Raw genomic sequence first — 52,497 nt, forward strand, 5'->3', positions numbered from 1 at the left:
TCTGCTTCAGCCGCAAACAATAAACGTTATGTGAATATCGTATTTATCGGGAATAGTATCACGTTTGGCGCCGGGTTACCGAAACCTGTCCATGATGCGCCTCCTGTAAAGGCTGCGTTGTTTTTAAGCAAGTGCCCGGAAGTGGCTTCGGTCAAGTATTCCAATAGAGGACAGAGCGGCTGTACTACCGTTGATTATTTGCCGGATACGAATACGCTCTTCCCGTGGGCCGTACGTGCTGCCGATAAATTTAAGGATGAGACTTGGGCGGATTTGGTGTTCTCTATTATGCTGGGGACGAACGATAGCGCGATAGAAGGCACGAACGGCTGCCCGGTAGCGCCCGAGCGGTATTATGAGAACATGAAGACAATTATCAATCGCTTATTAGCTTTATACCCGAATTGCCGTATTGTGGTACATCGTCCTTTATGGTATAGCCCGAATACGTATAATGGAGCTAAATATTTGGAAGAAGGCTTGCGAAGGCTCCAAGATTATTATCCGCAAATACAACGATTAGTCGATTATTATGCGTCTCATTTTCCCGGACAAGTCTTTCTGGGAGATACGAAAGGATTTGATTACTTTAAGGAAAAACATTTAACGGATTTCCAAGCGGAGAAGGGCAACGCCGGAGTGTTCTATCTTCATCCGAATGAGAAAGGAGCGGTCCGGTTAGGCGAATTGTGGAGTGAGGCGATTCGTCAGGCTTTAGGGCTTTGACCTCTATAAAAAAGCCATGCCATCCCAAGAAGACGACATGGCTTTTTAGGCCCATTTATAGGCATGACAAGCAGGTATTCGTTTATCTTTTTCCTAATCGATGATCCATTAATACGGCATGATGTTCTCCGTATAATTTAAGTTTCTCGACAATATTTTTCGCTGTAGCCTCTTCCTCTACCTGCTCTCGGACGAAGCCCCATAGGAAATCTTGTGTCGCCTTGTCTTTCTCTTCGGAAGCGATATCGACAATCTTGTCGATTGATCCGGATACATGCACCTCATGCTCGTAGATATGCTGGAAAATCTCCAACGGCTCTCCCCATGCTGTAGGAACGGAATTAACTACTCCGATCGTCACTTGTCCGCCACGCTTGATTGAGTAATCGATCATTTTATAGGCATGTTCAAGTTCCTCTTGCGATTGTTTTAACGTCCAATGCGCAAAACCATCCAGCCCTATCTGAGTGAAATGTACCGACATGGATAAATATAGGTTGGATGACCACATCTCCATGTTGATTTGCTCGTTGAGAGCATCTGATAATTTTCTGCTTAAAATCATAATGGCTTATTCTATTTTATGTTGTTTATAAATAGAACAAGCCATTATCGGTTTTGTTGAGTTTTTACGAAGGAAAGTGTATCGAGGTTATTTGATCTCGATTACTTTCTCGGCCATTTTAGCCTCTTCCTCAGTTCTTTTCGGTATGCTGATACTCAAGACGCCGTTCTCAACCTTCGCCTCAATCTTGTCTTTCTCTACATTGTCAGGCAAAACCATGGTTTGTTGGAACTTGCTATAAGAGAATTCGCGTCTCAGATAGCGTCCGTCTTTCTTATCCTCATTCTTTTCTTCTTTTTTCTCCATAGATACGACCAAGTTGTTGTTCTCATCGATCTTGATGTTGAAATCATTCTTCGTCATACCGGGAGCGGCTACCTCAACTCGATAATCCTTATCGGATTCTATCACGTTGATGGCTGGAGCTGTAGAGTTTGCTTTTATCATCCAGTCGTTGTCAAATAAATCATTGAATACATACGGTAACCAATTTTGACTTCTTCTCATCGGTGTCATAATACAGTCCTCCAATTATTAGTTAAACATTCTATTTACTATTCTTATTTCTGAACTCGTCCTTTTTAATCTCGAATTCGCTATAGATACTTCAAATGGCATGCCAATCTGATAATGTGTGTGTTAATGCGGATAAAAGAGATTGAATAAGGTTTAACCCACGCATGGGGAACTTATGATTCGGGGGATGCGGGTGCAGGGAATAATATCTTTTAGAAACTGGAATAAAATACAATGAAACGGAAATCTGTAATATTGGCATAATATACGTTATTTTGGCACGATAGAATGACGGGTTGGATAATAACTTTTATCTTTAGACGTTTTTAATAGTAAATCGGTTCGTATATGAGAAAAAAGATAGAGCTGTTTGGACTGCGAATGAAAGCTGCGGTACAGAGCCATCCGGTAGAGGTGTCGCTTTCGGTTTTGGCCTGTGCGATGGGATGTTATGATTATGAAAGCGAGGGTAGTTTTTTCGACATGGTACTACAGTATATGCCAGTTGTTTTCTTGTTTGTTTATACCTTGAACAGGTGTTGCGCGAGGATGAGGAGACGTTTGTTGTATTATTTCTCGGCGTTGTTATGGATTCCTTTTTTAATGATGCCGGTAGAGCGATCTTTCTCTTCTACGCATCTGGTTTCGTTGATCATTGTGATACTCGTTTATTTGGGAAGTGGATGGATGAAAGATAACAAGCGCTTTGTGGAAAATACGCTTTTCTTTGTCCGGTCGCTTTTATATGCGGGCGGGCTTTCGGTGGTTATTTATCTGTTATCCGGATCGATCTATAAGTCAATCCAATATATTTTCGAGATCTGGCAAGATGAGGCAGAAAGAATAATCGCTTATACGGCTTTTATCGTTTTTAGCATCATTTTCCCACTATTGTTCTTGATGTTTAATGAACGAAGGGAGCGATCTTGGCTTCCTTCCAAGAGCAAGCTATTTGATGTTTTGCTAAACTATGTGCTTTCTCCGGCATTGCTTATTTATGCGGTGATCTTGTATCTGTATTTTATTAAGATCGCTGTCCTGTGGTCATTGCCTAAGGGAGCGGTTGCTTCTATAGTGGTAAGTTTTACTGCCGCTGCGTTTATATTAAAAGGATGTCAGGTATTTCTTACCCGGAGGTATTACGATTGGTTTTATGATCATGCCAGCCTTGCCGTGTTTCCGGCGTTGGTGATGTTTTGGATAGGCACGCTTTATCGGATTCGTGAGTATGGGTTTACCGAACCAAGGGTTTATTTAGTTGTCGTGGGGTTGATATTGACCGGGGCTGCCGTTTTATTTTCCGTCAAACGTTGGGCATCTTATTTATACGTAGCCTGTTGGGCGATCCTTTTGCTGGCGAGCGTAACTTATATCCCGGGGATGACGGCCAAAAATATTGAACATATCTCCCAAATGTCTCGAAAAGATGATCCGATGAAGAAGTCTTGGGAGGTGGAGTATATTCATATTTCCTCGGATAAGCCGGTTGATATCCGAGGATATAATACAATGGCGAGTTTACGGAGTTATAAAATGAGCGATGCTGCTCGGTTAGTGGCGGAGAATGATACGATCGCGGTTTACGATGAAGAGGATGTCTTGGTCTATCAAAAATCCTATGATGGTTTTTTGGACGGGCAATTGCGGAAAGTCGGGCTTTCGCAGCTGGCTCCTATCCCAGAGTCCGTCTATCCCGATCTTCTCCGGATCGATATGGATTCATCCGCCATTATTTTGGAGGCGATAGACTTGCGGAGAGATTCCGCCAATCATATTAACTATATCATAGGATCATGTTATCTAAAACAGTAAAATTGTATGTCTAGAAGTAAGGAATTGATTTTATTGGCCCAACGTATCCGGGCCTTGTCTCAGACGGGGTTGGTTTATTCATTAAGCGAGTACGATACGGAACGTTATGAAGAGTTGAGCCGCCTAAGTGATGAAATAACGGCTCTGGCTACCGGATTGAAGCCCGATGATGTGGCGGGTGGTTACCGTCCGGCCCAAGAATACGTAACCCCGAAAGTCGATATCCGTGCGGTTGTCTTTAACGAGAAAGACGAGATTTTGCTGGTCCGTGAGAAAATGGACGGATGTTGGTCGTTGCCCGGCGGATGGAGCGATGTGGGGTATTCCCCGAAAGAGGTAGCGGCGAAAGAGGTGAAAGAGGAGACGGGCTTGGATGTGCTTCCGGTCCGCTTGCTGGCCGTGATGGATATGAGCAAGCATCCGCATCCCGCTATACCTTATTATGTATATAAGTTTTTTATCCTTTGCGAGTTGAAGGGCGGGTCGTTTACCGAGACCTTCGATATCTTGGGGAAAGGCTTCTTTCGATTGGAGGAGTTGCCCCCGTTGTCCTTGGAGCGTGTGCTGCCGGAGCAGATCCAACGGATGTACGCCTATTATAAGCATCCGGGCGAAGATGTTTATCTGGATTAAGGATACTTTTGTACCTTCGCAACTTCATTTTAAAAACAATGTTATGAAAAGATATTGTCAGACCTTGGATCTGAAAGAGGACGAGCAGTTGATAAAAGAGTATTGCTATTGGCATTCGCCGGAACATATCTGGCCGGAGATACCGGAAGGAATCCGTGCGGTAGGGATCTTGAATATGGAGATTTACCGTTTGGGAACCCGGTTGTTCATGATCGTGGAGACGCCCGATGATTTTGATTGGGATGCGTCGTTCGCCCGTTTGGCGACGATGGATAAGCAAGCGGAATGGGAGGACTTCGTGGCGAAGTATCAGAAAGCCGTTCCGGGAAGTTCCTCGTCGGAGAAATGGCAGTTAATGGAATGTATGTTTAAATTGCCGGGCGCGAGTAAATAGACGGAAGGATGGAAAAACAAAAGAAACAGTCGCTGGTGGCCGCCCCGGGAGGGAAATCTTATTTGGTCCCGTTTATCTTGATCACGAGTTTGTTTTTGCTTTGGGGATTCGCCCACGGACTCTTGGATGTGCTGAACAAGCATTTTCAAGGAGTCTTCACGATGACCAAGGCAGAGAGCGGTTTGGTGCAATTCTCTACGTATATCGCTTATTTCTTGATGGCGTTGCCGGCGGGAGCGTTCATGAAACGTTACGGATATAGGAAAGGGATTATCATGGGTTTGCTATTGTTCGCTATCGGTGCTTTCGGGTTTATCCCGGCGGCTTTTTTGCATTCGGCTACGCCTTTCCTGATCGCCTTGTTTGTGATCGCTTGCGGGCTTTGTATCTTGGAGACGGCGGCGAATCCTTATTCTACGATATTGGGGCCGTCCGCTTCCGCCGCCCAACGGCTGAACTTATCCCAGTCTTTTAATGGATTAGGTTGGATATTGGGGCCTTTGGTAGGTGGTTTGTTGATATTCGGGGCACCGGAGGGAGATTCAATGGCGTTGACTAAACCTTATATCTTGGTAGGTGGTATCGTCTTGTTCGTAGCGTTGCTCTTCTTTTTCACGAAGTTGCCGGAAATTAAGCCGGAAGAAGAGAAGGAGGTGACCGCTATTGTCGAGGAGAAACCCGCTGCCTCCATATGGAAACGTAGGCAGTTTGTACGTTCCGTGGTCGCCCAATTCTGTTATTGTGCTGCGCAGACGGGAATCTTCGGGTTCTTTATTAATTACGTGACGGAGATGGACCCGGGTATCAGTAATTTGCGAGCGTCTCGTATTTTGGCATTCGGTGGAATGGCTTTGTTTATGATCGGGCGTTTGAGCGGTAGTTTTACGATGAAGTGGTTGGCTCCGGGCCGCTTGCTGACTTGGTATTCTTTGTTGAGTGCCGTTTGTATGGCTTTGGTGGTGGCTTCCGTAGGTACGCTTTCGCTATACGCTCTTTATTTATCCTTTTTCTTCATGTCCATCATGTTCCCTACGATTTTCGCCTTGGGGCTGGAAGGTATGGGCGTTTATACCAAGAAAGCCTCTTCTTATATCGTGATGGGAGTCGCCGGCGGCGCTTTCAGTCCGATGCTGATGGGATATATCGGCGAGGAGAATATGGCGCTGGGTTTCATCGTCCCGTTGATCGCTTTCTTGTATATCTTGTATTTCGCTATCAAATGTAATCGATAAATTTGGAATGCTGTTTTTTACTTATGGAATCCGGATAATAAACCAGTATGGCTTGTGTATGAAGGCTTGGGTTTCATGGGATAAATGTTACGCTCAAGTAATATCTGCTTATCTATATCGTTTTCATTTTAAATAAAATAAAAGAGAGTGGATATGAATAAAGGTTTGTTTTTGTGTGGGCTATTTATAGCTCTATTTCTGGCTGGTTGTGGGGATGATGAGGTTAAAATCGCTAATCAGATGACTTTATATTCAAGGCCGGATACGATTCATCTGGGGGGTGACTTAGGGATGGATTCCATATTGGTGAAGGGCTTCACGGCTTGTGAGGCGTATGATGCGAAATGGGGAACATTGCCCGGGGATGTTGCGCGAGAGTTTGATATGAATGCCTCTTATCTCTATTTCTCGTATGAGGCAAGGGTGGTTTTATTGGAAGATAGCATTTATGACATAGGTATAGGACACTTTTGGGATGAGAAAGCTGGATTCTCGGAGGATTTGAGTTCGTATGGCTTCGTTATCAGTACGTTTGGCGTGCAAAAGGATAAGAAGCAAGTGCTGGCGTGTACCTATTTAATATATGTAGAGAAGAACTCAGATGGAGAGAAGATCGATCGCTGGCTTCCTGTACGACCGGAGGAGTTGCGGTGGCGTTATCTCCGAATAGAAGACTTTGATCAATTAAAAAATGTAGAATGATATGAGACATTTAATAGTTGTATGTCTAGCTTTTATGATGGGCCTTAATGTGGCTTGCTCACGGGTGGAAGATCTCGGTAAGGATGATTTGCATTCTGAACCGACGATAGAGATCGTAAGTGGTGATACCTTGGATATTGTAGGGTTCACTCTTGCGCATGAGCTGGCTACTAGTGAAGGGCGTTTGCCTTATAACGTAGGGGATGAGTTTGGTTATACGGGTTCTTACACCTATAAGTCCTATGTGGTAAGGACGGAATATACGTATCAGGATGATGGAAATAGTATTTGGGTTTGGGAGGATACATTGAGTTCAATAATAGGTTTTTATCCTTATCTTAGATCTGAGGTATATGATCTTGCGGATGTTCAGTTCCATATCCGGTCGTGCGCTCAAGGGGGATCGGTCTCTGTCGGGGAAAGGACAGATATGTATGATACGGCTCTCCTCCATATCATTCGTTCCGCGAATGGAGAGGATATGGATGTATGGATTCCTTGTAAACCATCGGAATTGAGGTATCGGTGTGTTGTCTATCATTTGGAAGAGTGAACGTTTTAGCCAAGCTCCGGCAGTAGATAATACCCGGAGCTTGACAATACATTATCACTGCAACATCTGCATCAACTTATCCAACTTAGGAGCCATGATGATCTCCGTACGGCGGTTCTTGCTACGTCCATCGGCGGTCTCGTTATCAGCGACCGGCATAAACTCCCCACGACCACAAGGTTGTATCTGTAGCGGATTCACCCCGTAATCCTTGGTAAGGATACGTACTACGGAGGTCGCACGGATCACGCTTAGATCCCAATTATCCTTGAATTGGGCGGTATTGATCGGCTTGCTGTCCGTATGGCCCTCTATATAAACGTCTATATCGTTTTGCTTATTCAACACCTCGGCCAACTTAGCCAACGCTTCCTTGCCTCGTTTATCGACCTTTGCGCTACCCGATTGGAACAGAAGCTTATCCGACATGGCTACATATACTTTACCATTCTTCTCGGTTACGGTCAGCTCATCACTGTTGAAACCCAGCAAAGCGTCTTTCACGCTACTCAACAAATTCTGTACCTTTGCGTTCTGTGCGTTCATCATATCCTGTAGCTCGTTGATGGTACGCTCACGCTCGTCCAGCTCACTCATCTTTTGCTGTAACAAGGCATTCAGCTTGTCCTGCTCACCCATATTGGTATTCAACATGGTCTGGTAATTACGGATATCACGCCCCATTGTGGTCGTATCCCTTATCAAGGCGGCGATCCGGTTGTTGAGCGCGTCGTTATCGTCCTTGCATTTAATCAATTCCTCCTTCAAGGCGTCGCCACGTCCGATCGCCTCCAACCGGCCGTTCTCGGCAAGGAGGTATTTCTTTTTACTCACGCACGAAGAACATAAAAGGAGTGCGGAGACCGAGATAAATAACAATCTTTTCATTTTACGCATAAAATTTCGTGCAATGTAATATTTATTACAATTTCCTACACGCAAGTTTAGGATATTTGTGTCTCATAAACCAATATTAAAGAATCAGCGGTATGAAAATAAGAGAAATAATACAAACGCTGTTCCCGACAAGAACTTGGAAACTAGCCGCTATCATAGCCGGAGGTGTCCTTTGCGGGCTGGGGTCTTATACCTTATATGCTTCCCGGGCGTGGACTTATTTGTCCGACGACCCGGCTACTTGCGTGAATTGCCACATTATGGGCCCTTATTATGCTACATGGAATCATTGCTCGCACAGCCGTAACGCCACTTGCAACGACTGCCATGTGCCGCACGAGAACGCCGTGAAGAAGTGGTTCTTCAAAGGTATGGACGGAATGCGCCACGCCTCGGTATTCATGATGCGAGGGGAACCGCAAGTGATACAGGCGATCGACGAGAGCGCGGAGGTAATCATGAATAACTGTATCCGTTGCCATATGCAATTGAATACGGAATTCGTGAATACCGGAAGGATCGATCATGAGATGGCAATGGCGGGAGAAGGGAAAGCTTGCTGGGATTGCCATCGCGAGGTGCCGCACGGAGGTACGAACAGCCTGTCTTCTACACCGAATGCGTTGGTGCCTTATCCGAAGTCCGTATCGCCGGACTGGTTAAAAGATATGCTAAGTAAATAATAATAAATCAGTATAGTTATGGAAAAGAAATTAAAATCATGGCAAGGTTGGTTGCTGTTTGGAGGAACCATGGTCGTTGTTTTTGTTTTGGGTATGATCGCTGCTTCCGTGAACGAGAGACATGCGGAGGTCACTAGCGTAATGAATAATAAGAAGACGGAGATCACAGGAATCGAGGCTCGCAATGATAAGTTCGAATCGAATTATCCACGTGAGTACCAGACTTGGGAGGCTACGGCGGATACGAGTTTCAAGAGTTTATACAATGGAAATCAGGCGGTCGATGTTCTGGAGGCTCGTCCGGAAATGGTGATCCTTTGGGCTGGTTACGCTTTCTCTAAGGATTATTCTACCCCGAGAGGGCATATGCATGCGATCGAGGATATGCGTAACACGTTGCGTGTAGGCGCTCCGATGACAGAGAACGAGGGGCCGCAACCGGCTACTTGCTGGACTTGCAAAAGCCCGGATGTTCCCCGTATGATGCAAGCGATGGGCGTGGATAATTTCTATAAGGGCAAATGGGCTTCTCTGGGTAAAGAGATCGTGAATCCGATCGGTTGCGCCGATTGCCATGAGCCGGAGAATATGAACCTGCATATCAGTCGCCCGGCTTTGATCGAGGCTTTCCAGCGTCAAGGCAAGGACATCACGAAAGCGACTCAACAAGAGATGCGTTCCTTGGTTTGCGCGCAATGCCACGTGGAATATTATTTCAAGGGCGATGGTAAATACTTGACTTTCCCTTGGGATAAAGGTTCTACGGTTGAGGATATGGAGGCTTATTACGATGAGGCCGGTTTCGCCGATTATACGCATAAGCTAAGCCGTGCTCCGATTTTAAAGGCACAGCATCCGGATTATGAGATCTCCCAGATGGGTATCCATGCGCAGCGGGGTGTATCTTGCGCCGATTGCCATATGCCGTATAAGAGCGAGGGGGGCGTGAAATATAGTGACCACCATATCCAAAGCCCGTTGGCTATGATCGACCGTACGTGTCAGGTTTGCCACCGTGAGAGCGAGGAGACTTTACGCAATAATGTGTACGAGCGTCAGAATAAGGCGAACGAGATGCGTAACCGTTTGGAGACCGAGTTGGCGAAAGCGCATGTAGAGGCGAAGTTCGCATGGGATAAGGGAGCTACCGAGGATCAGATGAAAGATGTATTGAAATTGATCCGTCAGGCACAATGGCGTTGGGATTTCGGCGTGGCTTCTCATGGTGGTGCGTTCCACGCTCCGCAAGAGATTCAAAGGATATTAGGCAATGGATTGGATAAGGCGATGCAGGCTCGTCTGGCTACCGCGAAAGTGTTAGCGAAATTAGGTTATACGGATGATGTTCCGATGCCGGACTTCTCTACGAAAGAAAAGGCTCAGCAATATATCGGTTTGGATATGGCCGCTGAACGTACCGCCAAGGAAAAATTCCTAAATACAATCGTTCCTCAATGGGTGAAAGAGGCGCAAGAAAATAATCGTTTAGCGAAGAACATTTGATTATGTGGAAACAACCTTGGGGATATGCTGAAGGCTGGGTCATCTGTGCCGGTTTACTGATTACGGGATTTGGCTTGCAACTGATCACCGGCCCGGTTCAGGCAGGGTTGTTCCAATATCCGGTGAATGTGGCCGGAGGATTGATTTTTCTGTTGGTTCTATGTATAGGGTTTGTTGTTGGCCGGAAAATCACGGTTGTCCAGTGGTTTTCCGGGTTAACGGCGAGCATTACCTCTTTATCGGCTCTTTTGTCAGTTGTGTTGGTTATGGGATTTGTGGGTCCGGGTATCGAGCGGATTACGATGTCGTGGCCTTTTATCCTGCTGTTTCTCTATTTCTTGTTTGTCTTGGGCTTTGTCACATTGAAGCGTATCGTATCGTTTCGCTGGAGGGATGTTCCGTTTATGCTGAACCATGTCGGTTTATTTATCACGCTGCTGGCGGCGATCTTGGGAAACGGGGATTTACGCCGTTTACGGATGACGGTTCCGCTGGAGAATCCTGAGTGGAGGGCTTCGGACGAGAAGAACGAGATGATAGAACTACCGCTTGCCATCGAGCTTCGTTCGTTTACGATTGATGAATATCCTCCTAAGTTAATGCTAATCGACAATACGACCGGAAAAGTGCTTCCTGAAAAGCAACCCGAGAACATATTGGTGGAGGAAATTCCCTTAGCCGGAAACCTGCAAGGCTGGAAGGTTGAGGTTACCCGTTCACTACCGATGGCGGCTTGCGTGATGGGGCAGGATACGATAAACTTCGTGGAATTTCACTCCGAGGGGGCGACCACCGCTTTATACGTAAAAGCACGTAACGAACTTACCGGACGGCAGAAGGAAGGCTGGGTGAGTTGTGGCAGCTATATCTTTCCATACATATCGCTCCAACTGGATGATGCGGTCAGTATGGTGATGCCGGAACGGGAACCGAGACGCTTTGCCTCGGACGTAATGGTCTATACGAAAGATAAACAGACCAAGGAGGCGTGTATCGAGGTGAATAAGCCACTCTCTATTGCCGGATGGAAAATCTACCAATTGAGTTACGACGAGACGAAAGGTAAATGGAGCCGGATGAGTGTATTTGAGTTGGTGAGAGATCCATGGTTGCCGATCGTTTATACAGGGATCTTAATGATGATAGCCGGGGCGATCGGATTATTCCTATCCGCTCCTGTAAAAAAAGAATAGTATGGATTGGAGTTACTTTATTTATTTCGCCGCTCCGACGTTATTTTGCTGGATAGGTGGGGCATGGTTGGCTTATCGTCCTTCTTTTTCCAAGGGGGCTGTCGCTTGGACCGTGTTTGGCTTGGCTATATTCTCCGCTTTTATCATAGGGATGTGGATCTCGTTGGAGAGGCCGCCCTTGCGCACGATGGGCGAGACTCGTCTATGGTATTCTTTTTTCTTGCCGGTGGCGGGCGTGATCACTTATGTCCGTTGGCGGTATAAATGGATACTTTCCTTTAGTACATTGTTGGCCTTTGTCTTTATCTGTGTCAATCTGTTTAAGCCGGAGATACATAACAAGACCTTGATGCCCGCTTTGCAAAGCCCGTGGTTCGCTCCGCACGTGATAGTCTATATGTTCTCTTACGCCATGCTGGGCGCCGCTGCCCTTATCGCCATTTACCTGCTGATCCGTGCGAGGAGGAAGGGGATTGACGAGGGGATGATGAGTTTATGCGATAACTTGGTATATGTCGGTATGGCCTTTCTCACGATTGGGATGCTGTTCGGCGCTTTATGGGCCAAGGAGGCGTGGGGGCATTATTGGAATTGGGACCCGAAGGAGACATGGGCGGCTGCCACTTGGTTGGGGTACTTGATTTATATCCATTATCGCCTTCACCACCGCTTGCGTTATTCAGCGGCGTTGGGGCTTTTGGTTTTCTCTTTTCTTTTGCTACAGGTGTGTTGGGTTGGCGTGAATTATCTACCCTCCGCGCAAGGATATAGTGTACATACTTATAATATGGAATAATTAAAATCAGAGGTATATGAAAAAACTAGTTGTTTTAGTAGCGGGCTTGCTCTCCGTGCCCCTTTTCGCGCAAGCGGAAGAAACACAAAATACGAAAGAGAACACGTTCTCGATGAAAGTACAGATACGTCCGAGAGCCGAGTACCGGAACGGGGTCTTATTCCCCCGGCCTAAAGATGCCGAGTCCACCGGGTTTATCAATAACCGTGCCCGCCTTTCTTTGGGGTATGAGCGGGATCGTTTGTCTATCGGCTTGTCCGCGCAACATGTTGGAGTATGGGGACAGGATCCTCAGATCGATAAGAATGGCCGTTTTATCTTGAATGAGGCGTGGGCGAAGCTGGATTTCGGATCGGGTTTCTTCGCTAAGTTAGGTCGCCAGTCATTGGTATACGATGACGAGCGTATCATGGGGGCGTTGGATTGGAACGTGGCCGGTCGTTATCATGATGCTTTGAAGCTAGGCTACGAGAACACGAATAATCAACTGCATTTAATTCTCGCATTCAACCAGAATGATGAGAAAACGATCGGAGGAACGTATTACGCTCCGGGTGCGCAACCCTATAAAACGATGCAAACCCTTTGGTATAAGCATCTCTTCGACAAGAGTTTTAACGCATCCTTCTTGTTTATGAACTTAGGGATGGAAGGCGGTGATGCCGAGAAACAAAACTCGGATACAAAATACCTGCAAACCTTAGGAACGAACTTAATCTATACGCCTAGTAACTGGACGATAGGTGGTACTATCTATTATCAATTCGGCAAGACGAAAAGCGGACGGGATGTTTCCGCTTTCTTATGGGCGGTAAACGCCGCTTATCAAATCGATCCGCAATGGAAGATCGGTGTAGGTAGTGATTATCTGAGTGGCTCGGATGGGGCCGACGGGAAATATAAGGCGTTTGATCCTCTGTACGGAACCCATCATAAGTTTTATGGTGCCATGGATTATTTTTACGCCTCCTCTTTTGTCAACGGATTGAATCCGGGTTTATGGGATAATCAGATAAATGTAGCTTATAAACCTTCTTCCAAGGTAAACCTGTCTTTAGCCTATCATTATTTCTCCATCACGGGCGACGTATACGAAGGTAATGATAAATTGAGTAAAGGTTTAGGTTCGGAATTGGATTTCCAAGTGGATTGGGTAATTATGAAAGACGTGAAATTATCCGCGGGATATTCTACGATGTTGGGTACGAATACCATGAAGGCCGTGAAGGGTGGAAATCCGTCTCATTGGCAAGATTGGGGTTGGTTATCAATAAATATTAATCCAACTATATTCGCGACGAAATGGTAACAGTTCTCAAGGAAAAGGGTATATTTGCAGGAGTAAACCTTTTTTCAAAACAAGATACGATGGATATAACCGATATGTTTAAAATCCCGCTTTTTAAGAATTTTACGCTTAAGATGCGGGAAGAGTTTTTGGATAAACTTGAATATACAGTAGAGGAGCATCCAAAAGGAAAAACCATAATTCATCAAGGGACGACTTGTAACGCCCTTCATGTTTTATTGGAGGGAAAATTGAACGTGGATGTTTTGGACGTATCAGGTAACATCGTGCGCGTGGAGACGATACAGGCTCCACGCACGTTCGCTACGCCTCATATCTTTTCCGAGAAAAACCAATTCCCCGCTACTTTTACCGTCGACGAGGATGTGGTATTGCTTAAGGGCACCAAGGAGTCTGTATTTACCTTAATGCATTCTATGCCGTTATTCCTGCATAATTTCCTTTGCGTCAGTACTAGCTGTAATAAATGTACGATGACTCGTTTGAAGGTGCTTTCGTTTCGTGGCATCCGGAACCGCTTTATTTATTACTTATTCGAACATCAGCAAAAGGATTCGAATGTCGTGGAACTAGAACATACCCAAGAGCAGTTAGCAGAGTATTTTGGTGTTACCCGCCCGGCTTTATCGAAGGAAATCGGGAGATTGGTGGATGAGGGATTTATCAGCATTACAAGGAGAAAGGTGACGATTTTAAATAAGACGGCGTTAACATGTATGCTTTAATGCTTTTGGGAAAAAGGTAAAAAGCGTACATTTGTGCCCAAACAAATAACTCCGGTGTATGGGCAAAGTTTTAATTATTGACGACGAGAAGCAGATTTTAGGTTTACTTTCACGCATTATCGGTTTGGAGGGATACGAGGTTTTACAGGCTGCTACTTGTAAGGCGGGGCTGAGGCAGATGGAGCAACATTCGCCGGAGGTGGTATTGTGCGATGTGTTCTTGCCGGATGGTAATGGCGTGGATTTGGTGTCGGACTTAAAGAAACTCCGCCCTCTATCCGAGATCATCCTACTTACCGCGCATGGTAATATTCCGGATGGCGTACAGGCAATCAAGAATGGAGCCTTCGATTATATTACGAAAGGGGATGATAATAATAAGATCATTCCTCTGGTAGCCAAAGCGATGGAGAAAGCTTCTGCCGCTTATCAACAGCAAAAGAAGGAAGCTACGTCCGTCGGGAGGCAATATTCGTTTGATACGATTGTCGGTAAATCACCCGCTATCCAAGCGGCGATAGCGTTGGCTCAGAAAGTCTCGGCTACGGAGGTTCCAGTTCTGTTGACTGGTGAGACCGGTACGGGAAAAGAGGTCTTTGCTCAATCCATCCATCAACATAGTTCCCGGAAAGGGAAGTCTTTTGTCGCTATCAATTGTTCCTCTTTTAGTCGGGATTTATTGGAAAGCGAGATGTTCGGTCATAAAGCGGGGGCTTTTACCGGTGCTTTGAAAGAGACAAAAGGCTTGTTTGAGGAAGCTTCCGGAGGTACGATCTTCTTGGATGAGATCGGGGAAATGGCTTTCGACTTGCAAGCGAAATTGCTCCGTATCCTTGAGACCGGGGAGTTTATCAAGATCGGCGATACGAAACCTACGAAAGTGGATGTACGCATTATTGCCGCTACCAACCGTGATTTAGAGAAAGAGATCGAGCAAGGGCATTTCCGGGAAGATCTATTTTATCGGCTTTCCGTTTTCCAGATCCATCTTCCCGCGCTTCGTGAACGGGTCGAGGATATCCCTCTCCATATAAAAGCCTTTGTTTCTGCTTTTTCCTCCAAGATGGGAAAGAATATCCGAACAATTTCGCCCGAATATATAGATGCCCTGAAAAAACGAGCTTGGAAAGGTAACGTACGTGAGTTGCGTAATGCAATTGAGCGTAGCCTGATTATTGCCGATGGAGATACCTTAACCTTGGATGCTCTCCCTTTGAATATGCAAACCTCCTCTGCGGCGAGTACGGAATCTTATAGCGGTTTTGACCTGAGTGGCGTAGAGAAAATGCATATCCAAAAAGTGCTCAAATACACAAAAGGCAATAAAACCGAAACTTCCCGCCTTCTAGGTATAGGCCTCACTACTCTTTATCGGAAGATTGAGGAGTATGGGCTTTAATCTCATATTCTGCATTATTATGTATACCCGAAAGCATCTTGAAGATATGTAAGGAGAAACGGACATTGCTAAATAGTTTATCTTTGCTGAACGTAAACTTAATAATAATCGCTTAAAATACATCACCTATGAGTCTGAAGATTAAAACAAAACTAAGATACGGAATCGGGCTGCTGTTTGCCATGATCGTTTTGCTGGGAGGTCTATCGGTAAAGAACATCTCCGATATGTCTGCCGACACAAGGAACATATTGGCCGATAATTATAATTCTTTACTCTATTCACGCCGGATGCTGGATGCACTGGAACGAATCGATAGCGATCCTTCGGCTCAAGCCGATTTCGAGAAAAACCTAGGGCTACAGAAAAAGAATATCACGGAGGTCGATGAGAACGTGGCCACCTCACATCTAGTCGCTCAATACGAGCAATTGGCGAAAGAGCGTAATGAGGAGAATATCCGTCGTGTACGTCTCGCCTTAAATCAAGTCATGAGTTTGAATATGGCTTCTATCTACAGGAAAAGCCAAGTGGCGGAGTCTACGTCTCAAAAGGCTTTATTTTGGATTTGGGGGATTGGCCTCTCTTGTATGGTGGTCGCTTTCGCTTTTTTAATACGTTTCCCCCGTTCGATAAATACCCCTATCCGTATGTTGATGGACGGTATCATGGAGATCGCTAACCATAATTACGAGAAACGATTGGATCTCGCTAAATATGATGAATTCGAGGGGGTAGCGAAATCCTTTAACCGGATGGCGGAACGGCTTACGGAATACCGGAAAAGTACGTTGGCGGATATTATTCAAGGAAAGAAATATATAGAGGCTATCGTGAATAGTATCACGGAGCCAATCATAGGCTTGGATCGGGATCGTAAGATTCTTTTCGCCAATAACGAGGCTTTGACGATCTTGAATCTCAAGCGGGAAAACGTGATCGGAAAGTCTGCCTCGGAATTATCCTTACGGAACGATTTGCTTCGCAGGTTAGTTCGGGAACTGATCCAGCCGAGCGAGAAGAAAGAGCCGCTTAAAATTTACGCGGATAATAAGGAAAGTTATTTTCAAGTGCAATATATACCGATCCGTGTGTCGGAGAATGGCGAGGCGGAGGAGTATGTGGGCGACGTGATCTTATTGAAGAACATCACGGAGTTTAAGGAGTTGGATTCCGCTAAGACCACTTTTATCTCGACGATCTCCCATGAATTGAAAACTCCGATATCGGCGATCATGATGAGCCTGAAATTGTTGGAGGATGCCCGTGTGGGAGTCATGAACGACGAGCAAAAAGCACTGGCGGAAAGTATCAAGGAAAGTAGTAATCGATTACTGGAAATTACCAGTGAGCTATTGAAAATGACGCAGGTGGAGACCGGCAAGCTACAATTGAATCCGAAAATCACCAAACCGATCGAATTGATCGAGTATGCGATAAAGGCGAACCAAGTGCAAGCTGATCGCTTCAATTGCCATATAGAGGTGGAATACCCGGAGAAGATTTCCAAGCTTTTCGTGGATAGCGAGAAAATCGCATGGGTCTTGACGAATCTATTATCGAACGCAATTCATTATACCCCGGAGAATGGCCGTATCATAATCGGTGCCCGCCAGCAAGATCATAGCGTGGAGATCTATGTGCAAGATTTCGGTAAGGGCATTGATCCCCGATATCATCAAAGTATATTCGATCGCTATTTCCGTGTGCCGGGAACGAAGGTACAAGGAAGTGGTCTAGGGCTGGCTATCAGTAAAGACTTCGTGGAAGCTCATGGAGGAACACTTTCTGTTGATAGCGCGGTTGGAAAAGGAAGTACTTTTGTTATAAAATTCAACGTATAAGAGGGTAAAAAAAGAGGGTGTTAATTACCCTCTTTTATAATATCGCTTCCTCCGGAAGTGGATGTATCCGATCTTGCCGAACCTTTGTAATGTACATCACTACCTCCGCTTGCCGAAGCCTTGATATAATCGGTTACGTGCGTATAAATATCGGAGCCACCACTGGCGGAACATTCCAACTGGTTTAAGATAAGATCATAAGCCTTGATATCCGAGCCACCTGAGGCGGAATATTCGCCGTTCTCCGCTTTTCCCGTAAGCTTGAGATCGCTACCTCCGCTGGCACGGCCTCGTATTATTCGGGTAGTAAGATCGTTGATGATAATATCGCTACCGCTGGTCGCTTCAATTATGCAATTAGATACGTTGACCGGTTTCTCCATTTTCACGTCGCTACCCCTTGTCGCTATAATTTCCAGATCATCTCCGGATAAAGCGCTTCTCAGGACAAAATCCATACAACCGGACATCTGGATTTTTTCCAGCTTCTTGGAAGTGCCCTCTATTTTAAATCGGGTAGGGCTTAATTGTGTACCATTCTCTGTGGAGATTGAAAGTTCTTCATTTTTTACTTGAACGTTTATATAAGGATATAAATTCTCGTCGATCGTGATTCGTAAGGACGCTGATTCTCCTTGCGTATACCCGAAAACGTACGACGGATTTCCTCCACGACTGAATAGGCTGAACCAACTGTCGCTATACCCCATGGCGGTTGAGCCGACTTTTATCGCTGAATAGTCTCTGACGGAGATTTCTTTCGTGATAATATCCCCATTCCCTTTTACTTTCTTCGCCTCGATAGGCATCACGCAAAAAGCGATCAACGCAAATAAGGCCATCATTCTTGTTCTCATATGAAGTGTAATTAATTTATACTCTTTTCTTATAAGACGAATGGATTTGAAAAAACGTTACATCTAAAATGAAAAAAAAAGAAGCTATCATTGACTTTTTTTGTGATAGCTTCTTTTTCTTACCCTAATACAGGGAGGTCGATTAATTACTTTTAGGTTTTTCAACCATATGTTCTACTCTGTCTTTGACGTATTCGACTTGATTTTTACCCGTGTCTACCACGTCCTTTACTTTTTTCTTCGCCTTATCTGTAAGACCGTGGAGTTCGTTCTCCAGACATTCGAACTGTCCTTGATCTTCCATCCTGCGAAGTACGTAACCAACAACTACACCTACGGCTAAACCGAATAATACATTTTTCATAACTACTACTTTTTATGAGTTAAAACATTATTTTTTGTAATTATGAAACAGCAAGTCAACCGATAAGGTTGGTGTTTATTTGTTATTTTTCAGTAAATCCCTAATCTCGGTAAGTAATTGGATATCCGCAGGGGGAGCGACCGGAGCTTTCGGGGCTTCTTCCTTCTTCTTGCTTAAAGCATTAACGCCTTTGACAAGTAAAAAGACGGCGAAAGCAATGATTATAAAATCCAGTGTCACTTGTATGAAATTTCCGTAGTTAATGGAGACCGCCGGAGAGATCACCTTGTCTCCCTCCATTACAGCGTGCTTCAAGGTGATTTTTAAATCCGTGAAATTGACGCCACCTACAAGTAAACCTACCGCCGGCATGATCAGATCCGCTACGATAGAAGATACGATCTTTCCAAAGGCACCACCGATAATGATACCTACCGCCATGTCCACTACGTTACCTCGCATGGCGAACTGCTTAAACTCTTGTAATATTTTTTTCATAAAACAACGCTTTTTATATTATAACAACAAAATTAGCCATAAGTTGAATATTTTCAATGCTTATAGCGAAATTTGAAGAAATTATTTTTGATTTTCATGTTTTTGTTTGACCCATTTGAGCATTGATGTGTTATATCCTCTTTCTTTGGCCTTAGTCAATAAAAAGAGAATAGCCTCTTCTGGGAGTGTAGGCGTACGACTAAGTAGCCATAAATAGTCTGAGGTATTACTGCCTACGAGAGCGTATGAGTAATTATCCTCGTCAATTTCCATAATGTTGTACTCGGCGTAGAACCGCATAAAGAAACACACTTTTAATTTACTAGGACACGTAGGATCTGTTATTTTGGCTATACCTTTCGCTCGTTTGAAGGAACCGGAAAAATTACCCCAATATCCGCTGTTAACAACTTCTATATCTCCATTCGGGAGAAATGAGTATTCCACGGTAGCCCCTACGAGATTATGCTCAAAGCGATGATCAAAGCGTGCTATTTCAAACCATTTCCCCATATAGCGGTGTAAATCCAAAGTCTGGACGGTTTCTTTGTTTATAATGTGTTGAGTGCAAGATAAATTACACTGCATTATAAGACAGATGAGGCCTATTAGTTTAAATCGCATAGGTTTTTATTTTTATCTCATAATAAACATAGAGAGCCTCTAAAAAGTTTGAAAACGTTCATATTTTAGGGTTTTTATTTTTTCGACAACCTGTGCTTTAACTTTTAATTTGAAATTTCTATCCTGTCTGAACTGAGAAATTCGTAGTTGTGGCATTTCCGGACGATAGATTTAGATCCACGTTTTTATATGTTTTTTTGTATTGAAAATTTCATAGTTATGATTTGGAAAAATCATAACTATGAAATAAAAAGTCATAACTATGAAATAAATGACTCTTTACTGTGAAAAGAATATATGAAGATGTTTTAATTGTAAATGCTTGTTTGTGAATTAGTAATCGTCAAGATGTCTAACTTTGCGTGTTTGTTTTCAGTTGGAATTTAAAATAGAGAGATATGGATGAGAAAGATTTGGTGGAAGGGATGCGAGAGTATATAAGTCTGTTACAAAAGGAAGGACGGTATTCCTCGGCGAAAAGTTATCAGGATGCGATGAACTCTTTTATACGGTATAGCGGGACGGATCGTATCCCATATACATATATAAATAAGGATACTCTTCGCCGGTACGAGGCTTATTTGTTGGAGAAAGGCTGCATGCGTAATACGGTCTCCACGTATATCCGCCGTTTGCGTTGTATCTATAACAAGGCGGTGGAGAATGGCGAGGCGGCGTTTATCCCTTCTTTATTCAAGGGGGTTTTTACGGGTGTGGAAAGCCAACGTAAGAAATCCTTGCCTCTGGGGGATTTGAATCGTCTGATGACTGTTCCGGTAAAAGGAGAGACGTTGAGGAAGACACAGCTGGCGCTTTGCTTGATGTTTCAATACGGGGGAATGTCGTTCGTTGATTTCGCTCATTTGAATAGAGATAATATCAAGAACGGCATATTGGATTACAATCGCCAGAAGACCGGGACTTCGATGCGGCTGGAGGTTTTGGATACAGCGGAGGCTATGTATAAGGAACTGGTAGGTGAGAGGGCAGGAAACTCGGGGTACTTATTTCCCTTTTTAAGTGGGACGAAGAACGGCCATGAGGAATATCTCGAATACAATGCGGCCTTGTCCCGGTTCAACCGGAATTTGAAGACGTTGAAGGAGGTTGCCGGAATAGCCCCGGATGTGACTTCTTACACGATCCGTCATTCTTTTGCCATGGCATTGAAGGAACAAAATGTCCCCATTGAGATGATCAGCGAGTTATTAGGCCATAAATCCATCAAGACAACCCAGATTTATTTAAGAAGTTTCTCCTTGGAGAAAATGGCGGTGGTAAATAAGTCTTGCTTTGAGAATGTATATAATTATATGCCAGAGGTGGGATGAGGCTACTTGGGAAGTAGCTGTATTCTTTCATGGCGCAAAAGTAATAAAAAATAACAAATAACAAACAATCATTAGGTTAAGTTTGTGCTTTGATTTTGATTCTCCTTAAATCTTCGTTCTTATTCCTAGTGTATAGACATGGCAATAGAGACGAAATGATCTCGTATTTCCTACATCATCACGTCCCTTCTAAAAATCGAACCTACATTCTTGTAGAGACAGGGCGTGCCCCGTCTCATCCCCTCAAAATGGTATTCAAAATTACTGTCAGACGGTGGGAGACGGGGCACGCCCCGTCTCTACAACTGGGTGATAACCATTTTCCAACCTTTTACGCTACTTCCCAAGTAGCCTAATATTTCAACCGATGGTGATTTTCAGAAAAGCCATTTTTAAAAACATAAAGTATTGTTTATCAGGAGTAAATAGGGCGCTCTTGGTAGGGCTTTGAATTGTCGTGAGGCTTGAGTGGAGATCCTGATATAATCTTAGGAAAAGATAATCATAATGATGAATGTTTTGAGAGACGGTTGCTCGGAGAGGGGTACGGCGCAGGTTGGCAAGCGTCATGACCTGAAGACTGTACGCTGGTACGTGCTCACGCTTCCTACTACGGGTGTGGCACGACGTGACAAGATCAGCCCTGCGAAAAGCTTGGATGCCGAGCTTTCCCGGCGCAAGCGTCGTGGGGAGACGTTGTTCGAGTATTTCGCCCCCTCGTATGTGGAGGTAAGGAAGGTGGATGGCAAGATGGTCAACACGAAGCGGCCCTTGCTGTTCAACTACGTGTTTATTCGCTCCTCGGTAGAGGAAATCTTCCGCATGAAGCGTACGCTCCCCCTGTACAATTTTCTTCCCCGGGTTTCTTCTGGGGGTATGACCCATTTCCCTTACCTCTCGGATGACGAGATGGGAAATTTACGTTGGGTGGCGGAATCTTATTCCAACGAGCTTCCGGTGTACGTTCCGGACAGCGGCCGCTTGCTGAAGGGTGACCGTGTGCGTATCACGTCCGGCTATTTCGCCGGAATGGAGGCGGAGGTGGTGATCCAGCCGGGTGGCGGGCATAAAGATGTGATGGCCCGTATCCTCGATTGCATGTGGGTCCCCTTGTTGGAGGTGAAGCCGGGCGAGTATGAGCTGATCGAGCTGAACACCAAGGGCAAGCACGTCTATACTCATCTGGACAACGACCGCCTGCGGGAGGGCTTGCACGATGCCTTGGGTCGTTACCACACCTCCGGCAGTGTATCTGAGGATGATACTCGTTTTGCCCGTGAGGTGTTGAGATCCTACGGTTCCCTTTGTGCGGAGACGGACGTGATGCGTTGCAAGATTTACTCGTCGCTCCTTCCTGCCTACAAGCTGTTGGGCGAGGAAGATGAGTTCGTGCGCTTGCTTGCCACGATGCGAAGTATGCTCCCGGTGGTAAAGGCGGCGCAATCCCGTGCCTTGTTGCTGGTGACACTCTACGGTTGCACGGACAGCAGTCTCTACCGGCAGATGGCGCATGAGGTGGTGGATCCGTGGCGGGGTGAGTCCTCGCCCAAGAAAAGCAAGGCGGTGTTGATCCGCCGGCTGGACGATTACGATCGCTGGCTGAAACACGAACGAGTTGACAGTTGACAAGTGACAGTTGACAAGTGACAGTTGACAGTTTAAATCATAATTCAAAATTCATAATTCAAACCATGTCTTCCCTTCCTTCCGGCGTTCGTTTGGTGAGGTTGCTGAACGAGCATTTGAATGATATCATGAGTTGCGAGCGTACGAATACCGCCTCTATCCACTTGTATTGCACAGGTCCTTACTGGGTGGCATTTGAGTACTCGGCCTATCAGTTGCGCCGTGCGTTCCCGGACAGCGAGGTTACGCCGATGCGCTTGTTCGGCTACCCGTTTCCAGTGGTGATGGTCTCCGTGACGGATCGTTCGCTCCGCTCGTATGCCCGCAAGCACATCTTGCGAAGAGATGACAAGGATTACAAGCAATTGACTGTACCCAGACTCTCCCTCATGGACTACCAAGAGTGGCACGCCGGCGAGGTGGAGGGGTTACCTTTATTGAGTTAGAAAGTATGAGTGGAAAGGTCGCCCAAACATCCTATTACAGATACTTTTGAGAGTCAACCATATCTACAAAAAGACAGTAGTAGGCCTACCGTATTCGATATGCAGCTATTGATACAAATCACTGTGTGCTGTTTAGAGGTAAACTGATAGGTAGTGAGCGACAAATGAAAGCCTTCTGCAAAGTTGGCAAGGTAAGTGACAAGGAGATAAACTGAACATGTGAATATAGGCTCTACATGAAGAATGTCAATTGAATTATAAACAAATAACAAATGAGTTAAGCACGAAGAGCCGTGTGATGGAAGCCTGTTAAGACGGTTCCGTGAGAAGGAAGGGTGAAAGTCCCTCTCCTTACTCGACCTTTAATATTTAATGTTTATATTATAAATGATTCAAATTACAGATAAAAGTAAATGCTGTGGCTGCAATGCTTGTGGTGATGTATGTACCCATAAGGCTATTACTTTCAAGACCGATATAGAGGGATTTTGGTACCCGGAAGTTGATAAAAATAAATGTACAGATTGTGGTCTTTGTGAAAAGGTCTGCCCCAATCTGCACTCTGAAGAGCTAAAGAAAAATGATTTTGAGATTCCTGTTTGCTATGCCGCCATACATAAGAATATCGAGGTACGTTTCGACAGCACTTCTGGTGGAGCGTTCACAGCCCTTGCCGAATACGTTTACAAGCAAGGCGGCTACGTGGGTGGTGCGGTCTATAATGAAGACTGGTCTGTGTCTCAGTTCCTTTCAGCAGATAAGACCGACTTGCCTCGTTTGCGCTCTAGCAAATACCTTCAGAGCCGTTTCGATGGATTTTATATCGCTGTTCGTGAAGCCTTGAAGACTGGCAAGCCCGTGCTTGTTTGTGGAGGTCCATGTCAGATGGCAGCCCTGCGCGGCTTCCTGCACAAAACTTATGACAACTTGATTTTGGTGGATTATATCTGTAGGGGTATAGCCTCGCCATTGCTTTTCCGGAAGTACATAGAATATCTGGAAAACAAGCATCATTCAAAGGTTGTCTATTTTAAAGCTAAAAACAAGGAGTTGGGATGGCGTAAGCATACTTTTAAAATTCTCTTTGAAAATAGAGATGTCGAATATCAAACGTTGGAGAACAATCCGTGGCGTATTCTGAATTATGTCGTTCCTGAGGTATGTCGGCCGAGTTGTTTTGAATGCCCCTTCAAGGGTTTCCCTAGAGCTACAGACATTACCATTGGTGATTTATGGGCTGATAAAAAGTATATACCTAAAGAGCTTGACAATGATTTGGGAACGTCCGTAGTCTTTGTACATAGCAAAAAAGGCGCTGACTTGATACAGAATATAAAAATGCTGAAAAAGCAGGACTTCCCTCTAGACAAGGCCATAGCAGGAAATTACCATTTAATGAAGCCTTTGTGCCATTCTAGTCATGACAGGGATGCGTTCTATGCTATCCTCAATGAATCACTGGATGCCTGTATCAAGAAGTACTTGCCCCATTTTGGGAAGAAGGGGGTTAGCGTCAAGGAAAAGCTCAAGAACGTAGCCCGTTTCTTATTTAGCGTAAAAAAAGCCTCTGGATGGAGTCTTGGCACATGGGAAAAAAACTTTCGATATAACTTCTTTTGCGGCCAAGTAAAAGGAAATGTTTTGGAAGGAAAATTCTTCATCATAAATAAGTATTGCACTATAGTTCTAGAGTCTAAAGCACAACTGATATTGAATGCGCCCTTCTATTTCGGAAGTAAGCGTGTCAAAGGATCTCGCCTGGACAGCAGGCTCTTGATTGAGAACGGAGGGAGGATGGAGATTAAATATGAACCTTATAGTGTTGCGTATGGTGCCGACATTGAGGTGTTCAGGAACGCTACTTTGGAAATAGGAGGTGGTTTAGGTGCGAATATTGGCTTGACGATCATATGCGCTGACAATATTTCTATCGGACGGCATACCGGATGTGGACGTAATGTCACTATCCGCGATAACAACGGGGAACACTTTATATCTATTCGCGGCTATAAAATTTCCTCTCCCGTCACCATCAAAGAGCATGTATGGTTAACAGAAAGCTGTACGGTGATGCCTGGGGCGGTAATCGAACCAGGTGCCATAATCTCTGCTCGTTCGGTGGTTTCCGGTCACATACCTGCTTTCAGTATAGTGAAAGGCGATCCCGCCGTGGTGGTGGAGAAAAATATTCTTTGGAAGGCTTAGATAAAAAATACTTGATATATGGAATTAAAAGATTTTATTGGCAAATTTGTTTCCCAATTCGAAGAGGAAGATCCTGCTATTTTTGAAGCTGATTTGGATTTTCATGAACTGGATAGTTGGTCATCGCTGACAAGTCTTAGTGTCGTGGCGATGGTATATCAGGAATATGGGGTGGAATTAGATACTCAAGACGTGCGTAATGCCGATACAATAGAAGATATTTTCAATATCGTAAAAGAAAGAAAGGCATGAAAACAATCATACCTGATGTCTCTATCCGCAGTATTGCAAGCTGGTTACCGAGTAATAAGATTCCCTTGTCTTCTTTCGCCGAGCAATATGGTGAAAAAGAGACAAGAGATGTTATCCGTACAACAGGAGTTGAATGGGTTTACAGAACCGATGCGAATCAGAAATCATCCGATTTGTGCTTCAACGCTGCCGAATATCTAATCAGTAAGGATAACATCGACAGAGAGAGCATAGACGGCTTGGTTGTATTGACTGTGACTCGTGATTGGGCGCTCCCTGATACTTCTGTCTATCTCCAGCATAAATTAGGATTGAAGAATGAGACCGTTTGCTTGGATATTAATTATGGTTGTACCGGTTATATCTATGGTTTGATGCAAGCAGCCATGTGGATACATAGTGGATTGTGTCAGAACGTTTTAGTTCTTGGAGGTGATATGCTGAAGAATTGTCTTGACCCTAAAGCTGTTGGTAGTATTGATGCGAGCGATATAGGTACTGCTTCACTGATTTCAAAAGGAACAACTGGCATGGCCTTCCATCTCTGTTCAGATGGTGCGAGATACGATCGGATCATGATGCCCCATGGTGGATATATATGCCAAGATGGAATGGGGGTTTTCTCATTTAGTATAGTGAACGGTCCTAAAAGCATTCGCGCTGTGATGGATTTGATGAAATGGGAGGATTCTGATGTGGATATATATGCGTTGCATCAATCCAGTCAGTTGATTATTAAGAATGTTAGAATGGCATTGAAGTCAAGTCAAGAGAAATTTCCAGTGAACATGAAGGACTTTGGTAACTCAAGTAGCTCCACTATCCCCAATTTGTTATGTGATCTTTATGGATTGAACAAGGCAAACCGTCCGAGGCATGCCGTTTTTTGTTCCTATGGCGCTGGCCTTACGTGTGGAAGTGTTGCTCTAGATCTTTCCAAAACTCATTTCTATGAACCGCTGAATAAACAGTGACCGATCCATTACTCGTAAGAATCGAAAAATATTTATTAGATAGTTATGATGAAGATTAATCTCATTGAGTACTTTGAGGAGAGCGTACAGCGATGTCCTCAAAAGACTGCGGTGATAGACCGTGACCGTACCATAACCTTTTCCGAACTTCGTGGAAAGGCTTTGGTGCTTGCCTCTGCCATCGGATGTATCAAGCGCCCCGCGGCTGTGTTCTTGAACAAGAGTATCGAGAGTGTGTATGCGGATTTGGCGATTATTTATTCTGGTAATTTTTATATGAATTTGGATGTGAGGTACCATGCGGAACGTCTCAAGAACATCTTGGATTTGGTTTGCCCCGGTGTCATCATCACCAATAACCAATACATGAAAAGTATCGTCAGTGTCATTCCGTCCGATGTTCAAGTGATTAATTTAGACGGGATGGACTTTACACAACAGGTGGACGAATCCGCTATTTTCACCAATCTTGGGAAGTTGATTGACACCGACCCGTTGTGTATCATCAACACTTCCGGCTCTACGGGAACACCCAAGGGAGTGGTACTTAACCATAAGAGTTTCTTTGATTTTACCGAATGGGCGTTGGATACGTTCAAATTTGACGATAACGAACTGATGGGCTCCTTGTCACCATTGGTGTTTGATATCTACAGCTTCGAGTTGTGCATGCTGATGGCCAAGTCAAGTACCCTTGTTGTCATTCCCGAACACTTGTCGGCCTTCCCTGCTTCTATTCTGAAAATATTAGAGGAACACAAGGTTACTTTCTTGTTCTGGGTACCCACCATTATGGTGAACATAGCCAATATGGACTTACTTTCCTCCATTCAGTTGCCCGCATTAAAGACTGTATGGTTTGCAGGCGAGGTATTTCCTACCAAGCAGTTCAACTACTGGCGCAAGATGTTGCCTCAGACGACGTTTGCCAATCTGTATGGTCCTATCGAGATTACGCTTGATTGTACCTGTTTCATCGTCAACCGGGAAATTAAGGACGAGGAGTCTATTCCCATCGGATTCCCTTGCCGCAACACGGATATCCTTATTCTGGATGCGGACAACAAGCTGGTGACAGAAGCCGGCAAAGAAGGTGAACTCTGTGTACGTGGCACTTCGTTGGCTATGGGCTATTACAACAATCCCGAAAAGACTGCGTCTGCCTTTGTGCAGAATCCTCTGAACCATGCTTATCCTGAAACAATCTATCGCACGGGCGATGTTGTGGTTATCAACGAGCGTGGTGAGATCGTTTTCAAAGGCAGAAAGGATACGCTGATTAAGCATATGGGCTATCGTACCGAGTTGGGCGAGATAGAGCACATCATCATCAACAAGCTCAAGCTGGTGAAGAACGGATGTGTGGTTTATAACTTCTCCAAGAAAGAGATCACCCTGTTCTATGAATCGCCAGAGGAGATCACTCCGGCAGAGTTTCGTAAACGTATAGGACAGGAGTTACCGAAATATATGCTGCCCACTGTGTATCATCATCTCGATGAGTTGCGACGTAATACGAACGGTAAGATTGACCGCCTGTTCTATAACAACCAAGTCAATGGATAAGATAGATTCACTTGATAAGATTAATGCCTTTGTGAGCGATATTCGTTCTTTGCGTAAGGGCTATCTGACCAATTTCTTCTTGGATAGGAAGAAGCACTCTCTATGGATAGAGAAAGGGGAACTCTTTTACGTATCCTTCCCTGACTGCTATTTTTTGCTCCATCTGACTAACTCGGTCAACAATCTGTTCTTCATTACCACAACCTCACAACAGTTGGCAGAAAACTTGAAAGCCTTTCTGCCAATATTTGCCGAGCAAATGGTCGTGGACATTGTAGGTGATGCAAAGATCGTGGATTTGAAAGATGTGTTTGTAGAGCAAGGCTTCAGCGTGTATGAGCAGCTCTACCGTATGAATCGTATCGGAACTCTGGAATTTAAAGAGATCGATACCCCCAATGTTTGCTTTGCGGAAGATGTCGATGCTCAAGTGGTGTTAGATATGCTTCACTCTTACTTTGATCCTTTGTCCGAACAGTTGCCCAGTTATGAGGAAATACTGTATTTTATATCGCAGAAGAGCGTTCTTGTATATAAGGAAGCAGGTAAGGTGTATGGATTCGTTATCTTTGAATTGAACGGGCAGACCTTATATCTGCGTTATTGGTTTGTCTTGCCCGAATACCGGGATTTAAAGATTGGTTCCCGATTGTTCAATGAATTTATGCGAGCTGGTCACGCCACCAAGCGTCAACTCTTTTGGGTGATAGCTAGTAATGAAAATGCCATTAAACGTTACCGTCATTACGGCTTTGAAGTAGAGAGACTTTATGATTATGTATTAATTAGAAATAAATAAGGGTATATAATTGCCAAGATTAAAGGAGAAAAAGATTATGAGAGAGAAAATTATTTCGATTTTGAGTGAGTTACGTCCCGAATTCGATTTCAGCGAGCCTGTAAACTTTATAGAGGAAGGTATGCTCGATTCCTTCGATATAGTGACGCTGGTCGATACTCTCGACACCGAATATGATATCGTCATTGATGGTATTGACATCATTCCCGAAAATTTTGACAGCCTGGATAGTATTGTGAGGCTGCTGCAGAAGAACGGGGTGAACGAATGATAATCGTGTGAATGCTATTTAAATAAAAGGGGCAGTCTGAAATGAGTCAGGAAGTATCTTCAACAAATAAGCGTATAGCAAAAAATACACTTTTTCTATATGTGCGTATGTTACTTGTCATGGGGGTAAGCATATTTACTTCCCGTGTGATACTTCAAACGCTTGGTGTAGAGGATTACGGTATTTATAATGCGGTAGGTGGAATTGTGGCCGTAATAGGAGTGCTTAACGGTGCCCTGTCTTCATCAACCAGTCGTTTTCTGGCTTACGAATTGGGAATGAAGAACGCAGAGATGCTGAAGAGAACTTTCTCGGTTTCATTGAATTTGCATATGGCTGTGGCTTTTATTGTCTTGCTGTTGGCTGAGACTATAGGCCTCTGGTTCTTTTACGAGAAAATGGTTATACCGGTGGAACGACTATCGGCTGCGTGGTGGGTCTATCAGTTTTCTATTGTTACGGTGATGGTTAACTTCACCCAAGTACCTTACAATGCTTCACTGATAGCCCATGAAAATATGTCTATTTATGCCTATGTAGGCTTATATGATGCGTTTTCGCGATTAGCTATCGCTTACCTCCTTTCCTTATCTCCCATGGATGACTTGGTGTTTTATGCTTTGTTGTTAATGCTGAATACTTTTTTGATTCAGTTTTTTTATAGGTTTTATACGTATCGGCGTTATCAGGAGTGCCGTTTCAGATGGATTACGGATAAGACTTTATATAAAAGGCAGCTGGCTTATTCAGGGTGGGAGATGTTTGGCGGATTGGCATCAATAAGCCAAGGGCAAGGTATTAATATCCTTCTCAACTTATTTTTCGGTCCCATGGTCAACGCGGCACGTGCGGTGGCTTATCAAATCCAAACGGCTGTCAACCATTTTGTGATTAATTTTCTTATGGCCACGAGGCCGCAGGTAATTAAAAGTTTTGCCGAACACAATTATGAGAGGATGTACTCACTTACGTTTAAGTCCGCACGTTATTCGTTCTTCTTGATGTTGGCATTAATCTTGCCCATCTGTTTTGAGTTGAGGTTCATATTAAACTTATGGCTGGGCAAAGCCACTCCTCCTGATACGTATGTATTCACTTTGATCATACTTTTACTCAGTCTTGCCGAGGTTTTCCGTGCGTCCATGATTATGGCCTTTCACGCTATCGGCAAGATGAAGCTGGGGAATTCGCTCAATGGAACCATAATGATATTGTCCTTGCCTATTAGTTATGCCATATTGAAAATGGGTGCTCCTGCCTATGCGGTGTTCATAGTTCTCGTCATCATTAATATAACTGTTATGATTGATGCTTATTTCATTGTCTATTCTTATGTACATTTCAACATACGTGAACTTTTAGTTGGCGCTGTTCTCCCATGTGTCTTAGTTGGTGCCTGTTCTGTAATTGTGCCTACGGCCATCGTATATTTGATGGAGGATGGATGGCAGAGGTTCATTATTCTATCCTTGCTTACAGAGGTCGTATTGATGATTCTTATCTTATACGTAGGAATAACACGTGCCGAAAGAAAAAAAATAGTCAGTTGGATTCAGACTAAGATGAGCAAGACTAAACAATGATCAGAGAATTTGTTAATACAGAAGATCTCATGAAACATTATATAAAGAACAAAATCAATACATTCATTAAGTCTTCTCATTGGTACAACGAGGTCCTTTTCAAAGATTGCGTGAAATTTTGGGAAATGAAAGAGGAGCCATTGGACGTTGTGAATCTAGGCAGCAGTTCCGGCGTATATGATTTCGATTACAGCGATATGGGATGTAAGGGAATGAACTGGGCTGTGGCGCCGCAGACGATGGTAGGCGACTTTTTGATACTCAAGCGATACCGCAAGTTTCTAAAGGATAATGCTATTGTGTTTTATCCGCTTTGTCCGTTTACGTCGATCAGTGGAGCGGTGGATTACATAGAAGACCGTTGCTATAGTTTTTTGGACTATCGAACGATTCCCGGTGGACACTATATCCGGAATAGTAAAATAAAGGGATATAAAAATAGCCCTATATCTATATACCCATTGGTGGAATTTATCCGTGACATTAAGACACGTATCCTTCCGCCCAAAGAAGTGATAATGGGAGATAGGCAACTGGAGCGTGATGCTGAGAATTGGATAAAGGGATGGACTATTCAGTTTAATATCAATAACTTGAATGATAAATTCGTAGAGAGTCATAGAACGGTATATGATAGGACTATATCTATGTTAAAGGATATGATTGAATATTGCAAAGAGGAGAAGTTAAGGTTGGTCCTGGTCATACCACCTATGCATAGATCTTTGTGCCGTAAATTTCCCTCTGTTGCCAAAGAGCAACTGATAGACTCTTTCATTACAGAAGCCAACGGGGGGGAGACATGGTACTTCGACTGTATGGAAGAGCCTGGATTTTCGGATGACAAATCCTTGTTTCGCAACTGCTATTATCTTAACAAGAGAGGAGCCCTACTATTCACTAAGTACATAATGGATAAAATAGATAATAAGTAATTATGGGAATAAAGTCTTACATCGTGAATTTCTTGAAATTCCTTAAACATGGGGGAGTAAAATATGTCTCTGTTACATTTACCAATCCTGATGCGAGATATACCAATAAGAAAGTATTTATTTCTGGCGGTAGCGAGGGATTGGGCAGAGCTATGGCTAAGGCGTACTTGGCAGAGGGTGCTGAGGTTATAGTGACTGGAAGAAGTAAAGAAAAACTGTCAAACTTCCAGCTTTCCGAAAGTAATGCCAAGCTTCATACGTTGGTATGGGACGCCTTGGATTTTGACTCTTATAAGCAGAAGTTCGATGAAGCCGTTTCCATGATGGGTAGAATCGACATATTCGTGAACAATGTAGGAGGTGGTATGTCTAAGTATGAACCGTGGAATGCATATACCGCGGAAGTACTGGACAGGACATATGATATCAATACGAAAAGTATGTTTTTGATGTGCCAAATGGAAGGGCTGTATATGATTGACAATAAAATCAAGGGGAATATACTCAACATTACCTCTATCGCCGGCTACCAAAGACTTTTCGACCCTTATGCCGTGGCCAAGTGGGGCGCTCATAGCTTGACTGGTGGAATCGCAAGAAAACTTATTGCTTATGATATCGTGGTGAATGGTATTGCGCCTGGCACATGCCTGACCTCCAATCCTGCGTTGCCTCATAATAGGAACTTTGAAGACAACGCTTATTTCCAAGGACAGCCGAGTAAACGTTTTACAATGCCCGAGGAAATAGCTAAAACCGCTCTCTTTCTCACTAGTGGCGAAGCAAGGCAAATTGTTGGCTATATAATCCCTGTAGATGGGGGTGTCTTGATTTGAACGTACTGATTGGCTATTGGATATCCGTAAAGTGTATTAATTGAAAGAATGTGTTTTTGAATGTTCATATTCGTTGTTATGTATGATTAAAATCCAAGAACAATGGTGAGAGACTATTCTATTGATTCGGTAAAAGGTGTATGCTTATTGCATATGTTCGTCCTGCATATTTTTATAATATATGGTTTTTTTGATGCAAAAGGTGCCGCATCCGAATTCTATTTTAATGCCCTAAGTTTTTTTATGTCCTCTTTTTATTTTTTTAGCGGCTTTTTCTTCAAAAGCCCTGAGAATGGAAATGAGATGAAGTATATTAGGAGTAAGGTTAAGAAGTTTATCATACCGCTGATAACATGGTCTGTCATTTCTTTGCCCTTTGTTTATTGTAAGGATTATTTATTAACAAATATTAATACAGGGGGGGGTGAAATGGCTTGAGCCTTTCACGTTCGTTCTTCCATTAGGATGTTTACGTTCAAATGATGCTTTGTGGTTTCTTTCGTCACTGTTTTTAGTGAATGTTATATTCTTCATAGTGAATAGAAGGCTTTCAGGCAAAAGGCTGTTTGTCTTTATTTTGCTTTGTTACCTATATTCTTTTGTTGATAGTAAAATACTCCCATGTGTTTTTAATAGTTCGAATGTTAGCTTGGGTATTGTCTATTTTTATGGGGGATATATGTTTCGTAAAGCTTCAATGAAATACTCTATATTTAGGGTTTGGTATTTTATATTGGCTTGTGTTCTCTACGTACTAATTATGACATTTGATCCACAGTATTTAATGTTTGTCTCGTTAGGGCAGGTAAAGGGATACTACATTTTGAATTTAGTATTCTCCATATCGGGAATTTATATATTATGGTTTGTTTTCAAGAAACTTCCACGCATATCATTATTCGTATATTTTGGTGAACACTCTATGTCGTTGTACGTATGGCACATGATACCGTTGCGTTTAGTCTTAGATCCATTGATAAAGTATTATTATCCAGAATGTCCGTTCATTCTGTATTTTATTACGATGCTCGTTACGATATGTTTAACCGCATGGATTATAGAATATTGTCTTGGCAGAAAATTCAGTATCCTGTTAGGCTACTAGTTGCTCGAGTAAGGAGAGGGACTTCCACCCTCCTTACTCGACTATAAGGAAGAAGATAAATCGATGAACAAATGAGAATAGGAATCGTTACGTTTTGGCAAAGCGATGATAATTACGGTCAGCAATTACAATGCTGGGCTTTGCAACGTTATTTAAAAAAGCTTGGGCATGAGCCGTTCTTAATACGTTACCTCTATAAAGAATCCGTTTGGAGGAAGTGGTTGAAGATTATGGTGAAGACAGCTCTCATATATCCACTTCTTGGTTGGTGGAGACATCGGGAAGTCAGGCGTATGGAAGCTGTTAATAGGGTTAAGAATAAAGTGCGCCGTTTTGAGGAGTTTAGGGACAACCATATCAATCAGACTCAACGGATTTACGGTACATTAAAAGAGTTACGTCTGGATCCTCCCGTTGCGGATGTATATATAGGGGGGAGCGACCAGATTTGGCATCCCGTATTATTGAGGTGGAAAGACAGCCGTGCCTTTTGGCTGGATTTTGGGGGAGATAGGGTAAGGCGTATCGCTTATGCGGCTAGTTTCGGAGTGGATAAATGTCCTTCGGGGCTTCAAGCGGAACTTTCCGGACGATTGTCTCGATTCGATGCCCTGTCCGTACGAGAGGAAAGCGGGGTTTCTATCTGCCAAGCAGCCGGAAAAGAGGCGGTACATGTCCTTGATCCGACATTGTTGCTCTCGAAGGACGATTATCTTTCTCTCATGGAAGATATACCGGGAAAGTTTTCTCCTTACATGTATATATATAGTATCAATATCTCTAAGAAGGAGGATATACGATGGTCGGAACTTCGAGGGTTTGCCGAGAGGGAGGGACTATCGTTGATAGTGACACCCGCCAGTGGGTATTTACCCGGTCGGGAGCTGTTTGAGGGGGTGGAATATCGTTATGCTACTATTCCGGAATGGCTTTCTCTCATCCGGTATTCCGGCTTTGTGGTGACCACCTCTTTTCATGGCGTGGTTTTCTGTATTTGTTTTCACAAGCCATTCATTTATTTTCCCCTGTCCGGGACGCACGCCAAGGGAAACAGCCGCGTATTAAACTTGCTTTCCAAACTAAGCTTGTCGGATAACGTTTGGAAAGTCCCCGGAGATTTTGAACGGATTTATAATCTCCCTGTAGATTGGGATAAGGTGGAGGAGTTGTTGGCTCCTTTGCGTGATAAATCAGTTTCTTTTTTGAAACAAGTGTTGAGTTAATGATGTAATGAATAAAAAGATTTTGGGGGTATCAGTAAGCCTTTAATTAAGGGCTCAATAGTTAAATCCCTATCGTTTGTTGCTAACGAATTTAAAAGTTTATGTATTATAGTAGCGAAGATTTAGAATACTTTTATTTGTAAACACTAAGTTACTTAAAGGAATTTTTCCGTGAAATCGTCAAAGGCTGCAGGGACTATGAGAATCTGCTGTCGATAACCATAGGGGTCAGCACTAACAATATTCAAAAACTGAACGTTTACTTTATGCTATATATTTTGTGTTGGACTGTTATATTCTGTTCTTTTTGTTGTTGGATTGAAAGTGTAACTACATGTAATATATGTTTACTTATTTGATATATAATATGATTTTAGTGCTGTCTTTTTTGTCAGCATATCTTGCTGAGTTCTCAAAAACAAAATTTCAGCGGATCGTATGTCGAATTGTTCTTTTCAATATTCTTTTTATACCAGCAGCTATTCGTTATAATGTAGGAACTGATTATCCTAACTATGTGGATTATTTTAATTCTGTTTATGGGAATGATGTGAATGAATATGGATTCTATGTATTAACTGTGTTCTTGCGAAATATAGGACTTCCTGTACATAGCTTATTCGTTGCTTCTAGTTTTCTTTCTTATTTTCCATTATTGTTTTTGTCTAGAAGAAGTTATTCGATAAAAATTTTATTTTATGTGTTGTTGTTATATCTGATTTCTTTAAGTGCTATAAGAAATGCAATTTCTATATCTATTGTTTTGCTTTCTTTTGATTTGCTTTTTAATGGGAAGGTAAAAAAATCTTTAATGATATATCCTGTTTCTATATTATTTCATACTTCTGCTTTGTTTTTTGTTCCTTTTTTTATTGTTAATAGGTTAGATGTAAATAAAAAAATACTACTAGTATTCTCGGTTGCTGTTTTTGTGCTTTCTTATTTCGATGTTTTGTTTATGTTTCTATTGAATAGTGATTGGTTTTATGGTACAAGGTATGGTCGCTATGTTGCTACTTCTTTTTTCTCTGAAACAATTTTTAATACGGGATATGGTATGATACTTAAATTCTTAGTTCCTTTCTATGTTTTAAAACGTTTGTTGGTGGTTGATTATAAAAATGGATCTGTGTATTATCTGGTGATTGGTTATTTGTTGTCGATTGCTTTGGCTGCCAAAATTAATATATTTGGTAGGGTTTTAGAGGTTTTTGGAATAGCTTTAATTTTTGCTATTCCTCTTTATTTTGCTTGTAAGAAAAATAATATATGTATTAAATACGCTATATTGTTATTTTATGTGTTACTTTTTCAGCTTTTTATTAGAGATAATGATGGAAGTAGTGTTTATGGAGATAATGGAATTTATCCATATCAAACATTTTTAATTAAATAGTTTATAGTATGAAGATTGTTTATTTGGTTAATGATGCAGGAGTTTATGGCGCAAACCTCTCGTTGATTAATATGATTAAAGGATTAGGTATATCAAGGGATGTTTTTGTTATATTGCCTTCTGGTGGCCCTTTTGTTGCACTGTTGGAAAGTTTGTCTATCCCATATAAAATTATACCATTTAGATATAATAGTTATATTTATAAAAATAATGTTTTAAGTGTTTTTTTATATGTGTTTAGGTTGATTTATTATTGTGTGCTGAATAAGTATGCTTATTATATAATATTGGATTTTATTAAAAAAAATAATATTGGTTTGATTCATACTAATAATACTCGGGTTAGTGTTGGATTTAAAGTCGCTAAAAAAATGAATATACCTCATATATGGCATTTGAGGGATTTGTTAGATTTACATTTTAGTATGAGGCCATTTGTTGGGTTTGAAAAATTATGTAAAGATTATAATGAATCAACATTTGTAATTTGTGTTTCTAATATTGTAAAGCTTCATTTTTCTATTAAAGACTCGTCTTCAATAGTTATATATGACGCTGTTGAGTCTGTTAAAAATATATCATTTGAGAGAGCTGATAAAGATAATTATTTTATTTATTGTGGTATATTGAGTAAAAGTAAGGGAGTGTTTGATGCATTGTATGCTTTTTCAAAGATTGCTAAAAATAGAGATGTTAAATTGTATTTGGCGGGAACAGGAACTCCTTCAATTACTAAAAAAATAAAGCATATTATAGTTAATGAAAAATTGACAAATAGAGTTGTTCTATTAGGTTATAGAAATGATGTGAAGAGTTTAATGAAGAGATCAAGAGCTCTTTTGATGTGTTCGGAAAATGAGGCTTATGGACGGGTAACAGCTGAGGCTATGCTAAATGACTGTATTGTCATAGGTAGGAATTCGGGAGGAACTGCGGAATTAATAGAACATGAGAAGACTGGATTTCTGTATAATACGAATGAAGAACTAATCTTCTTAATGGAGAAGGTCTTGAATATGGATACAACTGATATTCAAAATAGGGCGAAGAAGAAAGCAATCAATTCTTTTACAGAAGAGGTCTATGCGGAGCAATTGAAACAAGTTTATGACTCTTTGAGATGAAAAAGACCTATTCTTTTGATATTTTTGATACCTGTCTAGTCCGGAAGTGTGGGTGTCCGGATAATCTGTTCCGTCTATGGGCTGACCGTGCGTTGGGTGAGGTAGATCTGTCTTATCTGAAAGAGCTGGTTAATTCTCGTTTGAATGCGGAGAAAATGGCGAGAAAAGAATTAGGTAAGGAAGATGTTACCTTGGATGATATTTATCGTCATCTTTGCTTGGAATCATTTCCAAATCTAACGATACCGATACTTAAGCAGTTAGAACTGGATGTGGAGAGTGAGAATTTATCTCCGGTTCGACATGTGTTGGATTTGATTCGAGACTATCGGAAAAAGAGCGGGCGGATATTGTTTATATCGGATATGTATTTACCTTCTGATTTTTTGAGGTCTTTGTTGCGACAGTTTGGATTTTGGGAAGAAGGAGATAGCATATATGTATCTGGAGAGATCGGCTTGACAAAATATTCGGGAAATTTATTTCGATATGTTCAAAGAAAGGAACATATAACGAGATGTTCGTGGGTACATATAGGGGATAATTTATATAGTGATTATTATGTGCCTAAGTCTATGTTTATACGATCAAGGAGGATATATCATCCTTATACTTCTTACGAGAATCTTTGGTTGAATGGTGTGCAATCATCCGGTAAAAAATATTTACCGTCTTATTTGGCTGGATTAGCTCGGGCTTATCGACTGTCGCTTCCTTGTTTGGATCGTCTGGATTTTTTTGTGAACGTGTTGCTAGTCCCTTATTTTTTGTTTGTGTATAAGGTCTTACATGACGCTAGAAATAAGGGTGTAGATCAATTATTCTTTCTTGCTAGGGACAGTTTCGTTTGGTATCGGATGGCATTGAGATTGCAAGCCTTGTTCCCAGAGATGAATTTTCACTATCTGTATATATCGAGAAAAGTGGTGTTTGTCTCTTGTTTATATGATTTATCTGACGATGAGTTCGAATTGGTTTTTTCTGACATGGTAGGGTATACTCCTCGTCAGTTACTTTCTTCGTTGACCTTGGATGAAAGTGAGTTCATACATGAATTTAGTGCCGATGAGTTGGATGAGCCTTTAGGCACGGAAATGAGATCGCTGTTTTACGATAGAATAAGAACGTCTTCTTTGGCTATGGTCTTGTTGAACAAGTCGAAAGAAGCTAGGCGCTTGTTGCTGTCTTATTTACAACAAGAGGGATTCTTGAATAGCAAAAATCCGGGTATGGTGGATATTGGCTGGAAGGGTAATACCAACCGTGTGCTTAATTATATCTTGCGTCGTGAGGAAAACACGTTTTCTTATTTGTCATTTTTCTTGGGAGTGAAAGAAACCCGTCATATGATCTCAAGTATAGGAGATTATGAGGCCGGGTATTATTTTGAGGATTACATCCGGGAACCGGAATACACATACAATTTATTTGCGTTGGTATATGTGTTGGAGAATTATTTCTCAGCCTCTGATGATTCTACGCTATTAAGGTATCGTGAGGAGGATGGGATAATATATCCGGAATTTTCACCCAATACTATATCGGACTCCTTTAAGGAAAAAAATCAATATATATTATGCTTGACGGAAGGGTTCTTGGATTTTGTGATGGGGTCTGATTTATTGCGATACGATTTGTCTTCTCTTTTCGAGGATATAGGAGTGCCTACTTTACTTCGTTTTGCTTCTTGTCCATCTAAGCCAGAGTTGAGGATCTTAAAAGACCTCACTTTCAATGATATTTATGTTGGAGACAGAAAAGTAGTTATTAAGTTGTACCCATGGACTATTTGTGATTATGTTCTCAAAAAAATAGAGAATAGGAGAAATGATACATATATATTCACATGGTTCGATGCCTCGATTATTTATACTTATGGTTTTTTATCTAAACCTATATTGAAGTTAAAAAGAAATATATTGTCAGATTCATTAATTCATTTATTAATTAAAAAGTTGATAACACTATGGAAATAAAAGAGTTCATTCAAAATTTTGCGGATCAGTTCGATGACACTGACGCAAGCGTGTTTACTCCGGAAACAAAGTTCAAGGAGTTGGAAGAGTGGTCCTCGTTGACGGCCTTGTCCGTGATCGCCATGATAGATGAGGAGTATGACGTGAAGATCAAGGGTGACGATGTGCGTAATTCGCAAACGATCAATGATCTTTACGAAATCGTTAAATCCCGTCTCTGATGGCTTTTCTGGAATTCAAGAATGTACGGATCTCCGGCATCTCAGCCGGAGTTCCGAAACATGTGGAGTACAATCAGGATTATCCCTATTTTGAGGAGGGTGAGGCGGAGAAATATATCGCCTCCACCTCCGTTAGGGAGAGGCGTATCGCTGATCCCGGGGTCTGTTCCTCTGATCTTTGCCTCTCAGCGGCTGAACGCCTTATTAAGGATTTAGGTTGGGATAAATCAGAGATCGAGTGTTTGTTGTTTGTGTCTCAAACAGCGGATTATATCTTGCCGGCTACGGCTTGCATCTTGCAGGAACGTTTGGGATTACCTGAGAGTTGTTACGCCATGGATATATCCTTGGGCTGCTCGGGTTGGGTTTATGGTTTGAGCGTGATCACTTCCCTGCTGTCCTCCGGGCAGATAAAGAAGGGCTTGCTTCTTTCCGGGGAGATCTGCCATTTGCAATCCTCACCGTTGGATAAGAGCGCCTATCCCTTGTTTGGTGATGCCGGAACCGCCACGGCTTTAGAGTATCAAGAAGGATATGAGCCTGTCCGTTTTCATTTTTCTACAGATGGAAGTGGGTATGAGGCTATCATTATCCGTGATGGGGGTTATAGACATCCTTTTGATAACCAATCATTGGATGTTTATACGACTCCGGAAGGTTTACGAAGGACACGTTTGAACACGGAGATGGATGGCATGAGCGTTTTCTCGTTCGGGATAACGAAGGCTCCTCAGAGTTTCAACCTGTTGATGGAGCGCTTCTCATTGGATTGGGAGTCCTTGGATTATTTCGTGATGCACCAAGCTAATTATTTCATGAATAATAAGATCCGGAAGAAATTAAAATTACCGGAGGAGAAGGTGCCTTACTCCATGCCTCTTTTTGGCAATACAAGTAGTGCCTCCATACCTTTGACGCTGGTGACAGCCTGTTCGTTGAGAACACGGAGGAGTAAGATCGCGGTTTGTGGTTTCGGGGTTGGCCTGTCTTGGGGAACCGGTTATTTCGAGTTGGATGAGAATGTAATGATAAGTGATTTGGTCGAAATATAAATAATTATGAGTTATAATCCATATTCATTAGAAGGAAAGACAATATTGGTAACGGGAGCGTCTTCTGGTATAGGAAAAGCTACGGCCATTGAATGTTCGAAATTAGGAGCTAGAGTTATAATTACGGGACGTGATGAGGCTCGGTTACAACAGACTTTAAGTTCACTAGAAGGAGAGGGGCACGTTGTGATTGCGGCTGGTTTGGGAGAAGATGATGGGATACGATTCTTGGTAGAGCGAGTTCCAGTTTTAAACGGTATTGTACATGCGGCAGGTATCAGTGATACGGTTTTATTTCAATTCTTAAAGAAAGAGCGATTGGAGAATATATTCAACATAAACTTTTTTGCACCAGTAGTATTATCTCAATTATTATTAAAGAAAAAATTATTACGGAAAGGGGGATCTATTGTTTTTTTGTCCTCGATAGATGGCCCGATTACTGCGCATATTGGAAACTCTATGTATTCAGCAACAAAAGGAGCTCTTTCTGCGATGATGCGAAACATGTCTATAGAGTTGGCTTCTAAAGGAATTCGGGTTAATGCTGTCTTGCCGGGAATGACTGAAACACCTTTGATACATAATGATGATATTACTCAAGAACAACTGAATAAAGATATGGAGCTTTATCCTTTGAAACGTTATGCGGATCCCCGGGAGATAGCGTGGGCAATAATCTATTTATTGTCAGATGCAAGTACATTTACTATAGGGGCCAACCTTGTTGTCGATGGAGGATTTACGGTTTTATAGGCTATGGCGATACTGAAATATACAGATGTGGGGATTCATTCGGTCTCAGCTTGTGTCCCCCAAAAGGTTGTACGGAATTCCGAACTGGATAATTTGATCCCCAAGGCGGATTTGGAAAAGACCATCCATTCCATTGGTATTCGTGAGAGGAGAATAGCGGAGCGGGATGTCTGTTCCTCCGATCTTTGCAGCAAGGCCGCGGAGCGGTTGCTCTCGGAGCATGGCATTGACAGGGACTCTATCGGTGCTCTGATCTTTATCTCCCAGACTCCGGATTACCGTCAACCGTCCACTGCGCCTTCCTTGCAGGATCGTTTGGGCTTGCCAAAAACGGTGATGGCGTTTGATATCAACATGGCTTGTTCCGGATATGTGTATGGATTATCCATCGCTTATTCCTTGGCCTCGCAGGATGGGATAGGACGTGTCCTTTTGCTGGTGGGAGAGACCATGTCCAAGACCGTATCGGATCATGACAAGGTGACGACACCGTTGTTCGGCGATGCCGGTACCGCCACGTTGATAGAGAAAGGAGATGGGTATGGCCCCTCCTGTTTCGTGCTTCATTCTGATGGGGGTGGCTCGGATATGCTCCGCGTGCCGTACGGGGGATACCGGAATCCTAGTAGCACGGAGGGATTTGAGCGAAAAGTGGATGAGGAGGGGAATATCCTGAGCGGTGAGCAGTTGCACATGCGTGGAATGGATGTCTTCAATTTTGGTTTGCGGGTTGTTCCCTCGGGTATAAAGGAGATATTGAAAGTATTAGGTATGGGGATCGAAGATGTGGATATAATCCATTTCCACCAGGCCAACCGTTTCATGACGGATTTCTTCGCCAAGAAATTGAGGTTCCCGTTGGATAGGGTGCCGTATAGCTTGGGGTATTTTGGCAATACCAGTGCCGCCTCCATTCCCTTGAACATGGTCCATACCATGTATGATGGCAGTTTCCCGAGACGGCGGCATGTGCTTATGGCCGGTTTTGGGGCGGGCTTGGCCTGGGGAACGGCTTATCTTTCCTTGGAAAATCTAAGAATCTCAAAGCTGATAGAATATTAAGATGAGATATTATATATTTCGGAACAACACGCTTGAGCCTTTGTTCGGGAATCTGGATGCTCGTTACTCCGGCTATGGGGATATTTCCTCGCTGGAAGAGGGAGCGGATCGCTATATCTGGTTCTACCAAGTCCCTTTCGGGTTTGATAGGTGCCGTGTGGCGGAGGAGGTGTTATCCTATATCGATAAGTTGAGGTGGGTAATAGAAAAGATACCGGCACATAAGAGCGTGCTGGTCTTCTCCTTGGTTGATCTTTGTCCGTTTCAATGGGTCGGTTCAGAATGGGAGGTACAGGAGAGCATAGAGACCTATAACAAGTATCTACGCTCGCTCGCCTCGGAGAGGAGTAATGTCCGGTATGTGGATCTGCCGGATTTCACTCGCCGTTATTCTTCCAGCCAATTATTTGACTGGCGTTTCTATTTTATTTCCCAAATGGGCATTAACCCTAAGCTGGCTTCCGACTTTTCTTGCTGGTTTGAGGATCGTTTGAGGGAGATAAGCCTCTGCCGGAAGAAGTGTCTGGTATTGGATCTGGACAATACGCTTTGGGGGGGAGTCCTCGGGGAGGACGGTATAGATGGAATAAAGATAGGAGGTGATTATCCGGGCAAGGCGTTCCTGTATTTTCAGGAAGGCTTGTTGGAACTGGCCAAGAGAGGTGTCATACTGACGATCTGTAGCAAGAACAACGAGCGGGACGTGTTGGATTTGTGGGAGAAGAATCCTTTCGTGTTGTTACGGAAGGAACATTTCTCGGCTTGGCGTATTAATTGGCGGAACAAGGCGGATAACATAAGGGAGCTTTCGGAGGAGCTGAACATAGGTCTGGACAGTCTCGTCTTCGTGGATGATAACCCGACGGAGCGTGAGTTGGTCCGCCAAATGCTTCCGATGGTGGAGGTTCCCGAGTTTCCAAAACAGCCTTATATGCTACCCGATTTCTTGATCACCTTGTCGGATCGTTATTTCCGTGTCTATTCGGTGACGGAGGAGGATCGGCGGAAGACCGAGCAGTACAAGGCGAATGCGAGCCGTACACAAGAGCGAAAGAAATTTGTGGATTTCGATCAGTATCTACAGAGTCTGGAGATCGAGATGAGGATCGAACCGATAAGCTCGTTCAATGTATCCCGTATCGCCCAGATGACCCATAAGACGAACCAGTTCAATCTGACGACCCGAAGGTATTCGGAGTCGGATCTCATGGGATTTTCCTCCGAGGGCTGGTTGATCTATTGTCTTTTCGTCAAGGATCGTTTCGGGGATAATGGGATAACCGGAGCGGTATTGTTGAGACCTGTCGATGGGGGGTATGAGATCGATAGTTTCTTGCTCAGTTGCCGGATTCTGGGGAAAGGGATAGAGGAGGCTTTCTTATCCGGTATTCTTAATATACTGAGGAATAGAGGTGTTAAGCTCGTAAAAGCGTCTTATATTCCGACAGCTAAGAATATGCAAGTTTCAGGCTTCTATGAGCGAACCGATTTTGTCTTGGATAGCCAGGATAAGGACGGAAGCAAGTTCTACCATTTGAACATGGGTGCGGAGATAAAAATCCCATCCTATTATAAAATAACATATTGATATTATGGAAGAAAAGATATTGTTCGTATTAAAGAACGTGCTAGGATTGGAGAGTGCGACAAAAGCGTTATCCCAACAGAACTGTGATAAATGGGATTCCTTGCGCCATTTGAATTTGATCGTGGAGTTGGAATCCGAGTTTGGTGTCGAGTTCGATCCGGAGGAGATCTCCGGGATGAAGTGTTTCGAGGATATAGAAAGGGTATTAACGCAAAAACTGTGATATGGATTCGGTCGTGAAAAAAACCGGAGAGTTATCCGATGCGGAGATAGAGTCCATAAATACACTCTTTTTCGAGGTATTTGGCTTGCAAAGAGATATCCTTACGGTTCGTGAGGAGTGTTTTAATGCTCCATTGGGATATTCCGTACATAGTTTGATGTATGACAAGGGCCTCTTAGTCGCTTATTATGTATATATGCCTTTTTATTATAAGAAGAAGGGTGAGAAATTCATTGCGGCTCTAGGTTTTGATTCAATGGTAAAGAAGGAATACCGGGATTTCTTTACTTTTTATGAGACGGAAAGGGCTTGTTGGCCTTGTCTCCGAGGCATAGGGTGCAAATTGTTGTTTGGTTTCCCGAATGACGAGTCTTATCCGGTGATGATAAAAGGGTTTAAGGTAAAAGATATAGGCCGTTTGACCACTTATATCCTTCCGATCAAGATTGGTCCGATCATTCCGAGGATGAGATGGCTTGATCCTTTCTTTAGACTTTTTTCTTGGTCTTTGATCAAGATGTCCCATTTATCCAAAGGGAAAAAGATTCGTTCCTTTGTTTTTGAGAAGGATCGTGAGTCTTTCGATAAAGTCCGTTATAGATGGAATAAGGGGCAATATGAAATACGGGATATAAAAGGCTGTAAGTATGTTTATCGAATAGAGGATCATAAAGATCGCCATCAAAATTTTAATCCAGTTAAGACCGCTTTTCTTTTAGATGTATATCCTATGAACCGCTCAAATTTTGAGTTTGCGGTACGATCCATATACCAAGAGCGATCAAAGGATATTGATTTGATCATGTATGTGGGGGATTTAGATTTTGTTCCGGTTTCATTGATTAAGATACCTCATAGATTTGAACCTAAACATTTTCATTTTACTTGTAATTTGATTGACAAATCATATTTTGATGATACTCTATATGATATAAAGAATTGGGACGTGAATTTGTCAAGTTATGATTTAGTTTGATAAAGGATGAATATCTTGACTTTCGACATCGAAGACTGGTATAATTGTGATTTTATATCAGAGGATTTTGACTGGGATAGACACGAGGTTCGCATATATCAAGGGGTGGATCGCATTTTGGAGGAGTTGGATAAACGAAACTTGAAAGGGACGTTTTTCTGTTTAGGTTGGATAGCCGAAAGGCATCCTGGTGTGATTCGTTCTATCCAAAAGCAAGGGCATCATATTGGTTGTCATTCGTATCAGCATGAGTTATCTTTTCGCTTCAATGAAAAAGACTTCAAAAAGGATACTGCTAGGGCTAAATCGTTGATAGAAGATCTAATAGGGGAAGAAGTGAACGCCTTTCGTGCTCCGGGGTTCTCGATTACTAAAAATAATACGTGGGCACTTCGTTGTTTGGGAGAGTTGGGGTTCGAGTATGATTGTTCTATGTTCCCTGCCCCCCATGATTATGGTGGAATGCCTAGTTATGGAATGGGTGTTCCGAAACGGATAGACTTGGGTTTCGGTGGGTTTATCAAGGAGTTCCCTATTAATATACAAGCAATATGTGGAAAATATATCGTTTTCTCGGGAGGAGGATTTTTCCGTTTATTTCCTTATTGGCTGATTGATTATTGGGCTAAGGATTGTACCTATATGATGACTTATTTCCATCCTCGTGATTTTGACACGGGGCAACCGATTATCCGATCCTTGCCTGTTATGAGACGATTTAAAAGTTATGTGGGTATTAAGGGTGCTTTTGGTAAATTCCAACGCTTGTTGAGCCATTATGACTTTATGAGTGTAAAACAGGCTGACTCTATCATAGAATGGGATAAGACTCCGTTGGTCAAGTTGGAAGACTTGAAATGACATGCCGTAAATAAATTCACGATGAATATATTAATAACAGGGATCCACGGTTTTGTGGGTTCCAATCTGGTTGTTGCCTTGAAGGAGCGTCATGGCCTCTATGGTTTGGATATTGTTACCCCGGAAAAGGACGGTGTGATAAAGACTTTTTCTTGGGATGACTTAGATAAGGAGATGCCGGAATTTGACGCGGTGATCCATTTGGCGGGGAAAGCGCATGATACTAAAAATAGGAATGCCGCAGATACTTATTTTAAGATTAATACGGGATTGACCCAACGAATTTTTGATTGGTTTTTGGCTCGGCCTTCTATCAAGAAATTTATCTTTTTTTCTACGGTAAAAAGTGCGGCTGATTCTGTACAAGGAGATATACTAACCGAAGAATGTGTACCTGTTCCCATAGGACCGTACGGTGAAAGTAAAATCAAGGCTGAGAGCTATATCATCGAGAGGTTTGCGCCTGAAGCGTTAGGCAATTTGTATCATGCGTTTGGAGATAGTTCTATCTATCCCGGCAAACAGGTATATATCATGCGTCCTTGTATGATTCATGGCCCGGGAAATAAGGGGAATTTGAATCTGTTATATAATGTAGTGAGTAAAGGGATTCCTTGGCCGCTTGGGGCATTTGAGAATCGTCGTTCATTCACTAGCGTACAGAACCTCTGTACAGTGATAGAAGGTTTCTTGACTCAAAAGGTAGAGAGCGGCATCTATCATATGGCTGATGACGATCCGTTGTCTACTAATGAATTAATCGAGGTGATTTGTGAGGCGTTGGGTAAGAAGACGAGAATTTTGTATATCCCTAAAGGGGTAATGAACGTGATGGCAGAGATGGGTGGATGGCTACATCTTCCACTCAATCCGTTTCGTATGCAGAAGCTGACAGAGAATTATGTGGTAAGTAATGCTAAAATAAAAAAGGCTTTGGGGTTACAAAAGATGCCGGTATCCGCAAAAGAGGGATTGGCTTGTACTATTCTTAGCTTTAAGAAGTGATAAGATATGAACGGCTTGCTTTATGTACTGATTTTCGCTTTGCTATTTTTTGCGGAGCTTTTTTATTTCCATATAGCGGATAAGTTTAATATCATTGATAAACCCAACGAGCGCAGTTCCCATGCCTCTATTGTCTTGAGAGGTGGTGGCATTATCTTTTTACTGGGTTTATGGACATGGGCTTTCTTTTTTGGATTTTCTACGCCGTGGTTTCTTATGGCCGTTACCTTAATTGGGGGCGTAAGTTTTATAGATGATGTACGTAGCTTGCCTGATTCTGTGCGTTTGGTGGCCCAATTCATTGCCATGGTGATGATGTTTTATCAATTGGATATATTGCGCCTGAATATGTGGTGGGTGCTGTTGTTGGCGCTTATCGTTTGTGTGGGAGCCTCGAATATCATTAATTTCATGGATGGTATAAATGGCATTACGGCTGGTTATTCTCTATCAGTATTGCTTCCATTGATGTTGGTAAACGAGAAGTCCGGTTTTGTTGATCCGTCTTTGATCTACGTTTCGGCACTTAGTGTTTTGGTGTTCTGTCTTTTTAACTTTCGTCCCAAGGGAAAGGCTAAGTGCTTCGCCGGAGATGTAGGTTCTATAAGTATAGCCTATATTTTGCTGTTTATGATAGGCAGTCTGATTATTAAGACAACGGACGTGACTTACTTGCTCTTTTTATTGGTTTATGGTGTGGATGGTTGTTTGACGATAATACATCGCGTTCTACTGCATGAGAATCTAGGTCAAGCGCATCGTAAACACGCTTATCAGTTGATGGCGAATGAACTTAAGATTGGTCACGTTAAAGTGTCGTTGGTATATATGTGTTTACAATTGGCGGTTTCTTTGGCATTTATCTATGTGATACCTGATACCGTAACGGCACATTGGTTGTATTTGTTGGCGGTAGTAGTGGTGGTGGCGTTGTTGTATGTGGTATTTATGAAAAAATACTATTGTTTGCATGAAGAATATTTAGCTTCGATTATAAAAGAGAATTAAGTTATGGTTTTTATGTGGATTTTACTTGCTTACATGAGTGATACCCCCCTGATCCTTATGTGCTAAGGATATGGCCTATATCGTTAATTGTTTAAAGAAAAATATATTGAGATTATTATGAGTCTTTTTTCTCGACTATCTACCTGGTACTTTTCCAAGAAATCCTTACCCTATTGGGGTATTATCTTGCTGGATTGCTGCTTGATCCTATTTTCCGGCTTATTGGTGTATACCTTGAATAACGGGGTATTATCAACCTTGGATATCTTAGGGCATCTATTGGTCACGCTGTTGGTATGCTTGATTCCTTATCTGGTAGGCTTTCGCCTGTTCCATACCTATTCGGGGATTATACGTTATTCCTCTTTCGTGGACTTGCAAAAGGTGGGGTTCGCCGTCTTGTTTGGCTTGATTTGTGTGGTCGTGTTTCAGGCACTGACCGATTTCTCTCCTTATTTGATGTATATCCGTAAACGGGATCTGATCCTCTCCGCGTTGTTGGCTATGAGCTTGATGTGGATGATGCGTGTGTTCGTTAAATTCTTTTATGTGAGTACTTTCCGGGTGGCTAAGGCGGAGCGTGCGTTTATCTATGGCGTGAAGCAAGGTGGGGTGAGTTTGGCGAAGAGTATCCAGAATCAGGATCCGGCCCGGTTTGTGCTGGCGGGGTTTATCTCGGACATAGCGGAGATAGAGTATCGATATTTAATGGGAGTCAAGGTTTACCCGAATGATGAGGAATTGGTTTCTGTGATGAGGAAAAAACGGTCTAATGTCTTGCTGGTGTCTCCATTGAAAGTTGAGGCGATCCGGAATAATCAGGAGATGGTGGACAGGCTGATCAAGGCGAATATAAAGATCTATATGACTCCTGCCGCCCAAGAGTGGGACGGGAGGAGCGACTTGAGCCATACCCAGCTGAGGGAGGTGAATATAGAGGATTTACTGCCCCGTGATAAGATCGAGATAGACTTGGAGGCGGTGAGGAAGCAGCTTACCGGTAAGCGGATTCTGATAACAGGAGCCGCCGGAAGTATCGGTAGTGAGATCGTGCGGCAGGTAGCCCAGTTCGCCCCGGAACGTATGGTCTTGATAGATCAGGCGGAGACTCCCTTACACGATGTCCGCTTGATGATGGCTCGTGGGTGGCCGGATATAGAATCCTATACGGTTGTGAGCGATATTTGTGTACGTGAACGCATGGAGGAATTGTTCGAGGAGCATCGTCCGGATTACGTGTTTCATGCCGCGGCTTACAAGCATGTACCTATGATGGAGGATAATCCGGAGGAGAGTGTCCGCAACAACGTGGACGGTACCCGGGTGATCGCAGACTTGGCGGTGAAATACGGCACGAGGAAGTTTGTGATGGTATCGACCGACAAGGCGGTGAATCCCACGAACGTGATGGGCTGCTCGAAACGTATTTGCGAGATCTACGTGCAGAGCTTGGATCAGGCTATCAAGGATGGGAAGGTGAGGGGGCGTACGCAATTCGTGACGACTCGTTTCGGCAATGTGCTGGGATCGAACGGTTCCGTGATCCCGTTATTCAAGGAGCAGATCAAGCGGGGCGGTCCTGTTACGGTGACGCACAAGGATATCATTCGTTTCTTCATGCTGATACCGGAGGCTTGTAAGCTAGTCCTAGAGGCCGGTACGATGGGTAATGGGGGCGAGATCTTCGTGTTCGATATGGGTAAACCTGTACGAATCGTGGATCTGGCGGAGCGTATGATCCGTCTGAGCGGGGTGAAGGGAATCGAGATCCGGTTCACGGGATTGCGAGACGGGGAGAAGTTGTATGAGGAGGTACTCAATGAGGAGGAGACCTCCAAGCCTACTTTTCATCCGAAGATCAAGATCGCCCAAGTCCGTGCGTATGATTATGCTGACGCCAATCTGCGGATTGATGCCTTGGTACGTGCTTGTGCCGTGGAGGGGGATATGCAGATCGTGAAGCGGATGAAGGAGATCGTTCCTGAGTTCAAGAGCCAGCATTCTAAATATGAGGTGTTGGATGAATAGAGCGAAATAAAAAGTAAATTATGGATTTATCCGTGAGGGCCTATGCTATTAATGTTGATTTAAATATAGCGTCAAAAAAGAAGAGCCTCCCCAGAGGCATTTGCAAGAAAAGAGAAGGAACCATGTGGGTTTTGTGATGAAAAGATAGGATGATAGAGATTTTGTAGAATCGATATAAGGTCAAGGTTTTGTACCGGTCTTCTTTTCCCGTAAAGGGATTTAGAAGGCCGGTTCTGTTTTTATATATGTGTTTGAAAATCCGTATGTAAGTACGGTGTCCGGCCATATGCGGCGCAGGGATAAACATTCCCCCTGCGTTCGCATGATGAAAAAGATCTATGAGCGTTTGAGAGAGAGATTGGGGCATAAGCCCACGGTGAAGAATTTTGACGCGTTCTTGGTAACGTTGGGGCCGGATGAGCGGGAGTCTTGGAAAATGGATGTGTGTAGTTTGGGATATGGAGATTATTATAGGAAGATGCCCGGGGCGTACCGTAAATTTATCCGGAAGTATATGGAGCATGACCGGGAGTGCGAACGGTGTTATATACGTAAGTATACGGTGCGTGGTGATTTGCTGTATTCCCCATTTCGTCCGGAACTCTTGTTGGAGCTAGTGAAGCTTGTGGAGTTTACGGATCGTGAGACTCCCCCTTCCTCCTTGGAAATAGCCTCTTGCTTGTTGATGGGGTTTGATTATCCGGGCTCGGTGCGTGGCTTGGCTTCTCATTTGCGAGAGGCGGGGCATTCTGCGGAAGCAGTCTTGGTGCTCGCCGGAAAGAGGGAGGTGACGGATGAGTTTTAAAAGAGATATGGATTTGAATGTTAGTTAAGAATAGCAGGTTTTTGTTGTCTTTGAAAAGGGGTATTTTTGGTTTTTTTTATTTTTAATTAGTTGAATATTACTTGTTTGATGGATAAAACTACGAACGTTCGTCTCTTCTGGGCCATCTTACCTTTGTGTCGTGCTCCATAAGGGGTATATAACCATAAAAATTAAAAGATATGGCACAAGGTTTTAAGTTGGTGTTGCGTCCGTCGAAGCCGGGCGAGAAGGATTCAGAGAAAAAGTTTTATGCGGTGTCGAAAACGAATGGTATCTCTAGTATGAAAACGCTATGTAAGTTGATCTCGGCACGTAGTACGGTGTCGTCGGCAGATGTGAAGGCGGTATTGGATAACCTTAATTTCGTATTAGATATGGAACTTCAGGAGGGTCGTATCGTAAAGTTCGGCGATTTCGGGAGTTTTCGGATCTCGGTGAGTAGTGATGGTGTAACAGATAAAAAGGATTTCAATTCGAGTATGCTGCGCCCGCCGCGTATCATTTTCACTCCGGGAGGTGAGTTGAAGGATACGAAGAAGACACTGGAGTACTCACGGATCTCCCAAGATGGTGCCACTGCGGAGGCTGGTGGCTCTGATAGTGATAGCCCGAGTGAGATTTAACGTGCAACTGGTAATGGCCGTGCTGCTTTGCGTGGCCGGCCTTGCCTTAGTATTCTGTGGTTTTTGGGTGGCTCCTTCCGGTGAGATAGATAACAGCGTGCTGGTCGCATTTGGGGAGATCTGTACGTTTGCCGGTGCGTTGTTTGGGGTGGACTACTCTTATAAATTGAAAATTAAGGATTGAAAATTGAAAATTTGAGTTAAGATGGAAAAGGATGAGAAGAGATTGACAGAGCATTTTCGTATGGACGAGTTTATTTATAGTGCGATGGCGGTGGAACTTGGACTTAATAATGCGTTGCCTTCGGAGGTAATACCGGCGATACGGAATCTAACGGTGCGGTTGTTGGAACCTTTGCGTATATATCATCGACAGCCTATGTATATCATGAGTGGCTATCGAAGCGAAGAGTTAAACCGATTAGTGGGAGGTGCCCCTAGCTCGCAACATATGAAGGGGGAGGCGGTAGACATTTACACGGTGGATCGCAACCGACTATTGGAGGACTTGGTGGCAAGCTGTCTGAATTTTGATCAGGCGATCCTTTATCGTACGAAGGGATTCATACATCTTTCATTAAAAAAACATGGGGTGAACAGAAAACAGATTTTATTTAAATAGGAGGGGGTATGAGTGGATTTAGGAAAAAAGGATACTATATATTGTGTTTTATCGTACGTACATTATATAACTTGTTAAGTCTTGAAAAAAAGCCTAAAAAATAATGCCCGATAAATTTGGACCGTATGTTTTATAGCATTACTTTTGCACCCGCATTCGAGAGAGAACGGCGC

General features: G+C 43.1%; 55 protein-coding genes (1 of these 55 cut by a window edge). 48 read left to right on the top strand and 7 right to left on the bottom strand.

All coding sequences use genetic code 11. The features are described 5' to 3' along the window. Positions 1-726: the 3' portion of a GDSL-type esterase/lipase family protein gene (locus ACESPU_RS19235; protein ID WP_121962498.1), read on the top strand. 54 nt of this gene lie to the left of the window's left edge; 726 of the gene's 780 nt are visible here — the last part of the coding sequence; the start codon falls outside the window, past its left edge; its stop codon occupies positions 724-726. Positions 727-808: 82 nt separating this feature from the next. Here the strand turns inward: ACESPU_RS19235 and ACESPU_RS19240 are convergent, their stop codons facing one another. After that, positions 809-1,291, bottom strand: coding sequence for a ferritin (locus ACESPU_RS19240; protein ID WP_005865648.1), 483 nt, complete (start codon positions 1,289-1,291; stop codon positions 809-811). 87 nt (positions 1,292-1,378) lie between these two features. Then, positions 1,379-1,807 (bottom strand): Hsp20/alpha crystallin family protein, encoded by a 429-nt coding sequence (locus ACESPU_RS19245; RefSeq protein ID WP_005855288.1) that lies wholly within the window; start codon positions 1,805-1,807, stop codon positions 1,379-1,381. Between the two features lie 348 nt (positions 1,808-2,155). Here ACESPU_RS19245 and ACESPU_RS19250 point away from each other — a divergent pair, with 348 nt between their 5' ends. From ACESPU_RS19250 to ACESPU_RS19275, 6 genes are all read left to right on the top strand, one after another. Next, entirely contained in the window at positions 2,156-3,619 is a 1,464-nt protein-coding gene (locus tag ACESPU_RS19250) for a DUF4153 domain-containing protein (RefSeq protein WP_057326819.1), read from the top strand. Between the two features lie 6 nt (positions 3,620-3,625). Next, complete coding sequence (locus ACESPU_RS19255) at positions 3,626-4,252, top strand: NUDIX hydrolase (protein WP_287621233.1); 627 nt, start codon at positions 3,626-3,628, stop codon at positions 4,250-4,252. A gap of 43 nt (positions 4,253-4,295) precedes the next feature. After that, positions 4,296-4,646, top strand: coding sequence for an L-rhamnose mutarotase (locus tag ACESPU_RS19260; protein WP_005865653.1), 351 nt, complete (start codon positions 4,296-4,298; stop codon positions 4,644-4,646). An 8-nt stretch (positions 4,647-4,654) separates the two neighbouring features. Continuing rightward, on the top strand, positions 4,655-5,878 hold the full coding sequence (locus tag ACESPU_RS19265; RefSeq protein ID WP_373133599.1) for a sugar MFS transporter: 1,224 nt from the start codon (positions 4,655-4,657) through the stop codon (positions 5,876-5,878). A 153-nt stretch (positions 5,879-6,031) separates the two neighbouring features. Then, positions 6,032-6,580 carry a hypothetical protein gene (locus ACESPU_RS19270; RefSeq protein WP_146375915.1) on the top strand — a complete coding sequence of 183 codons (549 nt, stop codon included), beginning with the start codon at positions 6,032-6,034 and terminating at the stop codon, positions 6,578-6,580. Position 6,581: 1 nt separating this feature from the next. Then, complete coding sequence (locus tag ACESPU_RS19275; protein ID WP_122370082.1) at positions 6,582-7,133, top strand: MshD; 552 nt, start codon at positions 6,582-6,584, stop codon at positions 7,131-7,133. A gap of 54 nt (positions 7,134-7,187) precedes the next feature. Here ACESPU_RS19275 and ACESPU_RS19280 read toward each other — a convergent pair whose 3' ends face one another. Next, complete coding sequence (locus tag ACESPU_RS19280) at positions 7,188-8,021, bottom strand: OmpA family protein (RefSeq protein ID WP_011965889.1); 834 nt, start codon at positions 8,019-8,021, stop codon at positions 7,188-7,190. A 101-nt stretch (positions 8,022-8,122) separates the two neighbouring features. On the opposite strand from ACESPU_RS19280, the gene nrfH reads away from it, so the two are divergent. The 8 genes from nrfH to ACESPU_RS19320 all read left to right on the top strand — a co-directional run bounded on the left by nrfH (position 8,123) and on the right by ACESPU_RS19320 (position 17,482). Next, complete coding sequence (nrfH, locus tag ACESPU_RS19285) at positions 8,123-8,713, top strand: cytochrome c nitrite reductase small subunit (RefSeq protein ID WP_373133600.1); 591 nt, start codon at positions 8,123-8,125, stop codon at positions 8,711-8,713. A gap of 18 nt (positions 8,714-8,731) precedes the next feature. After that, positions 8,732-10,216 carry an ammonia-forming cytochrome c nitrite reductase gene (gene nrfA / locus ACESPU_RS19290; protein ID WP_005865667.1) on the top strand — a complete coding sequence of 495 codons (1,485 nt, stop codon included), beginning with the start codon at positions 8,732-8,734 and terminating at the stop codon, positions 10,214-10,216. A gap of 2 nt (positions 10,217-10,218) precedes the next feature. Beyond that, positions 10,219-11,409: a cytochrome c biogenesis protein ResB gene (locus tag ACESPU_RS19295; protein ID WP_121962506.1), complete on the top strand. Its 1,191-nt coding sequence runs from the start codon at positions 10,219-10,221 to the stop codon at positions 11,407-11,409. A 1-nt stretch (position 11,410) separates the two neighbouring features. After that, on the top strand, positions 11,411-12,205 hold the full coding sequence (ccsA, locus tag ACESPU_RS19300; protein ID WP_087345704.1) for a cytochrome c biogenesis protein CcsA: 795 nt from the start codon (positions 11,411-11,413) through the stop codon (positions 12,203-12,205). A 16-nt stretch (positions 12,206-12,221) separates the two neighbouring features. Next, entirely contained in the window at positions 12,222-13,514 is a 1,293-nt protein-coding gene (locus tag ACESPU_RS19305; protein WP_373133601.1) for an alginate export family protein, read from the top strand. 59 nt (positions 13,515-13,573) lie between these two features. Continuing rightward, positions 13,574-14,239, top strand: coding sequence for a Crp/Fnr family transcriptional regulator (locus ACESPU_RS19310; protein WP_034532394.1), 666 nt, complete (start codon positions 13,574-13,576; stop codon positions 14,237-14,239). Positions 14,240-14,297: 58 nt separating this feature from the next. Then, the gene (locus tag ACESPU_RS19315; RefSeq protein ID WP_009018647.1) at positions 14,298-15,638 is read left to right on the top strand and encodes a sigma-54 dependent transcriptional regulator; all 1,341 of its coding nucleotides are present in this window, start codon (positions 14,298-14,300) and stop codon (positions 15,636-15,638) included. A 128-nt stretch (positions 15,639-15,766) separates the two neighbouring features. After that, positions 15,767-17,482: an ATP-binding protein gene (locus tag ACESPU_RS19320; protein WP_122370090.1), complete on the top strand. Its 1,716-nt coding sequence runs from the start codon at positions 15,767-15,769 to the stop codon at positions 17,480-17,482. 20 nt (positions 17,483-17,502) lie between these two features. Here the strand turns inward: ACESPU_RS19320 and ACESPU_RS19325 are convergent, their stop codons facing one another. The 4 genes from ACESPU_RS19325 to ACESPU_RS19340 form a co-directional block, all read right to left on the bottom strand. Next, positions 17,503-18,339, bottom strand: coding sequence for a head GIN domain-containing protein (locus ACESPU_RS19325; protein ID WP_009276823.1), 837 nt, complete (start codon positions 18,337-18,339; stop codon positions 17,503-17,505). 142 nt (positions 18,340-18,481) lie between these two features. Beyond that, the gene (locus ACESPU_RS19330) at positions 18,482-18,703 is read right to left on the bottom strand and encodes a hypothetical protein (RefSeq protein ID WP_005855327.1); all 222 of its coding nucleotides are present in this window, start codon (positions 18,701-18,703) and stop codon (positions 18,482-18,484) included. A 75-nt stretch (positions 18,704-18,778) separates the two neighbouring features. After that, positions 18,779-19,201 carry a large-conductance mechanosensitive channel protein MscL gene (gene mscL, locus ACESPU_RS19335; RefSeq protein ID WP_005855329.1) on the bottom strand — a complete coding sequence of 141 codons (423 nt, stop codon included), beginning with the start codon at positions 19,199-19,201 and terminating at the stop codon, positions 18,779-18,781. Between the two features lie 81 nt (positions 19,202-19,282). Further along, a complete protein-coding gene (locus ACESPU_RS19340; protein ID WP_005855331.1) occupies positions 19,283-19,825 on the bottom strand; it encodes a lipocalin family protein in 543 nt (180 codons plus the stop codon). A gap of 398 nt (positions 19,826-20,223) precedes the next feature. Here ACESPU_RS19340 and ACESPU_RS19345 point away from each other — a divergent pair, with 398 nt between their 5' ends. The 33 genes from ACESPU_RS19345 (at position 20,224) to ACESPU_RS19505 (ending at position 52,324) form a co-directional block, all read left to right on the top strand. Beyond that, positions 20,224-21,156, top strand: coding sequence for a site-specific integrase (locus tag ACESPU_RS19345; RefSeq protein ID WP_217775683.1), 933 nt, complete (start codon positions 20,224-20,226; stop codon positions 21,154-21,156). A gap of 507 nt (positions 21,157-21,663) precedes the next feature. After that, positions 21,664-22,782 carry a transcription termination/antitermination protein NusG gene (locus ACESPU_RS19350; RefSeq protein ID WP_195284181.1) on the top strand — a complete coding sequence of 373 codons (1,119 nt, stop codon included), beginning with the start codon at positions 21,664-21,666 and terminating at the stop codon, positions 22,780-22,782. 65 nt (positions 22,783-22,847) lie between these two features. Continuing rightward, positions 22,848-23,228, top strand: coding sequence for a hypothetical protein (locus ACESPU_RS19355; protein ID WP_158533096.1), 381 nt, complete (start codon positions 22,848-22,850; stop codon positions 23,226-23,228). A gap of 387 nt (positions 23,229-23,615) precedes the next feature. Beyond that, the gene (locus ACESPU_RS19360; RefSeq protein WP_158533095.1) at positions 23,616-25,433 is read left to right on the top strand and encodes a Coenzyme F420 hydrogenase/dehydrogenase, beta subunit C-terminal domain; all 1,818 of its coding nucleotides are present in this window, start codon (positions 23,616-23,618) and stop codon (positions 25,431-25,433) included. 18 nt (positions 25,434-25,451) lie between these two features. Next, on the top strand, positions 25,452-25,685 hold the full coding sequence (locus tag ACESPU_RS19365) for an acyl carrier protein (RefSeq protein WP_158533094.1): 234 nt from the start codon (positions 25,452-25,454) through the stop codon (positions 25,683-25,685). Further along, a complete protein-coding gene (locus ACESPU_RS19370; protein WP_158533093.1) occupies positions 25,682-26,659 on the top strand; it encodes a 3-oxoacyl-ACP synthase III family protein in 978 nt (325 codons plus the stop codon). Before ACESPU_RS19365 ends, ACESPU_RS19370 begins: the two co-directional genes overlap by 4 nt. Positions 26,660-26,704: 45 nt before the next feature. Continuing rightward, positions 26,705-28,225: an amino acid adenylation domain-containing protein gene (locus tag ACESPU_RS19375; protein ID WP_373133602.1), complete on the top strand. Its 1,521-nt coding sequence runs from the start codon at positions 26,705-26,707 to the stop codon at positions 28,223-28,225. Further along, positions 28,218-29,024, top strand: coding sequence for a GNAT family N-acetyltransferase (locus tag ACESPU_RS19380; RefSeq protein ID WP_158533092.1), 807 nt, complete (start codon positions 28,218-28,220; stop codon positions 29,022-29,024). The genes ACESPU_RS19375 and ACESPU_RS19380 overlap by 8 nt, the downstream gene beginning before the upstream one ends. Before the next feature lie 37 nt (positions 29,025-29,061). Continuing rightward, the gene (locus tag ACESPU_RS19385; RefSeq protein ID WP_008779271.1) at positions 29,062-29,295 is read left to right on the top strand and encodes a hypothetical protein; all 234 of its coding nucleotides are present in this window, start codon (positions 29,062-29,064) and stop codon (positions 29,293-29,295) included. 119 nt (positions 29,296-29,414) lie between these two features. Continuing rightward, on the top strand, positions 29,415-30,878 hold the full coding sequence (locus ACESPU_RS19390; RefSeq protein WP_227157558.1) for a hypothetical protein: 1,464 nt from the start codon (positions 29,415-29,417) through the stop codon (positions 30,876-30,878). A 29-nt stretch (positions 30,879-30,907) separates the two neighbouring features. Continuing rightward, the gene (locus ACESPU_RS19395; RefSeq protein ID WP_005859204.1) at positions 30,908-31,813 is read left to right on the top strand and encodes a hypothetical protein; all 906 of its coding nucleotides are present in this window, start codon (positions 30,908-30,910) and stop codon (positions 31,811-31,813) included. Positions 31,814-31,815: 2 nt separating this feature from the next. Further along, positions 31,816-32,649, top strand: coding sequence for an SDR family NAD(P)-dependent oxidoreductase (locus tag ACESPU_RS19400; RefSeq protein WP_158533090.1), 834 nt, complete (start codon positions 31,816-31,818; stop codon positions 32,647-32,649). 102 nt (positions 32,650-32,751) lie between these two features. Further along, entirely contained in the window at positions 32,752-33,087 is a 336-nt protein-coding gene (locus ACESPU_RS19405) for an acyltransferase family protein (RefSeq protein WP_158533089.1), read from the top strand. Further along, positions 33,074-33,754, top strand: coding sequence for an acyltransferase family protein (locus ACESPU_RS19410; protein ID WP_158533088.1), 681 nt, complete (start codon positions 33,074-33,076; stop codon positions 33,752-33,754). Before ACESPU_RS19405 ends, ACESPU_RS19410 begins: the two co-directional genes overlap by 14 nt. A 71-nt stretch (positions 33,755-33,825) precedes the next feature. After that, entirely contained in the window at positions 33,826-34,977 is a 1,152-nt protein-coding gene (locus tag ACESPU_RS19415) for a polysaccharide pyruvyl transferase family protein (RefSeq protein WP_158533087.1), read from the top strand. A gap of 367 nt (positions 34,978-35,344) precedes the next feature. After that, entirely contained in the window at positions 35,345-36,373 is a 1,029-nt protein-coding gene (locus ACESPU_RS19420; RefSeq protein ID WP_192922605.1) for an EpsG family protein, read from the top strand. Positions 36,374-36,381: 8 nt separating this feature from the next. Continuing rightward, positions 36,382-37,497, top strand: a complete 1,116-nt coding sequence (locus tag ACESPU_RS19425) for a glycosyltransferase (protein WP_158533085.1) — start codon at positions 36,382-36,384, stop codon at positions 37,495-37,497. Further along, complete coding sequence (locus tag ACESPU_RS19430) at positions 37,494-39,473, top strand: hypothetical protein (protein WP_158533084.1); 1,980 nt, start codon at positions 37,494-37,496, stop codon at positions 39,471-39,473. The genes ACESPU_RS19425 and ACESPU_RS19430 overlap by 4 nt, the downstream gene beginning before the upstream one ends. Beyond that, positions 39,464-39,694 (top strand): acyl carrier protein, encoded by a 231-nt coding sequence (locus ACESPU_RS19435; protein WP_057325855.1) that lies wholly within the window; start codon positions 39,464-39,466, stop codon positions 39,692-39,694. The genes ACESPU_RS19430 and ACESPU_RS19435 overlap by 10 nt, the downstream gene beginning before the upstream one ends. Continuing rightward, positions 39,694-40,746: a 3-oxoacyl-ACP synthase III family protein gene (locus ACESPU_RS19440; RefSeq protein ID WP_192922604.1), complete on the top strand. Its 1,053-nt coding sequence runs from the start codon at positions 39,694-39,696 to the stop codon at positions 40,744-40,746. The genes ACESPU_RS19435 and ACESPU_RS19440 overlap by 1 nt, the downstream gene beginning before the upstream one ends. A gap of 6 nt (positions 40,747-40,752) precedes the next feature. Then, positions 40,753-41,502 (top strand): SDR family NAD(P)-dependent oxidoreductase, encoded by a 750-nt coding sequence (locus tag ACESPU_RS19445; RefSeq protein ID WP_121773479.1) that lies wholly within the window; start codon positions 40,753-40,755, stop codon positions 41,500-41,502. A 3-nt stretch (positions 41,503-41,505) separates the two neighbouring features. Next, positions 41,506-42,564 (top strand): 3-oxoacyl-ACP synthase III family protein, encoded by a 1,059-nt coding sequence (locus ACESPU_RS19450; RefSeq protein WP_192922603.1) that lies wholly within the window; start codon positions 41,506-41,508, stop codon positions 42,562-42,564. Position 42,565: 1 nt separating this feature from the next. Further along, positions 42,566-44,152 carry an HAD family hydrolase gene (locus tag ACESPU_RS19455; RefSeq protein WP_158533083.1) on the top strand — a complete coding sequence of 529 codons (1,587 nt, stop codon included), beginning with the start codon at positions 42,566-42,568 and terminating at the stop codon, positions 44,150-44,152. Positions 44,153-44,156: 4 nt separating this feature from the next. Then, complete coding sequence (locus ACESPU_RS19460) at positions 44,157-44,375, top strand: acyl carrier protein (RefSeq protein ID WP_009018662.1); 219 nt, start codon at positions 44,157-44,159, stop codon at positions 44,373-44,375. 1 nt (position 44,376) lies between these two features. Then, positions 44,377-45,351, top strand: a complete 975-nt coding sequence (locus ACESPU_RS19465; protein ID WP_009018663.1) for a hypothetical protein — start codon at positions 44,377-44,379, stop codon at positions 45,349-45,351. A gap of 6 nt (positions 45,352-45,357) precedes the next feature. Next, entirely contained in the window at positions 45,358-46,212 is an 855-nt protein-coding gene (locus ACESPU_RS19470; protein WP_158533082.1) for a polysaccharide deacetylase family protein, read from the top strand. Positions 46,213-46,233: 21 nt separating this feature from the next. Next, positions 46,234-47,217 (top strand): NAD-dependent epimerase/dehydratase family protein, encoded by a 984-nt coding sequence (locus ACESPU_RS19475; protein ID WP_158533081.1) that lies wholly within the window; start codon positions 46,234-46,236, stop codon positions 47,215-47,217. 6 nt (positions 47,218-47,223) lie between these two features. Beyond that, a complete protein-coding gene (locus tag ACESPU_RS19480; RefSeq protein ID WP_158533080.1) occupies positions 47,224-48,225 on the top strand; it encodes a glycosyltransferase family 4 protein in 1,002 nt (333 codons plus the stop codon). 117 nt (positions 48,226-48,342) lie between these two features. Continuing rightward, positions 48,343-50,253, top strand: coding sequence for a nucleoside-diphosphate sugar epimerase/dehydratase (locus ACESPU_RS19485; RefSeq protein ID WP_195284183.1), 1,911 nt, complete (start codon positions 48,343-48,345; stop codon positions 50,251-50,253). A 322-nt stretch (positions 50,254-50,575) separates the two neighbouring features. After that, entirely contained in the window at positions 50,576-51,058 is a 483-nt protein-coding gene (locus tag ACESPU_RS19490; RefSeq protein ID WP_008777799.1) for a hypothetical protein, read from the top strand. Positions 51,059-51,258: 200 nt separating this feature from the next. Next, positions 51,259-51,702, top strand: coding sequence for an HU family DNA-binding protein (locus ACESPU_RS19495; protein WP_158533127.1), 444 nt, complete (start codon positions 51,259-51,261; stop codon positions 51,700-51,702). After that, positions 51,692-51,886, top strand: coding sequence for a hypothetical protein (locus tag ACESPU_RS19500; protein WP_140394020.1), 195 nt, complete (start codon positions 51,692-51,694; stop codon positions 51,884-51,886). The genes ACESPU_RS19495 and ACESPU_RS19500 overlap by 11 nt, the downstream gene beginning before the upstream one ends. Positions 51,887-51,907: 21 nt before the next feature. Further along, positions 51,908-52,324 (top strand): D-Ala-D-Ala carboxypeptidase family metallohydrolase, encoded by a 417-nt coding sequence (locus ACESPU_RS19505; protein ID WP_044547010.1) that lies wholly within the window; start codon positions 51,908-51,910, stop codon positions 52,322-52,324. Positions 52,325-52,497: the final 173 nt, after the last annotated feature.

This window comes from Parabacteroides sp. 20_3, from assembly GCF_964238835.1.
Classification (GTDB): Bacteria; Bacteroidota; Bacteroidia; order Bacteroidales; family Tannerellaceae; genus Parabacteroides; species Parabacteroides distasonis.

What these genes read in the sequence shown, in the direction of transcription:
- ACESPU_RS19240 (WP_005865648.1), bottom strand. Translation starts at nt 1,291, where the DNA reads ATGATTTTAAGCAGAAAATTATCAGATGCTCTCAACGAGCAAATCAAC.
- ACESPU_RS19245 (WP_005855288.1), bottom strand. Translation starts at nt 1,807, where the DNA reads ATGACACCGATGAGAAGAAGTCAAAATTGGTTACCGTATGTATTCAAT.
- ACESPU_RS19250 (WP_057326819.1), top strand. Translation starts at nt 2,156, where the DNA reads ATGAGAAAAAAGATAGAGCTGTTTGGACTGCGAATGAAAGCTGCGGTA.
- ACESPU_RS19255 (WP_287621233.1), top strand. Translation starts at nt 3,626, where the DNA reads ATGTCTAGAAGTAAGGAATTGATTTTATTGGCCCAACGTATCCGGGCC.
- ACESPU_RS19260 (WP_005865653.1), top strand. Translation starts at nt 4,296, where the DNA reads ATGAAAAGATATTGTCAGACCTTGGATCTGAAAGAGGACGAGCAGTTG.
- ACESPU_RS19265 (WP_373133599.1), top strand. Translation starts at nt 4,655, where the DNA reads ATGGAAAAACAAAAGAAACAGTCGCTGGTGGCCGCCCCGGGAGGGAAA.
- ACESPU_RS19270 (WP_146375915.1), top strand. Translation starts at nt 6,032, where the DNA reads ATGAATAAAGGTTTGTTTTTGTGTGGGCTATTTATAGCTCTATTTCTG.
- ACESPU_RS19275 (WP_122370082.1), top strand. Translation starts at nt 6,582, where the DNA reads ATGAGACATTTAATAGTTGTATGTCTAGCTTTTATGATGGGCCTTAAT.
- ACESPU_RS19280 (WP_011965889.1), bottom strand. Translation starts at nt 8,021, where the DNA reads ATGAAAAGATTGTTATTTATCTCGGTCTCCGCACTCCTTTTATGTTCT.
- nrfH (WP_373133600.1), top strand. Translation starts at nt 8,123, where the DNA reads ATGAAAATAAGAGAAATAATACAAACGCTGTTCCCGACAAGAACTTGG.
- nrfA (WP_005865667.1), top strand. Translation starts at nt 8,732, where the DNA reads ATGGAAAAGAAATTAAAATCATGGCAAGGTTGGTTGCTGTTTGGAGGA.
- ACESPU_RS19295 (WP_121962506.1), top strand. Translation starts at nt 10,219, where the DNA reads ATGTGGAAACAACCTTGGGGATATGCTGAAGGCTGGGTCATCTGTGCC.
- ccsA (WP_087345704.1), top strand. Translation starts at nt 11,411, where the DNA reads ATGGATTGGAGTTACTTTATTTATTTCGCCGCTCCGACGTTATTTTGC.
- ACESPU_RS19305 (WP_373133601.1), top strand. Translation starts at nt 12,222, where the DNA reads ATGAAAAAACTAGTTGTTTTAGTAGCGGGCTTGCTCTCCGTGCCCCTT.
- ACESPU_RS19310 (WP_034532394.1), top strand. Translation starts at nt 13,574, where the DNA reads ATGGATATAACCGATATGTTTAAAATCCCGCTTTTTAAGAATTTTACG.
- ACESPU_RS19315 (WP_009018647.1), top strand. Translation starts at nt 14,298, where the DNA reads ATGGGCAAAGTTTTAATTATTGACGACGAGAAGCAGATTTTAGGTTTA.
- ACESPU_RS19320 (WP_122370090.1), top strand. Translation starts at nt 15,767, where the DNA reads ATGAGTCTGAAGATTAAAACAAAACTAAGATACGGAATCGGGCTGCTG.
- ACESPU_RS19325 (WP_009276823.1), bottom strand. Translation starts at nt 18,339, where the DNA reads ATGAGAACAAGAATGATGGCCTTATTTGCGTTGATCGCTTTTTGCGTG.
- ACESPU_RS19330 (WP_005855327.1), bottom strand. Translation starts at nt 18,703, where the DNA reads ATGAAAAATGTATTATTCGGTTTAGCCGTAGGTGTAGTTGTTGGTTAC.
- mscL (WP_005855329.1), bottom strand. Translation starts at nt 19,201, where the DNA reads ATGAAAAAAATATTACAAGAGTTTAAGCAGTTCGCCATGCGAGGTAAC.
- ACESPU_RS19340 (WP_005855331.1), bottom strand. Translation starts at nt 19,825, where the DNA reads ATGCGATTTAAACTAATAGGCCTCATCTGTCTTATAATGCAGTGTAAT.
- ACESPU_RS19345 (WP_217775683.1), top strand. Translation starts at nt 20,224, where the DNA reads ATGGATGAGAAAGATTTGGTGGAAGGGATGCGAGAGTATATAAGTCTG.
- ACESPU_RS19350 (WP_195284181.1), top strand. Translation starts at nt 21,664, where the DNA reads ATGATGAATGTTTTGAGAGACGGTTGCTCGGAGAGGGGTACGGCGCAG.
- ACESPU_RS19355 (WP_158533096.1), top strand. Translation starts at nt 22,848, where the DNA reads ATGTCTTCCCTTCCTTCCGGCGTTCGTTTGGTGAGGTTGCTGAACGAG.
- ACESPU_RS19360 (WP_158533095.1), top strand. Translation starts at nt 23,616, where the DNA reads ATGATTCAAATTACAGATAAAAGTAAATGCTGTGGCTGCAATGCTTGT.
- ACESPU_RS19365 (WP_158533094.1), top strand. Translation starts at nt 25,452, where the DNA reads ATGGAATTAAAAGATTTTATTGGCAAATTTGTTTCCCAATTCGAAGAG.
- ACESPU_RS19370 (WP_158533093.1), top strand. Translation starts at nt 25,682, where the DNA reads ATGAAAACAATCATACCTGATGTCTCTATCCGCAGTATTGCAAGCTGG.
- ACESPU_RS19375 (WP_373133602.1), top strand. Translation starts at nt 26,705, where the DNA reads ATGATGAAGATTAATCTCATTGAGTACTTTGAGGAGAGCGTACAGCGA.
- ACESPU_RS19380 (WP_158533092.1), top strand. Translation starts at nt 28,218, where the DNA reads ATGGATAAGATAGATTCACTTGATAAGATTAATGCCTTTGTGAGCGAT.
- ACESPU_RS19385 (WP_008779271.1), top strand. Translation starts at nt 29,062, where the DNA reads ATGAGAGAGAAAATTATTTCGATTTTGAGTGAGTTACGTCCCGAATTC.
- ACESPU_RS19390 (WP_227157558.1), top strand. Translation starts at nt 29,415, where the DNA reads ATGGGGGTAAGCATATTTACTTCCCGTGTGATACTTCAAACGCTTGGT.
- ACESPU_RS19395 (WP_005859204.1), top strand. Translation starts at nt 30,908, where the DNA reads ATGAAACATTATATAAAGAACAAAATCAATACATTCATTAAGTCTTCT.
- ACESPU_RS19400 (WP_158533090.1), top strand. Translation starts at nt 31,816, where the DNA reads ATGGGAATAAAGTCTTACATCGTGAATTTCTTGAAATTCCTTAAACAT.
- ACESPU_RS19405 (WP_158533089.1), top strand. Translation starts at nt 32,752, where the DNA reads ATGGTGAGAGACTATTCTATTGATTCGGTAAAAGGTGTATGCTTATTG.
- ACESPU_RS19415 (WP_158533087.1), top strand. Translation starts at nt 33,826, where the DNA reads ATGAGAATAGGAATCGTTACGTTTTGGCAAAGCGATGATAATTACGGT.
- ACESPU_RS19420 (WP_192922605.1), top strand. Translation starts at nt 35,345, where the DNA reads ATGATTTTAGTGCTGTCTTTTTTGTCAGCATATCTTGCTGAGTTCTCA.
- ACESPU_RS19425 (WP_158533085.1), top strand. Translation starts at nt 36,382, where the DNA reads ATGAAGATTGTTTATTTGGTTAATGATGCAGGAGTTTATGGCGCAAAC.
- ACESPU_RS19430 (WP_158533084.1), top strand. Translation starts at nt 37,494, where the DNA reads ATGAAAAAGACCTATTCTTTTGATATTTTTGATACCTGTCTAGTCCGG.
- ACESPU_RS19435 (WP_057325855.1), top strand. Translation starts at nt 39,464, where the DNA reads ATGGAAATAAAAGAGTTCATTCAAAATTTTGCGGATCAGTTCGATGAC.
- ACESPU_RS19440 (WP_192922604.1), top strand. Translation starts at nt 39,694, where the DNA reads ATGGCTTTTCTGGAATTCAAGAATGTACGGATCTCCGGCATCTCAGCC.
- ACESPU_RS19445 (WP_121773479.1), top strand. Translation starts at nt 40,753, where the DNA reads ATGAGTTATAATCCATATTCATTAGAAGGAAAGACAATATTGGTAACG.
- ACESPU_RS19450 (WP_192922603.1), top strand. Translation starts at nt 41,506, where the DNA reads ATGGCGATACTGAAATATACAGATGTGGGGATTCATTCGGTCTCAGCT.
- ACESPU_RS19455 (WP_158533083.1), top strand. Translation starts at nt 42,566, where the DNA reads ATGAGATATTATATATTTCGGAACAACACGCTTGAGCCTTTGTTCGGG.
- ACESPU_RS19460 (WP_009018662.1), top strand. Translation starts at nt 44,157, where the DNA reads ATGGAAGAAAAGATATTGTTCGTATTAAAGAACGTGCTAGGATTGGAG.
- ACESPU_RS19465 (WP_009018663.1), top strand. Translation starts at nt 44,377, where the DNA reads ATGGATTCGGTCGTGAAAAAAACCGGAGAGTTATCCGATGCGGAGATA.
- ACESPU_RS19470 (WP_158533082.1), top strand. Translation starts at nt 45,358, where the DNA reads ATGAATATCTTGACTTTCGACATCGAAGACTGGTATAATTGTGATTTT.
- ACESPU_RS19475 (WP_158533081.1), top strand. Translation starts at nt 46,234, where the DNA reads ATGAATATATTAATAACAGGGATCCACGGTTTTGTGGGTTCCAATCTG.
- ACESPU_RS19480 (WP_158533080.1), top strand. Translation starts at nt 47,224, where the DNA reads ATGAACGGCTTGCTTTATGTACTGATTTTCGCTTTGCTATTTTTTGCG.
- ACESPU_RS19485 (WP_195284183.1), top strand. Translation starts at nt 48,343, where the DNA reads ATGAGTCTTTTTTCTCGACTATCTACCTGGTACTTTTCCAAGAAATCC.
- ACESPU_RS19490 (WP_008777799.1), top strand. Translation starts at nt 50,576, where the DNA reads ATGATGAAAAAGATCTATGAGCGTTTGAGAGAGAGATTGGGGCATAAG.
- ACESPU_RS19495 (WP_158533127.1), top strand. Translation starts at nt 51,259, where the DNA reads ATGGCACAAGGTTTTAAGTTGGTGTTGCGTCCGTCGAAGCCGGGCGAG.
- ACESPU_RS19505 (WP_044547010.1), top strand. Translation starts at nt 51,908, where the DNA reads ATGGAAAAGGATGAGAAGAGATTGACAGAGCATTTTCGTATGGACGAG.